Consider the following 57,225-nt stretch of genomic DNA (forward strand, 5'->3'; position numbering starts at 1 on the left):
CGCCGGGCATCCGCTGAGCTACGCTCCGGTCATGCCCGAATCAGATTCCGCCGCAGACGAGAACAAGCGCAAGTTCCGCGAGGCCCTGGAGCGCAAGAAGGCGAAGTCGGCGGGCGGCTCCGACCACAAGGACGCCGGCGCCAAGCAGCCCAGATCGCACGGCCCGCTGGAGAGCCGCCGGGAGTTCCGGCGCAAGAGCGGATAGTTACTGCACCGGGCAGGCGTACTGGCGGGCCACATCCATCAGCCGCTGGCCGGCTCCGGGGCCGACGACTCCCTGCGCGGTGAGTTCCCAGCCGATGAGGCCCGGAAGACCGCCCTCACACGACTGGTGGGCCACCCGCCACGCGGTGTCGGGATTCAGGTTGAACCCGTTGCGTTCCAGGCCCTGCATGTAGGCGTCGAATTCCGGGGTGCCCTGCTCCGGTATCGCGCCGGCCGTGGCGGCCAAGGCGAGGGCGCAAGCCATCGCTGCGATAAGAGCTGCCGCTACACGTCTCATGCCTGTCTCCTGGAACTGCCTGCGCCCGTTGTCGAGTACACGGTTGCATACTCCACCGACACGGACCAACGGAACCCGTTGGCTGGCCGGGGTAGACCCCTGCGGGGCGGACGCGCCAGCTCCGAGACACCTGTAGAAGGCAGGAGCGCTACCCGGCTGTCGGCGAAGTGGTCAATCCTCCGGCGAAAGCACGCGCTCGATCGCTTCTGGAGAGGCTTCGAGAAGGCGAAGCAGGTGACCACGTACCGCCCGCTCTAGGATGTTCGCGGCTTCTGCCAGCTCTCGCTTTTCGTATGCCTTCGTTCCGTGAGATAGGCCGTTTCGAGCGATTCGAATAGCGTCGAGGGTCGTTTTGACGGTCTCGTTCTCGGAGCGAACCGATCTTACAAGTGCGCTCTCTTCCAGTTCGGGTTCAAGATTGACTGGCAACGTCGCCAGCATCTTGCGGATTGCCGCATCGAAGGTCTCAAGAGGCTGTTTCCGCAGAAACTTCTTGAGGAACTTGAAGTCATCAGGCAGTTCTGCGAGTGCGCTCTTGCATCGACTCAGGATGGGTTCGCGGAGCCCTGCGTGCTTGGTCTGCCGTTCATCGATTTCACCTCGATACTCATACCCGTGAAGACCTTCAAGCGCCTGAAGCAGCAGTAGAAACCGGGCCCGAGGGTGTTGACTTGGTCCCACAGCGTTCATGTCGTAAGTATTCAGAATGGGATTCTCACTGGCTGCCAGGGCTTGCCATCGCCGAAGCAGCGCCAGGAGCGATTCGCCCTCCGAGATCCGAATTGCTGAAATATCTTTATTGCGCAACGTATTTTCTGACGTGTACGGTTTCTGAGAGACCGAAGCGTTGAATAGTTGAAACTGCCGTAATTCTGGTGATCGCGCATCGCCATCGAATACGGGAGAGCATGTCAGATAGTTAATGTCCTCTCTTCTGCCTGTTGCGGCGGCAACAATCTCACGTAAAGGCCATGCCCATTGAGTCAAGAAGTCGGACAACGGAACTGGAGTGGTCAACTTAACATATACGACTGGGCTGGCGGCAATACCAAAGCTGTACCAACCGCCAACATCGATCGAAAGTTGGTAGTAGAGAGAAACTTCCGCGCTCTCGTCCTGCCAGGTCTGACGGCTCTCCTTATCGATTGTCGCGGCGTATTCTGGTTTCTCTTGCTCGTAGAGGTCATCGAGCAGAAAACGCTGTTCGGCGATCGGGCTCTTGCCTGCAAACGCTTCGAGGTGGGGCACCTGAATAACGCCAGAATCGATCAACAGCGACTCGACCTGAGTGGGGGCACCCGGTCCGACGAGCGCCGCCCATGTGTCGAAATACGCATTTGCGCCAGCGAAGTTCATGATGCCGGTGCGGGACTTCTCGCCATAGACGGTGAGGCGGGCGTCTAGCAAGAGGATGTCGAGCCCACCGTTCATCTCCCCGTAGACAAGCGGGTAGTCGAAGTGTTGAGGCCACCCCGTCTGGCTATGGCCGGTCGCCTCATCGGTGGTCCAATTCGTGGGTGCAGTTCCGAAAACGAGACCTCGTGGTTGCCTCAGCCCCATCAGTTCCGCCTCGCCCGATACTTCCCACGTACTGGCCTCGGGTGGCCTAGACAGCGTCCAAGTCACGCGGTGAGTACCGGCCTCAAGTTTCGGCTTAAGAGCGTCCTTGCTCATTAGTCCGCATCCGCCTATCCCACAGTTGGCGGGGTAGTTTCAAACTCCGCTGACGACAAGTTCTAGTTGTCGAAGACCCGCGACAGCTCATCGCGCTTGTCCGAGAGCAGCTTCTCCATGTAGAACCCGTTGAACAAGGACAGCGCGAGTAGTACGACAGCCAGTACGCGAACCCACTTCGCAGCACCGAGGAAGAACGCCACAGCCGTGCCAGCTGCGACGAACCCGACCCCCGTCCATATCGGACCGGTGCCGGTCAGGAGGCTCGCCGACTGCATCGACATCACGACCCCGATGCCCAAGAGGACACAGACGCCAATGGCGATCGCGGTCCTTCTCCCTAAGCTCGATTCATTGGTGACAGGCTCGGCTATCCGCCTCGGTGCGCTCCAAGCGTTCCCGTCCCAATAGACCTGATTCGCCGGATCCGATGGGTCTGGGTACCACCCTGGCGCTGGCGATGGTTGAGTCACGCTGGATTCTCCCTGTCAACCTGCTGTTCGTTGCGTTCGTCGGAGACTAGCAAGCACCTCTGACAGGCGACCTCAAGCCGCTAAAACAGCCGTTCTGTGTTAGTTGAACGGAGTAGGCCACCGAAGCCGCCTTAGGCTTCTTGCGTGACTGCGAAACTCTGCCTCGCTCAAGATCCTGAGGCCGACGAACTTCTCTCGGTAGATCCGTTTGCCTTGCTCACGGGCATGCTGCTTGATCAGCAAATACCTATGGAACAGGCGTTTGCGGGACCCAAGAAGATCGCCGACCGCCTCGCTCGTAATCGTGTTGACACTTCCCAGCAGATACCCATGGAGGTCGCGTTCGCCGGGCCGAAGAAGATCGCTGACCGGATGGGTGGCCTCGACCCGCACGAGATCGCCGGACGCGACCCCGAGGAGTTCGCCGCCCTGTGTGCGGAAAAGCCTGCGGTGCATCGCTTTCCAGGATCGATGGCAGGCCGCGTGCAAGCGTTGGCGCAAGCCATCGTCGACCAGTACGGCGGCGACACGGCCGCGCTGTGGACGGCCGGCGAGCCCGATGGCGCCCAGGTGTACAAGCGGCTCAAGGCGTTGCCCGGCTTCGGTGAGCAGAAGGCGCGGATCTTTGTGGCCTTGCTCGGCAAGCAGTACGGCGTGACCCCGCCGGGGTGGCGGGAGGCCGCCGGGGCGTACGGCGGTGCCGACACCCGTCTGTCGATCGCCGATGTCGTCGATGCGGCGTCGCTGCAACAGGTACGGTCCACCAAGAAAGCGCAGAAACAGGCGGCAAAACAAGCACGCGAGAGCGGAAAGGCGGCGACGTGAAGACCCATCTGAACTGTCCGTGTGGCGAGGCCATCGTCGGTAAGGACGAAGACGACCTGGTCGACCTGACCCAGAAGCATCTCGCGGATGCGCACCCCGGTATGAGCTACGACCGGGACGCCATCTTGTTCATGGCCTACTGACGCTGTCCGTGCGATAGCACGAGACCGACGTTTTGCAGGGAAAGTGCCCGGGAGCACTCCTGCAAAACGTCGGTCTCGGCGTTGGAGGCATGGCCTACTGGGGCCTTACGGCACCACTGTCGAGCCGATGGTCGGCAGGAAGTTGCACTGGTGGTCCTTGGTGCTGACCTGACCGAAGATCGTCGACATGATGCTGCCCGAGCCGGTGTCGACGATCGCGGTCAGCGTCGTCGGCCCGTCCGCGTTGATGTCGGAGCGCGGCTGCAGGGTAGCGCTGCCGGACTTGCCCGTGGTCAGGTTGACCCAGGTGACGTTCAGCGGAAGCTTCTGGGTCTCGGCCGGGCCGGGGGTGCCGACGGCGGTGAAGACGTAGGCGGTCTGGCCGGGCTTCGGACCAGGGGTGGGAATGGTAGCCGGGCCGGCCACCGAGAGTGCGGTGGCGATGACGTTGCCGCCGTCGGCCAGGCAGTTCTGGCCGATCGAGGGGTACATGAAGTCCTGGGTCGGCGGGGCGTCCGGGCCGAATCCGGGATTGGCGGCGGCCGGTGTCGCCTCGGGTGCGGCAGCCTCGGCCGGGACGGCTTCGGCAGGCGGTGCGGCGACGCCGGCGGCCTCCGGCGGCGCCGGGACGGCTTCCGGTGCGCTCGGCGCGGCCTGCGGAACCGGTCCCACCGACTTGGCGGGGTCCACACCGCTGGGCAGGTGCGCCACCAAGCCCGGCGCCGATCCGGCCGTCGGCACGTGCTCACTGGACAACATGGCTTCCGGCGGTGTCTGCACGAACTGCGCCACCGAGTCGGCCACCTGCCGGGAATTGGCCGGCGCGGAGGAGTTTCCGGCGAACGCGGCGGCAGCGGCGGCCAGCAGCGAGGTGGCCCCGGTCGGGTCGGCGGCCGCCTGCTGGATCACCGGGCTCAATTGCTCGAGCGCGGGCAGGCCGGGAAAGCCCGCGGTGGGCAGCGGCAGGGCCGGGACGGCCGGGTCGGCTGCAGCAACCGCGCTGAGACCGCCGAAGAGCAGTGCGGCCGAGGATCCGACCGCGACGGTCGCCGTGGTGGCGTTGAACAGCGTCCGGAGGCGCGACATGATTTCCCCAATCGTCGGCGGTGGCTTCTACGAAATCCGAAGCTAGCTTGTTGCTGGTGAGGCTCAAGTGACACGAGTGTCATTTATGGGACCGTTATGGACCCGAGCCGCGACGGTGATCCGGCCGCCGTTCGCTAAAGTCGTGCGCGTAGACACCACCCTCGACCCCCCGGCCGCGCGTTCCTGGACGAACCGATTGACCGCCTCGGCCCCGCTACTGCTGGCGGCCAGCATCGCGGCGCGGCTCGCCTGGACCTACCTGACCCCGCGCGGCGCCAACTTCGTCGACCTGCACGTCTACATCAGCGGTGCGGCCGCATTAGGCCACCCCGGCGCGCTGTATGACTACGTCTACGCCGACCAGACGCCCGACTTCCCGCTGCCGTTCACCTACCCGCCGTTCGCCGCGGTGGTGTTCTATCCGCTGCATCTGCTGCCCTTCGGGCTGGTCGCCTTTCTCTGGCAGATCGGCACCATGGCCGCCCTCTACGGCGTGGTCCGGCTCAGTCAGCGACTGCTCGGGGTCGCCGCCACCTCCGGGCGCCGGGTCGCGATGCTGTGGACCGCGGCCGGGATCTGGACCGAACCATTGCGCAGCACCTTCGACTACGGCCAGATCAACGTGATCCTGGCGCTGGCGGTGCTCTACGCGGTTTACAGCAGCCGGTGGTGGGTGTCGGGTCTGCTGGTGGGGCTGGCCGCCGGGGTGAAGCTGACCCCCGCGATCGCCGGGGTGTACCTGGCCGGGGTGCGGCGCTGGGCCGCCGCGGTGTTCTCGGCGGTCGTCTTCGCCGGCACTGTCGCGGTGTCGGTGTGGGCCACCGGGGACCAGGCGCGCCGGTACTTCACCGAACTGCTCGGCGACGCCCACCGGGTGGGGCCGATCGGCACCTCGTTCAACCAGTCCTGGCGCGGCGGCCTCTCCCGGATCCTCGGCCATGACGCGGGTTACGGTCCGCTGGTGCTGATCGCGGTCGCCGTCACCGCGGTGTTGGCCGTGCTGGCCTGGCGCGCGCTGAGCAGCGACCGCACCCGGCCCGATCCGCTCGGCCTGCTGCTGGTGGTCGAACTCTTCGGGCTGCTGGCCTCGCCGATCTCCTGGACGCACCACTGGGTGTGGCTGGTGCCGTCGATGATCTGGCTGCTGCACGGCCCGTACGCGGATCGCCGCGGCGCCCGGATACTGGGCTGGGGCTGGCTGGCGCTGACCCTGATCGGCGTGCCCTGGCTGCTCAGTTTCGCCCAGCCGAGCATCTGGCAGGACGGCCGGCCGTGGTATCTGGCCTGGGCCGGCCTGGTCTACATCGCCGCCGCGGTGGCCACCCTGGCCTGGATGGCCCGCACGCAGGTCAGCTCGCCAAAGTCCGGTTGATCTCGCCGGCCATCGCCACGTCCTTGTCGGTGATGCCGCCCTCGGAGTGCGTCACCAACGCGAAGGTCACCGTGCGCCAGCGAATATCGATGTCGGGGTGGTGATCCGCCGCCTCGGCGCGCTCGGCGACCCGCCGTACCGCGTCGATGCCGGCCAGAAACGAGTCGAACTTGATCGCGCGACGCAGCGCACCGTCGGCGTGTTCCCAGCCGTCGAGGTCGGTCAGCGCGGCGTCGATTTGTTCATCGGTCAACAAAGCCATACCCGACGGTAGGACGGTATAGCCTCACACGCCATGCCCACCCAGGTCGTCGTCGCCGGAGCTGTGATCGTCGGGCCGGCGCTGCTGATCGCGCAGCGACGCCGCCCGCCGGAGCTGGCCGGACGCTGGGAACTGCCCGGCGGCAAGGTGATGCCCGGCGAGACCGAACCGGCGGCCCTGGCCCGCGAGCTCGCCGAGGAGCTGGGCCTGGACACCGAGGCGATCACCGTGGGGGAGCGCCTCGGCGCTGACGTCGTGCTCGACTCCGGCATGACCTTGCGCGCCTACCGGGTCAGCCTGGCGCGCGGCGAACCCCGGCCGGACGATCACCAGGCACTTCGCTGGGTGACCGCTGTGGACTTACCTGACGTTGACTGGGTACCTGCCGATCGAGCTTGGCTGGCCGAGCTGGCTCGGGCACTGTAGTGAAACAGCTCTGTAAATTGTGCCGATGAATTGGGTCGCTCAGCGATATACCTCGCTACGCTGGGATTTTGGCCTGAGACGGTGCGCTGCGGCGGCCCGGCCTGCTGCCTGAACCGCTGGAGTGCGGCGACCCCTCTAAGGAGAACTCCGATGACACGCGCTACGCCGCCCACCTCGCCGGCACCGCCGTCCCAGGCCCGCATCGGCGGTCCGCTCGAGGAGTTGCTGGAACGCAGTGGCCGGTTCTTCACCCCGGGCGAGGTCTCGGCGGATCGGCGCACCGTCACCCGCCAAGGCGGCCGCGAGGCCGACACCTTCTATCGGGACCGCTGGAGCCACGACAAGGTGGTCCGCTCCACCCACGGGGTGAACTGCACCGGCTCGTGCTCGTGGAAGATCTTCGTCAAGGACGGGATCATCACCTGGGAGAACCAGGCGACCGACTATCCCTCGGTAGGCCCGGACCGGCCCGAGTACGAGCCGCGCGGCTGCCCCCGGGGCGCCTCCTTCTCCTGGTACTCCTACTCGCCGACCCGGATCCGCTACCCCTACGCGCGGGGACCGCTGGTCGAGATGTTCCGCGAGGCCAAGGCGCGCCTGGGTGACCCGGTGCTGGCCTGGGCCGATATCCAGGCCGACCCGCAGCGCCGGCGGCGCTACCAGCAGGCCCGCGGGATGGGCGGGCTGGTGCGGGTGACCTGGGCCGAAGCGACCGAGATGATCGCGGCCGCGCACGTGCACACCATCAAGGCCTACGGCCCCGACCGGATCGCGGGCTTCTCGCCCATTCCGGCGATGTCGATGGTGTCGTTCGCCGCCGGGTCCCGGTTCATCCAGATGCTCGGCGGCGTGATGACGTCGTTCTACGACTGGTATGCCGACCTGCCGGTCGCCTCTCCGCAGGTGTTCGGTGACCAGACCGACGTCCCGGAATCCGGGGACTGGTGGGATGCCGCGTACCTGATGATGTGGGGCTCCAACGTCCCGATCACCCGCACCCCCGATGCGCACTGGATGGCCGAGGTGCGCTACCGCGGGACCAAGGTGGTCAGTGTCAGCCCCGACTACGCCGACAACACCAAGTTCGCCGACGAGTGGATGCCCTGCGCGGCGGGCACCGACGGTGCGCTGGCCATGTCGATGGGCCACGTCATCCTCACCGAGTGCTACGTCAAGCAAGAGGTGCCGTTCTTCACCGACTATGTGCGCCGCTACACCGACCTGCCGTTCCTGATCAAGCTGGAACAGCGCGACGGCCGGCTGGTGCCGGGCAAGAACCTGACCGCCGCCGATCTGGGTCAGACGGTAGAAAATGCCGCGTTCAAGCCGGCCCTGCTCGACGAGGCCACCGACACCGTCGTGGTGCCGCACGGCTCGCTGGGCTTCCGGTGGGGCGACGAGGGCATGGGCAAGTGGAACCTCGACCTCGGCGATGTGCGGCCGGCGCTGACCGTGCTCGACCCGGCGTCCCACAACGGGCACCGGCGCAGCGCCCTGGTGTCGCTGCCGGGCTTCGACACCGTGGACGGCCACGGCACCGTCGTCGAGCGCGGAGTCCCGGTCCGTCAGGTCGGCGAGCACCTGGTTTGCACCGTCTTCGACCTGATGCTGGCCAACTACTCGGTGGGCCGCCCCGGGCTGCCCGGCGAATGGCCCACCGGGTACGAGGACGGCACCGCCGTCAACACCCCGGCCTGGCAGGAGCCGATCACCGGGGTCTCGGCCGCCCAGGCGATCCGGGTGGCGCGCGAGTTCGCCCGCAACGCAGAGGAATCCGGCGGCCGGTCGATGATCATCATGGGTAGCGGAATCTGCCAGTGGTTCCACGGCGACGCCACCTACCGGGCGGTGCTGGCACTGCTGATGCTGACCGGCTCGATGGGGCGCAACGGCGGCGGCTGGGCGCACTACGTCGGCCAGGAGAAGGTGCGCCCGCTGACCGGGTGGCAGACGATGGCCGCCGGCAACGACTGGTCGCGGCCGCCGCGCCAGGTGCCGGGCACCTCGTACTGGTACGCCCACACCGACCAGTGGCGCTATGACGCCTACGGGGCGGACAAGCTGACCACGCCGCTGGGGCGGGGCCGGTTCGACGGCAAACACACCATGGACATCCTCGCTTCGGCCACCGCGATGGGCTGGAGCCCGTTCTATCCGCAGTTCGACAAGTCCAGCCTGGATGTGGCCGATGCGGCCGGCGCGGCCGGGCGGGACGCGGGGGAGTACGTCGCCGAGCAGCTCGCCGCCGGCGAGCTGAAGCTGTCGGTGACCGACCCGGACAACCCGGTGAACTGGCCGCGGGTGCTCACGGTATGGCGGGCCAACCTGATCGGCGCCTCGGGCAAGGGCGGGGAGTACTTCCTCAAGCACCTGCTGGGCACCGACGCCAGTGTGCTCGGCGAGCCACCGGCCGGCGGGGTCAAGCCGAAGAATGTGCGCTTCGACAGCGACATTCCCGAAGGCAAGCTCGACCTGCTGATGTCGATCGACTTCCGGATGACCTCGACCACCCTGATGTCCGACATCGTGCTGCCCGCGGCGACCTGGTACGAAAAGGCCGACCTGTCCTCGACCGATATGCACCCGTATGTGCACTCGTTCTCCGCGGCGATCGACCCGCCGTGGGAAACCCGCAGCGACTACGACGCGTTCGGCGCGATCGCTCGCACCTTCAGCGGACTGGCCAAAAAGCACCTGGGAGTCCGCAGCGACGTCGTGCTCACCGCGATGCTGCACGACACCGCCGACGCGATGGCCTATCCCGAGGGAACCGAACGCGATTGGCTGAACACCGGCGAGACGCCGGTTCCCGGCAAGACGATGCCCAAAGTCACTGTGGTAGAACGTGACTACACCGCGATTCACGACAAGTGGCAGTCGCTCGGCCCGCTGGTGGACACCTTGGGGCTGACCACCAAGGGCTACACCGTGTTCCCGCACGAAGAGGTCGAAGACCTGGCTGGCCGGTTCGGGGTGATGAAATCCGGTGCCGGAGAAGGGCGCCCGGCGCTGACCACCGCGACGCGGATGGCCGATACCGTGCTGGCACTGTCGGGTACCACCAACGGCCGGATCGCCACGGAGGGCTTCCGCGAACTGGAGAAGCGCACCGGGCAGCGGCTGGCGCACCTGTCGGAGGGCAGCGAGGAGAAGCGGATCACCTACGCCGACACCCAGGCCCGCCCGGTGCCGGTGGTCACCAGCCCGGAATGGTCCGGCAGTGAGACCGGCGGCCGGCGCTACGCCCCCTTCACCATCAACATCGAGTGCCTCAAGCCGTTCCACACCCTGACCGGCCGGATGCACTTCTACACCGCGCACGACTGGATCGAAGAACTCGGTGAGCACATGCCGGTCTACCGGCCACCGCTGGACATGGTGCGGCTGTTCGACGCCCCCGAGCTCGGCGAGGTCGGCGACGGCATCGGCATCACCGTGCGGTACCTGACCCCGCACTCGAAGTGGTCGTTCCACTCCACCTACCAGGACAACCTTTACATGCTGTCGCTGTCCCGGGGCGGGCCGACCATGTGGATGAGCCCGGGAGACGCCGCGAAGATCAATGTGAAAGACAACGATTGGATCGAGGCGGTCAACGTCAACGGGGTGTTCGTCGGCCGGGCGATCGTGAGTCAGCGGATGCCGGACGGGGTGGTGTTCGTCTACCACGTGCAGGAGCGCACGGTCGACACCCCGCGGGCCGAGACCAACAACAAGCGCGGCGGCACCCACAACTCGCTGACCCGGATCCGGGTCAAGCCCAGCCATCTCGCCGGTGGCTACGGCCAGCACGCGTTCGCGTTCAACTACCTGGGGCCGACCGGCAACCAGCGCGACGAGGTGACGGTGGTGCGCCGCCGCACCCAGGAGGTTCGTTACTGATGAAGGTAATGGCTCAGATGGCCATGGTGATGAACCTGGACAAATGTATCGGGTGCCACACCTGCTCGGTGACCTGCAAGCAGGCCTGGACCAACCGCGAGGGCACCGAGTATGTGTGGTTCAACAACGTCGAAACCCGCCCGGGCGGAGGCTATCCGCGCACCTACGAAGACCAGAACCGGTGGAAGGGCGGCTGGACGCTCGACAAGAAGGGCCGGCTGCGGCTGCTGGCCGGCGGACGCGTCCACAAGCTGCTGAACATCTTCGCCAACCCCAACCTGCCCGGTCTGAAGGACTACTACGAACCGTGGACCTACGACTACGAGAACCTCACGTCGGCGCCGCTGGGCGACACCATCCCGGTCGCCGCGCCGCGCAGCTCGATCACCGGCGACCCGATGAACATCGAGTGGGGCCCCAACTGGGATGACAACCTCGCCGGTTCGCCGGAGAACCTGGTCAACGACCCGATCCTGGCGAAGGTCAGCGATCAGGTCAAAAGCGAGCTCGAAGAAACCTTCATGTTCTACCTACCGCGGATCTGCGAGCACTGCCTGAACCCGTCGTGTGTGGCGTCGTGTCCGACCGGGGCGATCTACAAGCGCGAAGAAGACGGCATCGTGCTGGTCGACCAGGACCGGTGCCGCGGTTGGCGGCTGTGCGTGTCGGGATGCCCGTACAAGAAGGTGTACTTCAACCACAAGACCGGCAAAGCCGAGAAGTGTCACTTCTGCTATCCCCGAATCGAAGTCGGACTGCCCACGGTCTGCTCGGAGACCTGTGTCGGGCGGCTGCGCTACATCGGGTTGGTGCTCTACGACGCCGACAAGGTGCTCGAAGCGGCGTCGGTGGAGAAAGACACCGACCTCTACGAGGCGCAGTGCGGGGTGTTCCTGGACCCGACCGACCCCGAGGTGATCGCGGGCGCGCGCGCCGAGGGAATCTCCGACACCTGGATCGAGGCTGCCCAGCGCTCGCCGATCTACGCGCTGATCAACACCTACAAGGTGGCGTTGCCGCTGCACCCGGAGTACCGCACCATGCCGATGGTCTGGTACGTCCCGCCGCTGTCCCCGGTCGTCGACGCGGTAGCCCGCGACGGGCACGACGGGGAAGACCTGGGCAACCTGTTCGGCGCCCTTGACGCGCTGCGTATCCCGATGGCCTACCTCGCCGAGCTGTTCACCGCCGGCGACACCGGCGTCATCGAGGGCGTGCTGCGGCGCCTGGCGGCGATGCGCTCCTACATGCGCGACATCAGCCTGGGCCGAGAGACCCAGCCGCATATCCCCGCTTCGGTCGGTATGACCGAGGAGGAGATGTATTCCATGTACCGTTTGCTGGCTATCGCCAAATACGAAGAGCGCTACGTGATTCCGACTGCCTATAGCCAGAAGGCGCACGAGCTCGAACACCTGGGGTGCTCGATCACCGGTGGTCCGAACGGGTATGAGGACGACCCGTTCGTGAGCGCCGACGGCCAAGACCAGTCGTCGTTCCACATGGTCGAGAACGGCGGACACGCCCAACGGCCGCGGGGCCGGACCAACCTGCTCAACTGGGGCGGCGGCGATCAAGCGGTGCCCGAGATGTTCCCGGAGCACCAGTGAAGCGGTTCATCCGCTCCCTGCGGCGCCAACCCGGCGGGCCGGGCGACCGAGCGGTGTGGCAGGCGGCGTCGCTGTTGCTGGCCTACCCCGACGAGCAGCTGCAGCAGCGGCTCGACACCGTGGAAGCGCTGCTCGCCCACGCGGATGCGACCCCGGCGGAGCTGCTGCGGCGCACGGTGGCCGCGCTGCGCGCTTCCGATCCGATGACGGCTGCCGTCGACTATGTCGAAACCTTCGACATGCGACGGCGTTCGACGATGTTTTTGACGTACTGGACCGGCGGGGACACCCGCAACCGGGGGATGCAGATGCTGGCGTTCGCCACCGCCTATCGCGAGGCCGGCGCCGAGCCGCCCGCCGGGGAGGCACCCGATCACCTGCCGGTGGTGCTGGAGTTCGCCGCGACGGTCGACCCCGAGGCCGGGCGCCGGCTGCTGCTGGCGCACCGGGCGCCGATCGACGTGCTGTACAAGTCGCTGAGCGACGCAGAATCAGCGTATGCCCACACGCTGGCCGCGGTGTGCGAGACACTACCGGCGGCAACCGATCAGGAGGTGCAGAACGTGACCGAGCTGATGGCGTCTGGGCCACCGGCCGAAGCCGTTGGGCTGCAGCCATACTCGGCGACTGTGTCGCTGGGGATGCCGAAGGTGCCGATACGATGACCGAAGTCACCGTCATCAGCCCCGCGGAGTTGTGGTGGGACATCGTGCCCTACTTCGTGCTGGCCATCGCCGGTGTCGCCACCTGGTGGCGGTACAAATACGACAAGTTCGGCTGGACCACCCGCTCGTCGCAGCTGTATGAGTCCAAGCTGCTGCGGATCGGCAGCCCGATGTTCCACTTCGGCAGCTTCGTGGTGATCATCGGCCACATCGTGGGCCTGTTCGTCCCGGAGTCCTGGACCCGTGCGCTGGGGATGAGCGACCGCCTCTACCACCTGCAGGCGCTGATCCTGGGCCTTCCCGCCGGTATCGCCACGCTGATCGGCGTCGGGCTGCTCATCTATCGCCGGCGCACCGAGCGATCGGTGTTCAAAGCCACCAGCGTCAACGACAAACTGATGTATCTGGTGCTGGTGTGCGCGCTGGTGGTCGGCATGAGCTGCACCCTGATGGGCACCACCGCCTACGGGGAGCAACACGACTACCGCGAGACGGTCTCGGTCTGGTTCCGGTCGATCTTCGCCCTCGACCCGCGCGGTGATCTGATGCTGCAGGCCCCGCTGTACTTCCAGGTGCATGTGCTGATCGCGCTGAGCCTGTTCGCGCTCTGGCCGTTCACCCGTCTGGTGCACGCGTTCAGCGCGCCGATCGGATATCTGTTCCGGCCCTACATCGTCTATCGCAGCCGGGACGTGGCCAAGAAGAATCAGCCGATGGGCTCCCGGCCGCCGCGGCGGGGCTGGTGAGGCTGTTCGCGGCGCTGCCCGCCGCGCTCATGTTGATCGGTCTGGCCGCGCCTGCCCAGGCCGATCCGGCCACCGACGACACCGACTTCCTCGCGGCCCTGCAGGCGGCCGGCATCACCTACAACCGCCCGGATCAGGCCGTGGTCACCGCGCGGATGGTGTGCAAGTTGATCACGGACGGCAAGCCGAGCACGGAGGTGCTCGAGGGCCTCAAGGAGCGCAATCCGGGGCTGTCGACCGAGCACGGAACGGTGTTCGTCGGGATCGCCGCACGGTCGTACTGCCCGGATCAGCTGGTGCAGAACCCTGCCGCGGGAGCGCAGTAGCGGTCTGCGCTACGGCCGCAGCTTGTTCAGCTCGTCGGTGACCAGTGCCTCGAGCCGGGCGGGCGGGAACCGGGCGGGTTCGCTGACCGCGTGCAGCGCCAGCCCGTCGACCAGTGCGCACAACACGTCGCATTGCGCGGCGGGATCGAAGTCGGTTCGCAAGGAGCCGTTCTGCTGGCCCTTGGCCAGCAGGGACCTGATGCCGCCGCGGATGGCGCTGTAACGGGCCCGGAACGCCTCCGCGAACGCGGGCTCGGTCTCGGCGCTGGCCAGCACCTGCGCGTAGAAGCGCGGCATCACCTGCTCGGCCTCGGTGGTCGGTAACGGGATCACGCACATCCGGCGCAGCCCCTCGAAGGTGTCTGTCATCGACACGGCCTGGCCGAGCAGATCCTCGAACGGGGCGAGCACCGCGTCGGCCGCCGCGACCAGCAGCTCCTGCTTGCCGGTGAAGTGGTGCATCACCACGCCGGTGGTGTAGCCGATCTCGCGGGCGATCGAGCGCAGCGAAGCGCCGGACAGTCCGTCGCGGGCGATCACCCGCACGGCCGCATCCACGACCTCCGCCCGCCGGTCGCCGCCGGCCTGCGCCGAATGCCGCGAGGCGGTTCCGTCGGTGGGCATCAGATTCCTCCGGGGCTTGACAACGCGGCAAACGGGAACGAGCATAACACTCGTTACGGACATCACAACTGTTATGAGGTACGGGTCATGCAGGTAACCGAGCAGCTCAAGCAGGATTTGGCGACCGACGGCGCCGTCGTCGTCCGGAATCTCTTCGACACCGAACAGCTCCGCCGGGTCAGGCAGAGCTACGACTACGGGATCGCCCATCCGAGCCCGCAGGCCAAGCGGGTCTACCCGGGCACCGCCGACGAGCACTTCAACGAATACGGCAACCCGGACAACATCGAGCAGTACCTCGTGCTGATCAAGGATCTGGGACTGGCCGACTTCGCGGCGGCGCTATGGGATTCCGAGCACGTGTGGTTCCTGGGCGAGGAGCTCTTCATGAAGAAGGGCGGCAAGGCCGGTCGCTCACCCTGGCACCAGGACACCTCCTACATGCCGGCCCACGGGCCGCATCTGCTCAACATCTGGATCAGCTTCGAGAAGCTCCCCAAACGCAACGCGCTCGAGTTCGTCCGCGGCTCGCACCTCGGTGCCCAGTACGACGGCACGTCCTACACCGATCCGACCGATCCCACCAAGCCGCTGTGGGGTGACGGCAGCTGGCCCCGGCTGCCCGACATCGAGGCCGAGCGCGCGCAGGATCCGGCGTCCTGGGACGTCATTTCCTGGGATCTCGAACCCGGTGACGCGCTGGTCTTCCACTCCGGCATCCTGCACGGCGGCGCCCCGGTGACGCCGGACTGCCCGGAGCGCCAGACACTGGTGTTCCGGTTCTTCGGTGACAAACTCTTCTACCGGCCGCTGCCGTCTACCAAGCCCGATTTCGGGCATGACATCAGCGGACTCAACGACCCTTCGCTGACGCTCGGCGCCCCCTACCATCCCGAATACTTCGCGCAGCTGCGCTGAATCCCGAGGAGATCCCATGGCCCGCACCATCATTCCGGCGTGGATGCAGCCGATGCACGACACCTATCACTTCGCCCCGGCGGTCATCGACGGTGATCACCTGCGCTGCTCGGGAATGATCGGCCTCCGTCCCGATCTGACCGTCTCGGAGAATCTCACGGAGCAATTCACTCAGGCGTTTGAAAACCTCCGCGATCTGCTGGGAGAGGTGGGCCTCGGCTTCGCCGACGTCACGGAGATGACCACGTATCACATCGGCCTCGCTCGGCATATCGAGGAATTCTGCGCGGTCAAGGACGCCTTCATCTCGGCGCCGTATCCGGCCTGGACCGCCGTCGGCATCTCCGAACTGGCCTCGCCCGGGGCCGCGGTCGAGATTCGGATCACCGCCCGGCTGCGCTGATTGCCGCGCGACCGGCAGGGCGCGGCATAAAGTGACGGCGTGGCCCTGCCTGACGACGTCTATGCCCGGCTGCTTACGTTCCGGACACGGCTGCGGCGCTTCGAGCGCTGGAGCGCTGACCAGGCGCAGGCTGCCGGGCTGACCCCGGCGCAACACCAGTTGCTGCTGGCGGTCCGTGGCCACAGTGACTCGCGGGGGCCCACGGTCGGTGACGTCGCCGAATACCTGCTGTTGCGCCACCACAGTGCCGGCGAGTTGATCCAGCGTGCCGAGGCGGCCGGGCTGGTCACCCGGGTCCGCGACAGCGAAGACCAGCGGGTGATCCGGCTGCAGCTCACCGAAACGGCGGCGCATTGCCTGCAATCGCTGACCGAGCTGCACCTCGAGGAGCTGGAGCGGTTCAGCGCCGAGTCCCCGCTGGGGCTGTGACCTTCGTTGCTCTAGGCTTCTCGTTTTCGCGATTGGCGGGGTGCGCTGGCAGAATCGCCCGGTGAACTTTCGTAACGTCGCCATCGTCGCGCACGTAGACCACGGCAAGACGACTCTGGTCGACGCCATGCTCCGCCAGTCCGGCGCCCTGCAGGAACGGGGAGAGGCCGCCGACCGGGTGATGGACTCCGGTGACCTGGAGCGCGAAAAGGGCATCACCATCCTGGCCAAGAACACCGCCGTGCACCGCCACCACGCCGATGGAACCGTCACCGTCATCAACGTGATCGACACCCCGGGCCACGCCGACTTCGGCGGCGAGGTGGAGCGCGGGCTTTCCATGGTCGACGGGGTGGTGCTGCTGGTCGACGCGTCCGAGGGCCCGTTGCCGCAGACCCGGTTCGTGTTGCGCAAGGCGCTGGCCGCGCATCTGCCGGTGATTCTGGTGGTCAATAAGACCGATCGGCCCGACGCCCGGATCGCCGAGGTGGTCGAGGCCAGCCACGATCTGCTGCTCGATGTGGCCAGCGACCTCGACGACGCGGCGCAGGCCGCCGCCGAGCACGCGCTGGGGCTGCCGACGCTGTACGCGTCGGGCCGCGCCGGGGTGGCCAGCACCACCGCACCCGCCGACGGCTCGGTTCCCGATGGGGAGAACCTCGACCCGCTGTTCGACGTGCTCCTCGAGCACGTACCGCCGCCCTCGGGTGACCCGGAGGCGCCGCTGCAGGCGCTGGTCACCAACCTCGATGCGTCGGCCTTTTTGGGCCGGCTCGCGCTGATCCGGGTCTACAACGGCCGGATCCGCAAGGGCCAGCAGGTTGCCTGGATGCGCGAGGTCAACGGCGAGCCGGTCACCACGACGGCGAAGATCACCGAGTTGCTGGTCACCGAGGGGGTCGAACGCACCCCGACCGAGGAGGCGGTCGCCGGTGACATCGTCGCCGTCGCCGGCATCGGCGACATCATGATCGGCGATACCTTGGCCGACCCGGCCGCCCCGGTCGCGTTGCCGCGCATCACCGTCGACGAGCCGGCGATCTCGGTGACGATCGGCACCAACACCTCCCCGCTGGCCGGAAAGGTCTCGGGCCACAAGCTGACCGCGCGAATGGTGAAGAGCCGGCTGGACACCGAGCTGATCGGCAACGTCTCGGTGCGGGTAGTGGACATCGGGCGCCCGGACGCCTGGGAGGTGCAGGGCCGTGGCGAGCTGGCGCTGGCCATCCTCGTCGAGCAGATGCGCCGGGAGGGCTTCGAGCTGACGGTCGGCAAGCCGCAGGTCGTGACCCGCAAGGTCGACGGCAAGGTGCACGAGCCGTTCGAGCACCTGACCGTCGACTGCCCGGATGAGTATGTCGGCGCCATCACCCAGCTCGCCGCCGGGCGCAAGGGCCGGATGACCGAGATGGCCAACCACACCACCGGTTGGGTGCGGATGGAGTTCATCATCCCCAGCCGCGGCCTGATCGGCTGGCGCACCGACTTCCTCACCGAAACCCGCGGGACCGGTATCGCCAACGCGGTCTTCGACGGCTATCAGCCGTGGGCCGGCGAGATCCGGGCCCGGCACACCGGCTCGCTGGTGAGCGACCGGGCCGGGTCCATCACCCCGTTCGCCCTGATCCAGTTGGCCGACCGAGGCCAGTTCTTCGTCGAGCCCGGGCAGGACACCTACCAGGGCATGGTGGTCGGCATCAACCCTCGCGCCGAGGACCTCGACATCAACGTCACCAAAGAGAAGAAGCTGACCAACATGCGGTCGTCGACGGCCGATGTGATGGAGACGCTGGCCCGGCCGATCGAGCTGGACCTGGAGCAGGCGATGGAGTTCTGCGCCGCCGACGAGTGCGTCGAGGTCACCCCCGAGGTGGTGCGGGTGCGCAAGGTCGAGCTGGATTCGACGCTGCGGGCGCGCAGCCGCGCCCGGGCCAAGAACCTCTAGATTTGGGCCGCCCCGATACCCTGGTGGCCGTGCCGAAGCCCCTCCGCCGCGTTCCTCTGACGGCGGGCGCACTGGTTTCGGCGATGCTGCTGGTGTTGAGCCAGGCGTGCACGGTCAATCCGCCGCCGGCGCCGCAGAGCACCGAGACCCCGAAAAGCGCCGCGCCCCCGCCGCAGCGCATCAGTCAGATCATCATGGGCATCGACTCGATCGGCGCCGGGTTCAACCCGCACCTGCGCTCCGATCTGTCGCCGGTCACCGCAGCCATCAGTGCGCTGGTGTTGCCAAGCGCCTTCCGGCCGATCCCGGATCCCGGCACGCCGACCGGTTCCCGCTGGGAGATGGATCCGACGCTGTTGGTGTCGGCCAAGGTGACCGATGACGCGCCGTTCACCGTGACCTATCGGATCCGGCCCGAGGCCTCCTGGACCGACAACGCGCCCATCGCGGCCGACGACTTCTGGTACCTGTGGCAGCAGATGGTCAGTCAGCCGGGCGTCGTCGACCCGGCGGGGTATGACCTGATCACCGGGGTGCACTCCGTCGACGGCGGCAAGCGCGTGGTGGTCACCTTCGCCAAGCCGTATCCGGCCTGGCGGGAGCTGTTCAGCAACATTCTGCCCGCGCACATCGTCAAGGATGTGCCCGGCGGTTTCCCGGCCGGGCTGGCCCGGGCGCTGCCGGTCACCGGCGGCCAGTTCCGGGTCGAGAACATCGATCCGCAGCGCGACGCGATCCTGCTCGCCCGCAACGACCGCTACTGGGGTCCGCCGGCCAAACCGGACCTGGTGCTGTTCCGCCGCGCCGGGTCGCCGGCCGCCCTGGCCGACTCGATCCGCAACGGTGACACCCAGGTGGCCCAGGTCCACGGCGGCTCGGCGGCCTTCGCCCAGCTGTCGGTGATCCCGGGGGTGCAGACCGCCCGGGTGGTCACACCGCGGGTGATGCAGTTGGCGCTGCGGGCCGGGCAACCCAAGCTGGCCGACGTGCGCGTCCGCCGGGCGCTGCTGGGGCTTCTCGACGTCGGCCTGCTGGCCACGGTGGGTGCCGGCAGCGACAACACCGTCACCTTGGCCCAGGCCCAGATCCGCACGCCCAGCGACCCCGGCTACGTGCCGACCGCCCCGCCGGCCGTGTCCGACTCGGCGGCGCTCGCGCTGCTACAGGCGGCCGGCTACCAGGTCGAGAAGGATGCGCCGCCCTCCGCGCTGGTACCACCGGCGGGCGCCGAGCCCACCCTGCCGCACCCGCCGGAGATCACTCGCGGCCGAATCAGCCAGGACGGCGAACAGCTGTCGCTCGTCATCGGGGTGGCGGCCAATGACCCGACCTCGGTGGCCGTGGCCAACACCGCCGCCGACCAACTGCGCAACGTGGGCATCGCGGCCACGGTGCTGCCGCTGGACTCGGTGAAGCTCTACCGCGAGGCGCTGGTGACCCATCAGGTCGACGCCATCGTCGGCTGGCAGCAGGCCGGCGGCGATCTGGCGACACTGCTGGCGTCGCGGTATGGCTGTATCGCGCTGGAGGCCACCACCGTGCCGACGTCCGGTGGCCCAGCCCCGTCTGCGGCTCCGGTCCCTCCGTCGTCCTCACCCGCGGCGGAGTCGACCACACCGACGTCGAAGGTGCCGCCGCGGCCGGCCGGCTCCCCGGCGCTGGTGCAGGCGCCGTCGAACATCACCGGCGTCTGCGACCACGGCATCCAGGCCGAGATCGATGCGGCACTGGATGGCAGCAAGCCCATCAGCGAGGTGATCGCGGCCGTCGAACCACGGCTGTGGAACATGGCGACCGTGCTGCCGATCCTGCAAGACACCACGATCGTGGCCGTCGGTCCCAGCGTGGCGAACGTCAGCCTGTCCGGGGCGGTGCCGGTGGGCATCGTCGGCGACGCCGGAATCTGGGTGAAGCGGCCGTAGGGGCGGGCCCGGCAGGAGAACAGCCTAAGCAAACGCTTCTGGTTCGCTGAGAGATGGCCCGCGGGTATCCCCGGCGGCCGGTCGGCGGAGTTAAGGTCGCAAGGTTGGGAGGTTCGTCGTGCCGGGGGGAGGGGAGCCGTCGTCCGAGCTGAAATCGGACCCGTCTGCGTCTTGCGCACAGATAATCCTTGGCTAGTATTAAGCAACTTGCCGCCGACAAGTGGAGAGGACGGTTGATGGAACACCTCGCTCACCGGTGCGCCACCGTGGCAGCTGCAGCGCTCGCCGTCGGCGGACTGGTCGCGGCTCTGACTCCGACCACGCAGTCCCTGCCTGACGTGCAGATTCGCGCCTTCGATCTGGCCAACTCAGCGGCGGCGAACGTGGATGTCAACCCCGGCCTTGAAGTGGCCGAGAGCCACGCGCGCATCGATTTCCCCGGTCTCGGCGGCCTGGAGTCACAGCAGGTCACGCTGGGCGATCTGTTGTTCGGCCATGGTGAGAACGAACTCGGCACCGGATCGCCGGTCGACATCGGCGACATCGAGAAGGAATTGAGCGACCTGCTCGGCGTGGGCGGAACCCCGGACCCGCAAAGCGTGCTCAGCGTCGTGCCATCGGTCGTCGATTTCGGTGGTGTCGCCGGTCCGTCGGTGGCAAGCTTCAGCGGCGGCAGCGAGCAGGCCGCCAACGCCGCGGTGGCAAGCTTGACAACCGGCATGTATGCCCTGATGCAGGGCCTGCCGGCGGCCTACCAGTCGCTGCTCAGCGGGATTGCCAGCCTCGAATTGGCGTTCAACAACGCCCTGGTGCAGGCGCAACTGGACGTCGTCGGACAGATGCCCGGCGACAGCGCAGCCAGCGAGGTCGCCCACTTCATCTTCCTCGCCAACAACTCGATCGTGGCCCAGAACGAACAGGCGCTGAACAGTCTGCTCGGCATCGACCTCAGCGGAGACGCCCTGCAGAACAGCTTGTTCGGCAGTTTCGATCCGGGCAGCGCCGCGTTCGGAGCCGACTGGGATGCCCTGCTGGCCTCCTTCAGCCCGGACACGGTCTCGGCGGTTCTGCACGACAACCTCGCGTTGCTGCTGACCGACCTCGACATCCCCAACTACCTGGCGAGCTTCATCCTCGGCCTTTTCTGATCCGGGCGGTAGGGTTCGGCCGATGTCAGATCGGACCCCGCGACTGTTGTTCGTGCATGCTCATCCCGACGACGAGACGCTGACCACCGGGGCAACGATCGCCCACTACGCCGCCCGCGGCGCCGACGTGCACGTGGTGACCTGCACGCTCGGCGAAGAGGGCGAGGTCATCGGGGACCGCTGGGCGCAGCTGGCGGTCGATCACGGCGACCAGCTCGGGGGCTATCGGATCGGCGAGCTCGCCGCCGCGCTGCAGGCACTGGGTGTCGGTCCGCCGCAGTTTCTCGGCGGCGCCGGCCGGTGGCGCGATTCCGGGATGGAGGGCACGCCCGCACGCCGCCAACAGCGGTTCGTCGACGCCGACGACGCCGAGACCGTGGCGGCGCTGACGGCCGTCATCCGGCGGCTGCGTCCGCACGTGGTGGTGAGCTATGACCCGCACGGCGGCTACGGCCATCCCGACCATGTGCACGCCCACCGGGTCACCACCGCGGCGGTGGCGGCCGCGGCAGACGACAAGGCCGGCCAGGGCTGGACCACCCCGAAGTTCTACTGGACGGTGACCGTCGCCAGTGCGTCGCGGGCCGCCCGGCAGGCACTGCGGGATGCCGACCGGTTGCCGCACTGGACACTGCCGGGCGAGGGCGACGCGGTGGGTGAGTTTCCCGACGAACGGATCGACGCGGTCATCGAGGCCGCCGAGTCGCGCCCGGCCAAGGTGGCGGCCATGGCGGCGCATGCCACCCAGGTCACCGTGGGGCCCACCGGCCGGGCGTTTGCGTTGTCCAACAACGTGGCTCAGCCCATCTTGGACAGCGAGTACTACGTGCTGGCCGCCGGTCGCGCCGGTCCGCGTGACGCACGGGGCTATGAAACCGATCTGCTGGCCGGACTTGAGCTCGGCGCCGCCGGGCACGGGGTAGGCTCTGCTGAGCAAGTCCCTGACGTAGAGCTGAAGGCGTAGGCATGGATCCCGATCTGGACCCGAACTTGGAGCACTGGCAGTGGTGGCTGGACAGCTTCCAGTGGATGGTCGGTTCGATGGTCAGCCAGCTGGACAGCATCCCCACTTGAGCCGCGTCGCGCCGCTCACCGAGCCCGCGATGAATACCGCAACGCCGGGGCGGGCAGCCGACTACCCGGTACTGACCCTGTTGGCCGTCGATGGCGTGCTCTGCGCCGTGACCAGCGCCCTGCTGCTGCCCGCGCACATCGGCGCCGTCCCGTTTCCGCTCAGCGCCTTGGTCGGCGGCCTGGTCAATGCCGGTTTGGTGTGGCTGGCTCTGCGCTGCACGTCGTCGCTGCGGTTGGCCGCGCTGCCGCTGTGGGCCTGGCTGGTGGCGATTGCGGTGATGACGTTCGGCGGCCCGGGCGACGACCTGATCTTCGCCGACCGCGGCGTGATGGCATACGGCGTGTTGCTGATGATCGTGCTGGGCAGCGCACCGCCCGGGTGGCTGCTATGGCGGCGCCGCCAGGCGCTGTCCGCAGCCCGGCCGGCGGGCGAGCCCTGAGGGACGGGCGGGCGCGACCTGCGCCCGTCGGGCCGGTTGGCGCGGCGGCTACTGTGGCGCGTATGGCATGCGCGAGATTCCGGATGCGGGTGGAACGCGGATGACGAACGCGTCGGCGCTGCGGCGTGTCCTGCGGCGGGCCCGTGACGGCGTACTTCTCAATATCGAGGAGACCGCCATCGCGATGAGTGCGCGCGGTTCCGACCTGGCCGACCTGTGTGCGAGCGCGGCCCGGGTGCGCGACGCCGGTATGGTGTCCGGCGGCCGGCGCGGGCCGGGTGGCCGGCTGCCGGTCAGTTATTCGCGCAAGGTGTTCATCCCCGTCACGCACCTGTGTCGGGACACCTGCTATTACTGCACCTTCGTGACCGTGCCCGGGGTGCTGCGAGCCCAAGGCAAGCAGATGTACCTGGGGCCCGACGAGATCCTCGAGATCGCACGCCGCGGCGCCGAATTGGGCTGCAAGGAGGCACTGTTCACCCTGGGCGACCGGCCCGAGGAGCGCTGGCCCGAAGCGCGTCAATGGCTCGACGAGCGGGGCTACGACAGCACGCTGGCCTATGTGCGGGCGATGGCGATCCGGGTGCTGGAGGAGACCGGCCTGCTGCCGCACCTGAACCCCGGGGTGATGAGCTGGTCGGAGATGTCGCGGCTCAAGCCGGTGGCGCCGTCGATGGGCATGATGCTGGAGACCAGCTCGAGGCGGCTGTTCGAGACCAAGGGGCTGGCGCATTACGGCAGCCCGGACAAGGACCCGGCGGTGCGGCTGCGCACGCTGGCCGACGCGGGCCGCCTCTCGATCCCGTTCACCACCGGCCTGCTGGTCGGCATCGGGGAGACACTGGCCGAACGTGCCGACACCGTGCACGCGATCCGCAAGGTGCACAAGGAGTTCGGCCACATCCAGGAAGTGATCGTGCAGAACTTCCGGGCCAAGGAGCACACCGCGATGGCGTCGACGCCCGACGCGGGCTTCGAGGATTTCCTGGCCACGGTGGCCGCGACCCGGCTGGTGCTGGGCCCGAAGATGCGGGTGCAGGCGCCGCCCAACCTGGTCTCAGCGCAGGAGTGTCTGGCGCTGATCGGCGCCGGGGTCGATGACTGGGGCGGGGTGTCACCGCTGACCCCGGATCACGTGAATCCGGAGCGGCCGTGGCCGGCGCTGGACGAGTTGGCCGCGGTCACCGAGCGGGCCGGTTACGACCTGGTGCAGCGGCTGACCGCCCAACCCGATTACGTGCAGGCCGGTGCGGCGTGGATCGACCCGCGGGTGCGCCCGCATGTCGCCGCGCTGGCCGACCCGGCCACCGGATGGGCGCGCGAGGTCAACCCCGTCGGGCTGGTCTGGCAGGAGCCCGACGACGTGCAGTCCACCGGCCGGATTGACCTGCACACCGCGATCGACGTCGATGGGCGCGCCACCGAGACCCGCAGTGATCTGGGCAGCGCATTCGGGGACTGGGAGTCGATTCGCGAACAGATCCACGAACTGGCCGCCCGCGCGCCCGAACGCGTCGACACCGACGTGCTGGCGGCGCTGCGCTCAGCCGAACGCGATCCGGCCGGGTGCAGCGACGCCGAGTATCTGGCCCTGGCCACTGCGGACGGCCCGGCTCTGGACGCGGTTGCCGCACTGGCGGATTCGCTGCGTCGCGAAGCCGTCGGCGACGACGTGACCTATGTGGTCAACCGCAACATCAACTTCACCAATGTCTGTTACGTCGGCTGCCGGTTCTGTGCGTTCGCCCAACGCAAGGGCGATGCCGACGCGTTTTCGCTGTCCAACGCCGAGGTCGGGGAACGCGCCTACGAGGCGCATCTGGCCGGCGCCACCGAAGTGTGCATGCAGGGCGGGATCGACCCGGAGCTGCCGGTCACCGGTTACGCCGATCTGGTGCGGGCGGTCAAGGAGCGGGTGCCGTCGATGCACGTGCACGCGTTCTCTCCGATGGAGATCACCAACGGGGTGTCCAAGAGCGGCTTGAGTATTCGCGAGTGGCTGATCAGCCTGCGCGAGGCGGGGCTGGGCAGTATCCCGGGCACCGCCGCGGAGATCCTCGACGACGAGATCCGCTGGGTGCTGACCAAGGGCAAGCTGCCGACCTCGACGTGGGTCGAGGTGGTCACCACCGCGCATGAGGTCGGACTGCGGTCCAGCTCGACGATGATGTACGGCCACATTGATTCGCCGCGGCACTGGATCGGACACTTCCGGGTGCTGCGCGACATCCAGGACCGCACCGGCGGTTTCACCGAGTTTGTGCCGCTGCCGTTCGTGCACCAGAGTTCGCCGCTGTATCTGGCCGGCGGAGCGCGTCCGGGACCCAGCCACCGCGACAATCGCGCGGTGCACGCGCTGGCGCGCATCATGCTGCACGGCCGGATCCCCAATATCCAGACCAGCTGGGTCAAGCTGGGCGTGGAGCGCACCCAGGTGATGCTCAACGGCGGAGCCAATGATCTGGGCGGCACTTTGATGGAGGAGACCATCTCCCGGATGGCCGGCTCCGAACACGGGTCGGCCAAGACCATCGCCGAGTTGGTCGGGATCGCCGAGGGCATCGACCGCCCGGCCCGCCAGCGCACCACCGACTACGCGCCAATCTCGGCGCGAGAGTGCGCGTCCCCGGTCGACACACCGGGCTGACAGCCGGGATTGCGCACGCTCGCCATGCCGTACAGGCTCGCAGCGAAATGGGCGCCAGCCCTGCGAGGCGGCCGGGTTGACGCCGACGACACCGGTGCCGGAGTCGACCGGGACCGTTGCGGACTTGAAGATGGCGATCGCCCGCACGGTGGGTCTTTTCGGGCGCTGACTTCCCCTGCGAGCTGGGGGCACCTCGCACGTACAGCGCTACAGGCGGGCGGCCAGTTCGGTGCCCTGCTTGATCGCGCGCTTGGCGTCCAGCTCGGTCGCCAGCGCCGCCCCGCCGATCACGTGCGGGCGCAGCCCGCGTTCGCGCAGCCCGTCCTCCAGATCGCGCACCGGTTCCTGGCCGGCGCAGATCACCACGTTGTCCACCGCCAGCAGCTGCGGGTGTGACTTCTTCGGCCCGTAGCTGATGTGCAGCCCGTCGTCGTCGATGCGCTCATAGTTCACCCCGGAGAGCTGTTGGACGCCTTTGGCTTTCAGTGACGCCCGGTGCACCCAGCCACTGGTCTTGCCCAGTTTGCGGCCTTGGGCTCCCGCCGAGCGGGCCAACAGGTACACCTGCCGAGCCGGCGGCGACGGGTCCGGAGCCACCAGCGCTCCCGGGGCATCCCACGGGTCGGCGGCACCCCACTCGGCCTTCCACTCTTTGAGGTTCAGCGTCGGGGAGGACTCCGGGTCCTCCACCACCAGGAATTCGCTGACATCGAAGCCGATCCCGCCGGCGCCGACCACCGCTACCGAGGCTCCCACCGGGCGGCCGGTGATCGCTTCGGCGTAGGACAGCACCATCGGATGCTCGATGCCGGGGATCTGCGGGATCCGGGGCGTCACTCCGGTCGCCAGGATCACCTCGTCGAAGCCGGTCAATTCGTCGACATGTGCCCGGCGGCCCAGCCGCACCGTCACCGCGAACTTGTCCAGCATCGCGGTGTAGTAGCGAATGGTCCCGGCGAATTCCTCTTTGCCGGGAATCCGCTTGGCGAGGTCGAATTGGCCCCCGATGAACTCGTTCGCCTCGAACAGTGTCACCTGGTGGCCGCGTTCGGCGGCGCTCACCGCCGCCGACAGCCCGGCCGGCCCGGCGCCCACCACCGCGATGCGCCGACGACGCCGCGTCGGGCTGAGCACCAGCGTCGTCTCGTGGCCGGCTCGGGGATTGACCAGACACGAGACCTTCTTGTGCACAAAAGCATGGTCCAAACAGGCCTGGTTGCAGGCGATGCAGGTGTTGATCTCGTCGGCCCGGCCGGCGGCGGCCTTGCGCACCCAGTGCGGATCAGCCAGCATCGGGCGGGCCATCGAGATCAGCTGCACCGACGTCTCGGCGAGGATCTGCTCGCCCGCCTGCGGCATGTTGATCCGGTTGGACGCCACCACCGGGATGCTGACGTGCTCGGCGGCCGCGTGGGAGACGTCGACGAATGCGCTGTTGGGCACCGACGTCACGATCGTCGGCACCCGGGCCTCATGCCAGCCGAAGCCGGAGTTGATCAGGGTGGCCCCGGCCTCCTCGACTTCGGTTGCCAGCGCGAGGACTTCGTCCCAGCTCTGGCCCTCTTCCACATAGTCGGCCATCGACATCCGGTAACAGATGATGAAATCCGGCCCCACCGCCGCACGGGTGCGGGCCACGATCTGCACCGGGAATCTGCGCCGGTTGGCCGCGGTGCCGCCGTAGCGGTCGGTGCGCTTGTTGGTGCGCGGCGCCAGGAACTGGTTCAGCAGATAGCCTTCGCTGCCCATGATCTCGACACCGTCGTAGCCGGCCTCGCGGGCCAGTTCGGCCGCCCGGACGAAGTCGGCGATGGTCGATTCGACCCCCCGCGACGAGAGCGCGCGTGGCCGGAACGGGTTGATCGGGGCCTTGATCGCCGACGCGCTGACCGAAAAGGGATGGTAGGCATAGCGTCCCGCGTGCAGGACTTGAAGCAGGATCTTGCCGCCCGCCTCGTGCACCGCCTCGGTGACGCGCCGGTGGCGGCGGGCGTCGGCCGGGGTGGTCATCGCCGAGGCGAACGGCAGCAGCCACCCCGTCCGGTTGGGGGCGTATCCACCGGTGATGATCAGCCCCACGCCGCCGCGGGCCCGCTCGGCGAAGTATTCGGCCAGTTTGCCGATGTCGGAGGCGCGGTCCTCCAGGCCGGTGTGCATCGAGCCCATCACCACCCGGTTGGCCAGGGTGGTGAACCCCAGGTTCAAGGGGGACAACAGGATCGGGTACTTAGCTGTCACAGTGCCGCCCTGATCTCGTCGAGCCAGTCGATGGCGCTTTCCTCGGCCCGAATCCCGCCGCGCAGCACCAGGTACTGATGCAGCGCCGCCCCCGTCAGCGTGCCGGGGTCTGGGAATTGGCGCTTCTGCAACTCGCGGTACAGGTCCAGTCGTTCGGCGCGTTCGGCGCGCAGCGTGGCGGCCTGGGCGGCTACCGCCGCGGCGTCGCCGTAACAGGCGGCTCGCACCTTCACCGCGAGGTCGCGCAGCGGCGCGTCGACCACCGCGTTCCGGCGACCGGCCAGCGGTGCGGCGATCCAGCGGGCCAACTCGGCCCGGCCCGCGTCGGCGACCGTGTAGACCTTCTTGTCCGGCCGGCCGCGCTGGCTCACCTCGGTGGCGTGCACCCAGCCGTCGGCTTCCATGGTGCGCAAGGTGCGGTAGATCTGCTGGTGGGTGGCGCTCCAGAAGTACCCGATCGAGCGGTCGAATCGGTTGGCGAGCTCATAACCGGAGCCGGCCTGCTCGTGCAGCGACACCAGGATCGCGTGGGGAAGAGCCACGAGCGCGAGCATAGGCACGCCGGGGCTACCTATGCAACTAGTTGCACTGCAATTGTGCACATAGCAAGCGTGCGGTGCCGGTCACCGCGGCCACGCGGTTAATATCAGGAACCGATGAACCCGCCGCGTTTGGCCGCAGCCCCGTGAGCCCCGTGCCCGGCGGCAGGTCAGCCGCGCTGCCGACGTTCCCGTGGGACACGTTGGCCGAGGTGACGGCGCTGGCCAAGGCGCATCCCGATGGCATCGTCGATCTGTCGGTCGGCACCCCGGTCGATCCCGTCGCCCCGGTCATCCGCGACGCGCTCGCGGCGGCCTCCTCGGCGCCGGGATATCCGACCACCGCCGGCACGCCGGGGCTGCGGGCCTCGGCGGTCTCAGCACTGGAGCGCCGCTACGGGATCACCGGTCTCGCGGAGTCGGCGGTGCTGCCGGTCATCGGCACCAAAGAGCTCATCGCCTGGCTGCCGAGCCTGCTGGGTCTGGGCGGCGACGACGTGGTGGTCGTCCCCGAATTGGCCTACCCGACCTACGAGGTGGGAGCCCGGCTGGCCGGGGCGCCGTGGGTGCGCAGTGACGCGCCGGACCGCCTCGATAAAGCGCCCCCGGCCCTGGTGTATCTGAATTCACCCAGCAACCCGACCGGAGCCATCCTGGCCGCCGACGAGCTACGCGCCCTGGTCGGCTGGGCCCGCGAGAACCAGGTGCTGCTGGTCTCCGACGAGTGTTATCTGGGGCTCGGTTGGGACGCCGACCCGCGTTCGGTGCTGCACCCGCAGGTGTGCGACGGCGACCACCGCGGCCTGCTGGCCGTGCACTCGCTGTCGAAGACCTCCTCGCTGGCCGGCTACCGGGCCGGCTTCGTCGCCGGCGACGCCGCCGTGGTGGCCGAGCTGCTCGCGGTGCGCAAGCACGCCGGGATGATGGTGCCGACCCCGGTGCAGGCGGCGATGGTCGCCGCCCTCGACGATGACGCGCACGAACGCGAGCAGCGCGACCGCTACGCGCGCCGCCGCGCGATGCTGCTGCCGGCGATGCGCGCGGCCGGATTCACCGTCGACCTGTCGCAGGGCGGCCTGTATCTGTGGGCTACTCGCGGCGAGCCGTGCCGGCGCACCGTCGGTTGGTTGGCCGAGCGCGGCATCCTGGTGGCGCCGGGGGAGTTCTACGGGCCGGCCGGCGCCGAGCACGTCCGAGTGGCGTTGACCGCCACCGACGAACGGATCGCCGCGGCGGCAGCCCGGCTGGGATCGGACCGCTAGGCCTTTTCCGCGCACCCGCGGATTTAGCGGCCGCGAGATTCTATCTGCCCCCCGTGGCCGAAAAGGGCTGTGCTGCCACGTGGTTTCCCGTCGAAGCTGTTCGCGATCGGCGCGACGCATATCCCTGCCGCCTGCGGGAGTACCCGCCAGCCGTAATAGCCTCACCCAAACCGACGATCCCAGGTGGCGACGTGGGTCGGTGTCCAGCGACGAGGTGAGGAGTTTGTGGTGATGGACTTCGGAGCGTTGCCGCCTGAGGTCAATTCGGCACGAATGTATTGCGGCGCCGGCTCGGCACCGTTGGTAGGTGCCGCATCAGCTTGGGGCGCCCTTGCCGAGGAACTACATTCGGCAGCGGAGCTCTACCAGTCGCTGGTCTCCCAGATCGTCGACGCCTCCTGGCGGGGGCCCTCGGCGATAGCGATGCTCACCGCAGTCGGTCCCTACGTGGCCTGGATGAGTGCGACCGCCACCCAGGCCGAACAAGCGTCTGGGTATGCCCGTTCGGTCGTTGGCGCCTATGAAATCGCCTATGCGGCAACGGTTCCTCCGGGGCAGGTCGCAGCCAACCGCAGTCTGCTGAGCCTTCTGGTGGCCACGAATCTGCTCGGGCAGAACAGCTCGGCGATCGCGGCGACCGAGGCGCAGTACGCCGAGATGTGGGCGCAGGACGCCGCCGTGATGTATGGCTACGCAGGAGCGTCCCGGGTCGCCTCGATGGTGACACCATTCAAAACACCACCGCAGACCACCGCTGCGGGCGGGCAAGAACGCCAACAGGAAGCGCTCGCACAAGCCGTCGGTTCCGCTGCCCAGCGCAGGGCCACGACAGATCTGGTCACTGCGATCCGCGAAGTGTTGGAGAAACTTTCCTCGTCGCCGTCGCAATCAGCGACATGGGACGAGCTCAAGGCGAGCCTGCCCCAGATCCTGAAGAACTTCACCACCAGTGAACAGGTGGTTCAGCGGCTCGCCTCCACGCCGACCAACATCCTCAACATCATGAAAGTGCTTGTGCCGCCGGCGCCGGCCGCAGCGCCGCCCGTTGCTGCGCCGATCGCCCCGACGCTTCCCGCGCCAGTCGGTGCCGGATGGTCGACCAGGGCGCCTTCGGGCGGCTTCGGCAGAGCCGGAACCGTCGGCAAGTTGTCGGTGCCTCCCAGCTGGGCCGGCGCCACGCCGCCGACAAGTCCAGAGGCATTGGCGCCGCATGCTGTTGCCGCATCCGGCTCCATCGAGAACCAGCCCAAGGGCTTGCTGCGGGGGATGCCGATGAGTGCCGGCGCGCCCCGGCGCAGCGAAGGGTATGTCAACCGATACGGCTTCCGCTACAACGTGTTAACGCACCACCCGGCCGGCGGCTAGCCGGCCGCGGGTTCCGGGATGCGCCCAAAGATATTATCCGCGTTGGGATTATTTCTCTGATCGGCTGGTTGCACGGTACGGATTCCGGCGCCCCCTCCGAGGTGTTTGCAGTGATCAGGATGGTTTCGTGAACTTTCGTTGAACGGGGTGTGGCGCACGGGTGGGGTCGCACGCCGGCAGAGTCGGCCGGCGACACCAGCTTCGGATCCGAATAGCCTGCCAAGTAGAGAGCCTCCCGAACTGCGGTGGCGCGGATAACGATTAGGAGTGAGCAGATGTCGTTCGTCAACACCCAACCGGAAGCATTGGCAGCTGCCGCCAGCGGCTTGCAGGGTATCGGCGCGGTGGTGGCCGCTCAGAACGCAGCCGCCGCGGGCCCGACCACCGTCTTGCCGCCGGCGGCCGCTGACGAGGTATCGGCTTTGACCGCAGCGTTGTTCGCTGCGCATGCGCACGCCTACCAAGAGGTCAGCGCACAGGCCGCAGCGATCCACGAGGCGTTCGTCCGGACCCTGGCCAGCAGTTCTGAGTCGTATGCGGTGACCGAAGCGGTCAACGCTGCGGTGGCGAGTTAGTCCGCAGCAATGGATTTCGGGTCATTGCCTCCAGAGGTCAACTCCGCCCGCATGTATGCCGGCGCCGGCTCCGCACCGCTGGTCGCCGCCGCGTCGGTGTGGAGCAGGCTGGCCGCCGAGCTGAACTCGGCTGCCGCCGGCTATGAGGCCATCGTCACCGCTCTGACGGGGCAGGACTGGCTGGGGCCGGCGTCGGTGTCGATGGCGCACGCCGTTGCGCCCTACGTGGACTGGATGAACACCACCGCTGCGCGAGCCGAGCAGGCCGCAACCCGGGCGCGGCAGGCCGCTACCGCCTACGAGACCGCGCTGGCTTCCACGGTGCACCCGGCCGCTGTCGATGCCAACCGCAACCGGTTGTCTGCCCTGGTCTCGACGAACGTGCTGGGGCAGAACGCCCCGGCGATCGCGGTGACCGAGGCGGATTACGGCGAGATGTGGGCGCGCGACACCGCCGCCATGTATGGGTATGCGGGAGAGTCCGCGTCGGCGTCGCAGGTGGCACCGTTCCACACACCGGATCCGACCACCACGAACGACTCGCAGAACGCGCAACTGGTCTCCGCGCTCCAGTCCGCGCTGGCGCGCTTGACCTCGCCTGCCTCATCGACGGTCGGAGCAGCGGAGTCGTCGACGTCGCCACTGGACAGCATGTTGAGCGATCTCTACACGATGGTGGGTCTGAAATACACACCCGGAAGTCCGGTAGCCAATTTGCTGGCCCCGTGGACGTCCTATGTCGCTCCGACGCAGAGCAGCATTGCGATAGCGCACTTCTCCACCGGCGCGGTCAACAGCGGGGTGGCCCTGTCCAAGGCGCTGGCGCCGGCTACCGCCGCGGCGAAGGCGGCCGGTGACGGTGCCAAGGCAGCCGCCGGGGCGCTACCGGCGGCGCTGCCGGCGGCTGGACTGGGCGCCCAACTCGGCGGCGCCGCCCCGGTGGCGGCTGGGCTGGGCAATGCCGCGGCGGCCGGGCGTTTGTCGGTCCCGGCTAGCTGGACGGCCGGTCCCGCAGCGGCGTCGGTCGCGCCGATACCGGTCAGCACCATCTCGGCCATCAGCCCCGATGTGGAAGGTTCCGGCAATCTGATGGGCGGGATGCCGCTGGCCGGTGCCGGACTCGGCGCCAGGGGATCCGGACCCAGGTACGGCTTTCAGCACAAGGTGATGGCACGCCCGTTCTCCGCCGGCTGACGGTCGCGGCGGCTATTCGCAGGCGATGCCGTCGCCGTCGCCGTCCAACCCGGAGCGGTATCCGGGTTGCCCGGCCAGTATCGGGGCGGCGCCGGCGGCCCGGGCAGCAGCGCAGTTCGGGAAGAACGCGGGCGCCCCATCAACCGGACCGGCGAACGGCACCGGTTCGGTCGGGCTCTGCTCGGTCGGGGGTGTGGCCTCCGACGGCGCCTCCGGAGGTGGCGGCTGGTCGGGAGCACCGTATTGCGCGCCCAGAATCCGCGCGATCGCATCGTGCTCGGCCTGGGTGACCCACAGCCCGTAGGCGGCTTTCACCTCGACGATGCGCGAGACGTAGGTGTAGCGGTAGGACTTGTTGGGCGGCAACCACGTTGCCGCATCGCCGTCGCCCTTCTGCTCGTTGATCGGCCCCCTGGTGGCCTGCAGGTTCAGCGGATCATTGGCGAAGTTGCGCCGGGTGGTCTCATCCCACTGCTGAGCGCCCTTCTGCCAGGCATCCGACAACGCCACGACATGGTCGATCTGCACCGCCCGGGAGGTGCCCCGGCCGCGCTGGAAGGCGATCGCGGTACCGGTGTACGGATCGTTCAGGACACCCGAGAGCACCACGCACTCGTTGCTGCCCGGCTTGGTCTCGATGTCGATCAGGTCCCGGCGCAGGATGTCGTTGCGAGTGTCGCAACCGTTGTGGCCTTCGGGCACTGTCACGTCGTCGCTCCAGGCCTGGCCGAACAGTGCGCGCTCGTAGCCGGTCTTGGGTGCACGGCCCTTGACCGGGAGCGTGTCGAGCTTGGCCAGTACGAGAGATGCGTCGGCACCGACCGCAGCCGGGTCGGCGGCCGCGGGAGCGGCCGGCGCAAGCAGCGACAAGGCCACCGCGACCGCGGCGTAGCCCCGCCGTCTGCGTCCCTGCTCGACCACGGCACCTTCCCCTCTCGCTGTGCTGGCGCGGACGCTATCAGCATGGTCCGACGCGATCGGCGGCTGCGACATGTTTGCCGGGCGCAATAGGCTGGACCGGTGCGTGTCCATCCCGAAGTCGCCGATGCGCTGGCCGCCGGTCGGGCCGTGGTGGCGCTGGAAAGCACGATCATCACCCACGGGCTGCCGCGCCCGGAGAACCTGCGCATCGCCCGCGAGATCGAGAACGCGGTGCGCTCGGCCGGAGCCGTGCCGGCCACCATTGCGATCATCGGGGGCCAGCCGCACGTCGGTCTCGACGACGGCGCGCTGCACCATCTGGCCACCGCGGGCATGGCGGTCAAGGTCAGCGTCCGCGACATCGCGATGCTGTCGGCCACCGGCGGAGACGGCGCGACGACGGTCGCCGCGACCGCGCACCTGGCGGCCTCGGCGGGCATCGCGGTGTTCGCCACCGGCGGGCTGGGCGGTGTGCACCGCGGCGCACGCGAAAGCTGGGACGAGTCCGCGGATCTGACGACCCTGTCGCGCACCCCGGTGCTGGTGGTGTGTTCGGGCGTCAAGTCGATCCTGGACATCGGTGCGACGCTCGAGCGGTTGGAAACGCTCGGGGTCGGGGTCATCGGTTATCGCACCGACCGGTTCCCCGCGTTCTATTTGGCCGAATCCGGCCACCCGGTGGACTGGCGGGTCGACACGCCGAAGCAGGTCGCCGCGGTGCTGCGGGCACGTGCCCGGCTGGGCACCGGCGGCTACGGGCTGGTGGTGGCCAACCCGATCGCCCCCGAGGCCGAACTCGACCGGGCCCTGCATGATCAGGTGCTCGCCGACGGATTGGCCGCCGCCGAGGCGGCGGGGGTGCGCGGCAAGGACGTCACGCCGTTCCTGCTCGCTTATTTTCACCGCGGCACCCGGGGCGCCTCGGTCGCAGCCAATGTCGCACTGGTGCTGGCCAATGCGCGGCTGGCCGCCGAGATCGCCGTCGCATATGCGGGCCGGGCGATCGCCTGACCGCCGGCACCGATTTCACGTAGCATGGACCGTTATAAACCGCTGGTCTGGCCGGCACGCTCGCTGCCGACGGGGCTAGGACTTCGGCGGGAGGCGGGCCGATGGCTGACGTGGCGAACCGGGGCGTTGCGTGAGCGTGGGGAGCGTTCCGAGCAGGGCGCTGTCACCGGTGCGCCCGTACCCGCCCCGCAGCGGCCCGCGCGGGGCCTTGGTCTACCGGGTCATCACCACCACCGACCACAAGCTGATCGGCATCTTGTACATGGTGACCACGTTCGGCTTCTTTTTGACCGCTGGCCTGATGGCGTTGCTGATGCGCACCGAACTGGCTGCGGCGGGACTGCAGTTTCTGTCCAACGAGCAGTACAACCAGTTGTTCACCATGCACGGCACCATCATGTTGCTGCTCTACGCGACGCCGATCGTCTTCGGTTTCGCCAATCTGGTGCTGCCATTGCAGATCGGCGCCCCGGATGTGGCGTTCCCGCGGCTCAACGCCCTCGCTTATTGGCTGTACCTGTTCGGCGCGTTGATCGTCGTCGCCGGCTTCCTGACGCCAGGCGGCGCGGCTGATTTCGGCTGGACCGCCTATACCCCGTTGAGCGGCTTGATGCATGCGCCCGGTGCCGGAGCCGACCTGTGGATCATGGGGCTGGCGGTCTCCGGGCTGGGCACCATCCTGGGCGGGGTGAACATGATCACCACCGTGGTCTGCATGCGCGCTCCGGGGATGACGATGTTCCGGATGCCGATCTTCACCTGGAATGTCCTGATCACCTCGATCATGGTGCTGATCGTCTTCCCGCTGCTGACCGCGGCCCTGATGGGCTTAGCGGTCGACCGGCACCTGGGCGGGCATCTTTATGACGCGGCCAACGGCGGAGCGCTGCTGTGGCAGCACCTGTTCTGGTACTTCGGGCACCCCGAGGTGTACATCGTCGCGCTGCCGTTCTTCGGCATCGTCACCGAGATCTTCCCGGTGTTCTCCCGCAAGCCGATGTTCGGTTACACCCAGATGGTGTACGCGACGATGAGTATCGCGGGCCTGTCCACGGCGGTCTGGGCGCATCACATGTTCGCCACCGGCGCGGTTCTGCTGCCGTTCTTCGCAGCCATGAGCTTCATGATCGCAGTGCCGACCGGCATCAAGTTCTTCAACTGGATCGGCACGATGTGGAAGGGCCAGTTGACTTTTGAGACGCCGATGCTGTTCTCGATCGGGTTCGCGGTGACGTTTTTGGCCGGCGGGCTGACCGGGGTGATGCTGGCCAGTCCGCCGCTGGACTTCCACGTCCACGACACTTATTTCGTGGTGGCGCATTTTCACTACGTGCTGTTCGGCACCATCGTGTTCTCGACGTTCGCCGGCATCTATTTCTGGTTCCCGAAGATGATCGGCCGGCTGCTCGACGAGCGGCTGGGCAAGCTGCACTTCTGGCTGACGTTCATCGGGTTTCACACCGCGTTTTTGGTGCAGCACTGGCTGGGCAACATGGGCATGCCACGCCGTTACGCCGACTACTTGCCCACCGACGATTTCCAGCCGTTCAACATCGTCTCCACCCTCGGGGCGTTCATCCTCGCCGTTTCGGTACTGCCGTTCCTGTGGAACGTATTTCGCAGTTGGCGCTTCGGCGAAGTCGTCACCGTGGATGATCCGTGGGGCTACGGCAACTCGCTGGAGTGGGCGACCAGCTGTCCGCCGCCGCGGCACAATTTCACCGAGCTGCCCAGGATCCGTTCGGAGCGCCCGGCTTTCGAAATGCACTACCCGCACATGGTGCCCCGGCTACGCGACGAGCTGCACATCCGGCGTAAGGAGGACGTCACCGGGTGAGGCCGACGCATCCAGGTGCGGTTAGCGAGCGATCACCTTGGCGATGCACAGCTCGGGCTCGACGAACGGGTCCAATTCCGCGCTCAGCGCAGTTTTTTCGCTGTCGGTTCCGTCCGGGTTGAGCAGCCCGCGCAGCAGGCCCAGGTGCATGGCGCAGCTGACTTCCGGGTGTGACCGCGCCAAATCGCGGACCGGGCAGCTGTGCAGCCGGATCGCGCACTCGCGCCGGCCCTCGCCGGCGTCGGCTGCCGCGGTGATCTCAGGGCCGAAGCCCATTCGGTCGAAGATCAGCGCGATCCGGTCGGCGGAGTCGTCGACGCCGGCCTCGACAGCGGTCACGTTCGGCTCGGCCGGATCGGCGGACGCGCCCTCGGCGAGGATCCGGCCGGCCCAGCGTCGGCCGGCCCGTTCGGCGCGCTGCCGACGCTCGGCGGCGGTGTCGCCGAGCTCCATCGCGAGGATCTCGGCGAGGCTGCGGTAGTCCAACCGGTCACGCACGGCGATGTATCCGGTGCGGGGGCGCCCGACGCCGTCCCGCTTGATCCGGGTCCGCGCGACAGAACCGTCCTCGCACAGTGCGTCGAGGTGGAAGCGGACCGTGGTGACGTGTAAGCCCATCTGCTCGGCGATCTCGGTGGCGTCCACCGCGCCGGTGGCGCAGGCGACCAGCCGCAGCACCCGTTCCCGCTGCTGGTTTCGTGGCAACCGCTGACTGCGATTGGCGCCGCGCCGCGGGTCGGACTGGTCGCGCATCGGTAGGCCTCTCGGTGAGCAGTTGTCCGCAAATTTAATGGAACGAATTCATTGATACCAGGGGCGGCGGGTGAAAGTTGCTCGGCCGATCGGCTGCGGCCGTCCGGACAGCTAACCGGTAACGTCGCTCAGGTGCTGCTGACCTCGCTGGACACCGATACCGACGATATCGCCGATGCGGTGCGCATCGACGACACCGTACTTAGCCGGGCCGACTTGCGGGCCGCCTCGGCCGCGGTGCGCGAAGACCTCGGCGGCGTGGGGCGGGTCGCGGTGCTGGCGACCCCGACGGCGTCGACCGTGCTGGCGGTCGCCGGCTGTCTACTCGCCGGGGTGCCGGTGGTCCCGGTGCCCGCCGACGTCGGCGTCGCCGAACGCGCGCATATCCTGCGTGACTCGGGCGCGCAGGCGTGGCTGGGGGAGCGGCCCGACGAGCTCGCCGGCCTGCCGCACTTTCCGGCGCGGCGCGGCGCCGGATCGTCGTATGGGTCGGCCCAACAGCCGGAAGACGACACCGCACTGGTGATCTACACCTCCGGCACCACCGGGCCGCCCAAGGGCGTGCAGTTGAGCCGGCGTGCGCTGGCAGCGGATCTCGACGCCCTGGCCGAGGCCTGGCAGTGGAGTCCCGACGACGTACTGGTGCACGGCCTGCCGCTGTATCACGTGCACGGTCTGGTGTTGGGCCTGCTGGGATCGCTGCGGGTCGGCAATAGGTTCGTGCACACCGGCAAGCCGACCCCGCAGTCCTACGCGGCCGCCGGGGGTTCACTGTATTTCGGGGTGCCCACGGTGTGGTCGCGGGTGGTGGCCGACTCGGCGGCCGGCGAGGCGCTGCGGCCGGCCCGGCTGCTGGTATCGGGCAGTGCGGCACTTCCGGTTCCGGTGTTCGATCGGCTCGTCGCACTCACCGGGCATGCGCCCATCGAAAGGTACGGCAGCACCGAATCGCTGATCACGCTGAGCACCCGCGTCGACGGTGAGCGCAGACCCGGCTGGGTGGGCCTGCCGCTGCGCGGCGTGCAGACCCGGCTCGTCGGCGAGGACGGCGGGCCGGTCCCGCACGACGGAGAGAGCATCGGGCGGCTCTTGGTGCGCGGGCCGACGCTGTTCGACGGGTACCTCAACCTGCCGGAGGCGACGGCGGCGGCGTTCGACGCCGACGGCTGGTACCGGACCGGGGATGTCGCGGTGATCGACGCCGACGGGATGCACCGGATCGTCGGCCGCGAATCGGTCGACCTGATCAAGTCCGGGGGCTTCCGGGTCGGGGCCGGCGAGATCGAGACCGCCCTGCTCGGCCATCCTGCGGTGGCCGAGGTGGCCGTCGTCGGACTGCCCGACGAGGACCTGGGCCAGCGCATCGTCGCCTTCGTGGTCGCCGCCTCCGACGGCGAGGCGCAACCCGATGAGCTGATCGCGTACGTGGCCCAACAGCTGTCGGCGCACAAGCGGCCGCGCGAGGTGCGGGTGGTCGATGCGTTGCCGCGCAACGCAATGGGAAAGGTACTCAAGAAAGCGTTGCTGACGTAGGCTCGCGGCTGTGAAGCCGATGAAGCGATTCAGTCTCGCCATAGTGACGGTCCTTACCGTCGCGGCATTCGTGCTCGGCGGGTGCTCGTCCGTCAGCAAGGTCATCAACAAGGGCGGTGACACCACCTGCCAGGAGTTCAACAGCCACGACGACGAGAAGCAGCGGTCGGAAGTGTCCAAGATGCTCAAGGACAAGCACGGCAATGAGCCGTCCAACATGGAGCTTTCGGCGACGCGGGTGGCGGTCAGCGCCTACTGCAAGACGATCGGCAAGGACAGCGACAAGATCAGCAACGCGATGCTGTAACGCCCGCCCTGGGCGGGGAGCAGGGGCCTGCGGGCTCCCAGGTGCGCATCGCGGCTTCGACGCCGTCATCGTCGAGTGCAGCAACCGGTAGCGGCAATTGGTCACTGCGGTAACGCATTCCGTCAAGAAGGATGGCCACATAACGGCGCCACAGCTCGGCGTCGATGTGACCGGCGAACTCGCTGACCGTGCCGGCCAGAAGCCCGAAGATCGGCATGTCCGTATCGGAGAGGTCCGGACGCAGGCGACCGTCGGCGCGCGCGCGCTCGACGAGCCTTTTCAGCACGGGGACAAGTCGCTCCTGGGCAGCCGTCACTCGATCGCCGCCGTATGCCTTGCTGAAGGCGATCTCTCGCAACCCTCGGTCGGTCGCGGTGATCTCACACATCTGCTCGACGTACCAGACCAGCCCGTGCCATGAGTCAGGTTGCTGCAGAGCTGTTTCCGCCAAGTCGGCGAGCTGATTGACGCCGTCTTCGAAGATCGCCTCGAGAAGCTCCTCCTTGGTGGCGAACCGCCGGTACACGGTTCCGACTCCCACACCGGCATGGTGCGCGACATCGTTGAGATTGGGCTCCAGGCCCTTGCTCGCAAACAGCTCGCGGGCCGCTGCCAGGATGCGCTTCCGATTGCGCTCGGCATCCTTTCGCAGCGGGCGGCCCGCCGTCTTCTTGGAACTCACACCGACGAGTCTAATGTGAGCAACGCCATAAGTGGATTGACTGTATCCGCTTACGTAGTTAGCTTGACTACCTGGAACAGCGAAAGCGCCTGCAGTGGCTGTCGACCGCAATATCAGCGCCGGGAAGGTAGCGATGAACAGGCTCATCAAACGTGCGTGGCTCCCGGCCCTGATCGCGGTGGCGGTCGCAGCGGGGGCCCTCACGGTCTCCCAGCTGCGGACGGTGTTCGGTTCGCATCCCGTGGTGGTGACCGACTTGTCTTCGGACAACGCCGAGGACTTCAACCCGAAGTACGTGACGTACGAGATCTTCGGCTCGGGCACGACGGCGGTCATCAACTACATGGACCTCGAAGGCAAGCCGCAGCGCGTCGCGGATGTGGCGTTGCCGTGGACTTTGACGCTGCAGACCACCCTGCCCTCGGTGATGCCCAACATCCTGGCCCAGGGCGACGGCGACAGCATCAGCTGCCGGGTCACCGTCGACGACGAGGTCAAACAGGAAAGGACGGCTACCGGAGTGAATGCCGAGACCTTCTGCTTTGTGAAGGCAGCATGACCGCGCCGACCGGGCGGCCGTGGCTGCCCCGGTTCATCCGGACGTTCGCGGTGCCGATCATCCTGGCCTGGATCGCCCTGATCGCCGTGCTGAACGTCGTCGTTCCGCAGCTCGAGGACGTCGGCAAACTGCGTGCGGTGTCGATGAGTCCCAACGACGCACCGTCGATGATCGCCACCAAGCGCGTCGGCAAGGTGTTCGAAGAGTACGACACTTCGAGCTCGGTGATGATCGTGCTCGAAGGCGACGAGCCGCTGGGCGCGCAGGCGCACGAGTTCTATGACCAGATGGTGCGCGATCTGCGTGCCGACACCGCCCACGTGCAGCACGTCCAAGACTTCTGGGGCGACACGCTGACCGCCAAGGGCGCCCAGAGCGCCGACGGCAAGGCCGCCTACGTTCAGGTCTACATCGCCGGTGACCAGGGCGAGACACTGGCCAACGAGTCGGTGGAGGCGGTGCGCCACATCGCATCCGAGGTTCCCGCGCCGGCCGGTGTGAAGGCCTACGTGACGGGGCCCGCGGCCACCAGCACCGATCAGAACCACGTCGGTGACAAGAGCATGGAGACCATCGAAATGCTCACCTTCGCCGTCATCACGGTGATGTTGCTGACCGTCTACCGGTCCATCATCACCACACTGATCGTGCTGGTGATGGTCGTGCTCGAGCTGTCGGCCGCACGGGGGCTGGTGGCATTTATGGGATTCCACAACCTGTTCGGCCTGACGACCTTCGCCACCAACATGCTGGTGACGCTGGCGATTGCCGCCTCCACCGATTACGCGATCTTCCTGATCGGTCGATATCAAGAAGCGCGCAAAGCCGGTCAGGATCGAGAAGCCGCCTACTACAACATGTTCCACGGAACCGCGCACGTGGTGTTGGCCTCCGGGCTGACCATCGCCGGGGCGACGTTCTGCCTGCACTTCACCCGGCTGCCGTACTTCCAGACGATGGGCTTCCCACTGTCGATCGGCATGGTGATCGTGGTCGCCGCGGCGTTGACCCTGGGGCCCGCTGTCATTTCGGTGTGCAGTCGCTTCGGTCGCGTTCTGGAACCCAAGCGCATCACCCGCTCGACCGGCTGGCACCGGGTCGGTACCAGCACCGTTCGCTGGCCCGGAGCGATCCTGGTGGCCGCCGTCGCGGCCGCGCTGATCGGCCTGCTTGCGCTGCCCGGGTATCACACCAGCTACAACGACCGCATCTACCTGCCCGATGACGTCGCGGCCAACGTCGGCTACTCGGCGGCGTTCCGGCACTTCTCCCAGGCGAAGATGAATCCCGACCTGATGATGGTCGAAGCCGACCGGGACCTGCGGAACCCGGCGGACTTCCTGGTGATCGACAAGATCGCCAAGGCACTCAAGCACGTGCACGGCATCGCCCAGGTGCAGACCATCACCCGCCCCGACGGGGACCCGATCAAACATTCGACGATCCCGTACACCCTCGGCCAGAGCGGCACCGCTCAGCTGATGAACAACGACTACATGCAGACCAACCTGGAGAACCTGCTCAAGCAGGCCGACGATCTGCAGGCCAGCATCGACTCGATGACCGAGATGATGAGCATCCAGCAGGATCTGGCCGAGGTGTCGCAGCGGATGGCCGACAAGATGTCCAACACAGCCGTCGACATCGGCGAAATGCGCAATCACATGGCTGATTTCGACGATTTCTTCCGGGTGTTCCGCAACTACTTCTACTGGGAACCGCACTGCTTCGACATCCCGATCTGCTGGTCGTCGCGGTCGATTTTCGACGCCCTGGACGGCGTCGACACCATGTCTGCCGACTTCGATGAGATCGTGCCCGACATGCAGCGCATGGCCGAGCTGATGCCGAGGATGGTCGCCGTCATGCCGGCGCAGATCCAGTCGATGAAGAACCAGAAGCAGACGTTGCTCAACCAGTACCAGGTGCAGAAGGCCCAGCAGGACCAGAACATGGCGATGCAGGAGAACTCCACGGCCATGGGCGAGGCGTTCGACACCGCCAAGAACGACGATTCGTTCTACCTGCCGCCGGAAGCCTTCGACACCGCCGACTTCAAACGCGGCATCAAGCTGTTCATGTCGCCGGATGGACATGCGGTGCGGTTCACCATCATTCACCAGGGTGACCCGTTGACGCCCGAGGGAATATCGCGCATCGAAGCGCTCAAGGTCGCGGCGGCCGACGCGATCAAGGGAACCCCGTTCGAGGGCGCCAAGATCTACCTCGGCGGCAGCGCGGCGATGTTCTACGACATGCAGCAGGGCGCCAACTACGACTTGCTGATCGTTGCCACGGCCGCACTGATCCTGATCTTCATCATCATGATGGTGCTGACCCGCGCCGTGGTCGCCGCGACGGTGATCGTCGGCACGGTGGTGCTCAGTCTCGGCTCGGCGTTCGGCCTGTCAGTCCTGCTCTGGCAACACCTGGTGGGCATCCCGCTGCACTGGATGGTGCTGCCGATGTCGGTCATTGTCCTGCTTGCCGTCGGCGCGGACTACAACCTGCTGCTGGTCTCACGGATCAAGGAGGAGATCCACGCGGGCCTGCACACCGGGCTCATCCGCGCCATGGTCGGCACCGGTGCGGTGGTCACGGCCGCGGGTCTGGTGTTCGCCTTCACCATGGCCTCCATGGCGGTCAGCTCGTTGATCGTGATCGGTCAGGTCGGCACGACGATCGGACTGGGTCTGCTCTTCGACACCCTGATCGTCCGGTCGTTGATGACGCCATCGGTGGCCACGCTGCTCGGGCGCTGGTTCTGGTGGCCCCAGATCGTGCGTCCGCGCCCGGTTCCGCAGCCCTGGCCGCAGCCGATCGAGCGCGACCGTGAAGAGGCGCTGGTCTAGTTGGCGTGCAGGTCCTCGTTGAGCGCGATGCCCTGACCGTCGCGGGCGACCACCTCGACCGCGCCGGTCTGCGAATTGCGGCGGAACAGCAGGTTGTTCCCCCCGGCCAGCTCGCGGGCCTTGACCGTGCCGCCGTCGGGCATGGCGACCTTGGTCCCAGCGGTGACATAGAGCCCGGCCTCGATCACACAGTCGTCGCCCAGCGGGATGCCCAGCCCGGCGTTGGCTCCCAACAGGCAGCGCTCGCCGATCGAAATCACTTCTGTGCCACCGCCGGACAGGGTCCCCATGATCGACGCGCCGCCACCGACATCGGAGCCGTCGCCGACCACCACACCCGCCGAGATGCGGCCCTCGACCATCGAGGCGCCCAGCGTGCCGGCGTTGAAGTTGACGAATCCTTCGTGCATCACCGTGGTGCCCGGCGCCAGATGCGCGCCCAAGCGCACCCGGTCGGCGTCGGCGATGCGCACTCCGGACGGCAGCACGTAGTCGACCATGCGCGGGAACTTGTCCACCCCGTACACGGTCACCGGGCCGCGCCGGCGCAGCCGGGCGCGCACCGACTCGAAGCCCTCGACCGCGCAGGGCCCGTAATTGGTCCACACCACGTTGGTCAGCACCCCGAACAGGCCATCGGCGTTAAGTCCGTGCGGCGCGACCCGGCGGTGGGAGAGCAGGTGCAGTCGCAGGTAGGCGTCGTAGGCATCGACGGCTTTGTCCGCGAGCGAGCCGATGACCGTGTGCACCGCGACCGTCTCGGTGCCGCGGTCGTCGTCGCGGCCGAGCAGCCCGGCCAGCTCGGCGGGCACGTCGTCCCCGGCAATCCTGGTGGTTCCGGACTCACCCGAGCCGCCCAGCTCCGGGGCGGGAAACCAGGTGTCGAGCACCGATCCGTCTGCGGCCAGCGTCGCTACTCCGACGCCCGAAGCTCCAGTCACGCCGGTCAGGCTATTTCTTTCCGCGAGCAGACGCAAAAGCCCCCTGCGCGCGTGGAAATTGGGCGCTTTCACGTCTGCTCGCCGGGAGATGCGACCCGTTAGGCTGGGTCCGTGCTGGATCTGCGCTCCGACCCGATCGCGCTGACCGCGGCGCTGGTCGACATCCCCAGCGAGTCGCGGCACGAAGCGCGGATCGCCGACGAGGTGGAGGCCGCGCTGCGGGCGCAGACTTCCGGTTTCGAGGTCATCCGCGACGGCGACGCGGTGCTGGCCCGCACCCAGCTGGGTCGACCGACCAGGGTGCTGCTGGCCGGACATCTGGACACCGTGCCGGTGGCCGGCAACCTGCCCAGCCGGCGCACCACCGATGCCCAAGGCGACGTGTTGCACGGCTGCGGCACTGTCGACATGAAATCCGGTGACGCCGTTTTCCTGCACCTGGCGGCCACCCTCACCGAACCCGCCCACGACCTGACGCTGGTCTTCTACGACTGCGAGGAGATCGAGGCGGCGGCCAACGGGCTGGGCCGCATCGAACGCAACCTGCCGGACTGGCTGGCGGCCGATCTCGCCATCCTCGGTGAGCCCACCGGGGGCTACATCGAGGCCGGTTGTCAGGGCACCCTGCGGGTCGTCATCACCGCGGCCGGTACCCGGGCGCACTCGGCGCGATCGTGGCTGGGCGACAACGCGATCCACAAACTGGGGGCGGTGCTGAACCGGCTCGCCGCCTACCAGCCGCGCAGTATCGACATCGACGGCTGCGTCTACCGCGAGGGCCTGTCGGCGGTGCGCATCGACGGCGGGGTGGCCGGCAACGTCATCCCCGATGCCGCCAGCGTCACGGTGAACTTCCGCTTCGCCCCGGACCGCACGCCTCACGAGGCGCTGACCCACGTGCAGGAGGTGTTCGACGGCCTGCACGTGGTGATCGAGCGGACCGACTCCGCGGCCGGCGCCCTGCCGGGACTCACCGCGCCGGCCGCTGCCGCGCTGGTGGCCGCCGCCGACGGACAAGTACGGGCCAAGTACGGCTGGACCGACGTCGCCCGGTTCGCCGCCCGCGGCATTCCCGCGGTCAACTACGGCCCCGGTGATCCCAATCTGGCGCACTGCGTCGACGAGCGGGTGCCGGTCGAGCAGATCAGTGCGGCGACGGCGCTGCTGCGCCGGTTCCTGTCCGGCTAGGTGCCGGCCAGCGCGCGGGCCTGAGCCAACGCCGCTCTGCCCAGGGCGCAGTCGATCTCGTCGCACAACCGGGCCAGCGGGTCGGCCGCGCGCGCATCGCCGAGCTGGACGGCGGTGTGCCAGGCCTGCAGCGCCACCGCCGACTGGCCGCTGCGCTCGGCCATCCGGGCGGCGTCTCGGGCAGCGGTGATGGCGCCGTGCCGGTCTCGCATGCCGGCCCGTTGCCAGGCGCGGGCCACCCCCAACTCCGGAGCGAACAGCGCCGACTTGGTTCCGTGCCGGGACTCGGCGCGGCTCAGCGCCTTTGCCGCGCCGGCGATGTCGGACTGGCGGGCTAGCGCGGTGGCCAGCAGGGTCAGCGACAGCGGGCCCCACGAGTAGCCGGTGCGCTCCAGGGCGGCCGTGGCCGGTACCAGTAGCTGTGTCGCGGCGTCGAATTCGCCGGCCACGATCAGCACCTGGGCCACCAGCACCTCGCCGATCGCCCGCCCGGGCTGGGCCAGTTCGGCGAAATCGGTGAATTGTCGGGCGAGTTCGCGCGCGTCGGTGAGCCGTCCCGTCATCAGCAGCACGGTGATCTCGGCCAGCCCGATGGTGAACCGCAGCAGCCCGGGATGTTCGGCGTCCAGCGCGCGGCGGGCCAGCGGCCCGACGTCGTCGAATCGTCCGGCCCGCGCCGCACACAGCGCCGCGGCGCTGCCGGCCCAGGCCACCGCCATGTCGTCGGCGGCCGGATCGGCCAGCACCGCGGCGGCGGCCTCGGCGGCGCGGCCGATATTGCCGGCGTTCATCGCGAACGTCGCGCCGAGCGCATCCAAGGTGATGCGCGGGCTGGCCCCGGCGACGCGGCCACGGGTGGCGGCCAAAAACGCGGTGGCGCGTTCGGGTTCGCCCAGCATGAAGAACTGGTTCGCCGCCCGCGGCAACGCCCAGGCCATCAGCTCCGGTTCGGTCAATCCGGCCGGGTCGACCGCCGACAGCACCGCGTCGGCCTCGCGTCCCCGGCCCTGCCAACCCAGCGCGTGCGCCAGCGCCAGCCGCGCCGGCAGGTGATCGGAGCGGTCCAAGGCGCTGCGCGCCAGCCGCTCACCCAGTTCCAGATCGCCCAGCCGCAGCGCCTGCTGCGCCGCGTCCACCAGGTCCGCAGCGGGCTGCGGTGCGTCGCTGGCGGCGGTCAGCGACGCCAGCCGCAGCTGCTCGCCGACGTGCTCGCACGGCCGCTCCGCCAGCACGGCGACCACTTCGGTGCGCAGCCGGCGGGCGGCTTGACCGTCTCGGCCGCCCAGGGCCTGCAGGGCCCGCTCGGCGAACAGCGGGTGGGCGGTGTAGACGACCGGGTCCGGGCCGTGGCCGCCGCGGGTGCGGGTCTCCAGTACCCCGAGCTCCTCGGCCTGCCCGACCGCGTCGGCGCCGGCCAGCCGGGTCAGGTCGGCCAAGGCCAGCGGCTCGAGAACGGCCAGGTAGTCCAGCGCCGCGCGGGCGGGGCCCGGCAACGCAGTCAGGAAGGCTTCGATATCAGCGACGTCGTGACCGGCTTGGGTCGCCTCGTCTGGTGCCGCGATGTCGATACGGTCCAGCAGGTCATCGCCCCACAGCGCGGCGATGGGCGGCGGGGCCACCGGCGCACCGTCGGCGCATCCGGTGATGATCATCCGGGCCGCACCGGTCAGCGCCAGCTGGTAGACCAGCGTCGCCGAGAGGATGTCGAGCTGATGGGCGTCGTCGACAACCAGCAGCAACTCGCCGCCGTCAAGGCCTGCGGCCAGCGATTCCCGCGCCGCCCGCAGCAGCGCGGCGGGCTTGCCGATCTCGGCGACCTGGACCAGGTGGCTCAGCGCGCCGAACGGCACGGTGCGCTCCGCGGGGGTGCCGATCACCCAGCGGATGCGGGTCTGCGGGTGCCGCCGGGCACGGTCTTCGGCGGCCAGCCGGGCCAGGGTGGACTTTCCGCAGCCGTCGGGGCCGAGCACCACCGCGCCGGCGCGCTTTCGGTCAGCGTCGAGCGCTTCGGTGAGCCGACGCAGGGCGGCCGAGTGCTCGGGGACGTTCCACCGGATCGGCATCGCGGAGATTTTACGGTCTGCGCCAGTCGCCGGTTAGCCTTTCGGATGTGCGGTCGAGCGAATGGGCGGTGTGCGTCTACTGCGCGTCGGGCCCCACTGATCCGGGCCTGCTGGCGCTGGCCGCCAAGGTCGGTGCGGCCATCGCCGAACGGGGTTGGACGCTGGTGTGGGGCGGCGGCAACGTCTCGGCGATGGGAGCGCTGGCGGTGGCGGTCCGGCAGCACGGCGGCCGCACCGTCGGGGTGATCCCCAAGGCCCTGCTGCACCGCGAGGTGGCCGACGTGGAGTCCGACGAGCTGATCGTCACCGACACCATGCGGGAGCGCAAGCAGGTCATGGACGAGCGTGCCGACGCGTTCCTGACCCTGCCCGGCGGGATCGGCACGCTGGAGGAGCTGTTCGAGACCTGGACCGGCGGGTACTTGGGCATGCACGACAAACCGGTGGTGCTGTTGGATCCCGACGGCCACTACGACGGGCTGTGGACCTGGCTGTCGGGGCTGATCGAGGCGGGCTTCGTGTCCCGGCGCGCGATGGACCGGCTGCTGGTGGTCGACGAGCTGGAGGCGGCGTTGGCCGCCTGCGCACCCGATACCGCTGGTGTCGACTAAGCTGAGTCGTCCTTGAGTTGGCGAAACGGGAGAACAGCGTGTCCGATCACAACTCCGGCGCGGTCACCCGGGTAGGACTCACCGAGATCGCGGCCCGGTTGCCGGGGCTGGTTGCCGACGCCCCGTCGATCCTGCGGGGAGTGCGGACCGGCCTGCTGGCCCGGCCCACCTCCAAGGCGTCGATCGGCAAGGTCTTTCAGGAGCGCGCCGCGAAGTTCGGCGACCGGGTCTTCCTCCGATTCGGCGAGCAGCGGCTGACCTACCGCGAGGCCAACGAGACCGTCAACCGCTACGCCGCGGTGCTGGCCGCCCGCGGTATCGGCCACGGCGACGTCGTCGGGATCATGCTGCGCAACTCACCCAACGCGGTGTTGATGATGCTGGCCGTCGCCAAATGCGGCGCGGTCGCCGGCATGGTCAACTATCACCAGCGCGGCGACGTATTGGCGCACAGCCTGGGCCTGCTGGACGCCAAACTCCTTGTCGCGGAATCGGATCTGGTCGATGCCGTGCACGACAGCGGCGCGCCGGACCGGCCGGAGACCATCGAGGAGCTGGAGCGGCTGGCCGCCACCGCGCCCGCCGGCAACCCGGCCTCGGTGGCGGCGGTGCTGGCCAAGGACACTGCCTTCTACATCTTCACCTCGGGCACCACCGGCTACCCCAAGGCCAGCGTGATGACCCATTACCGGTGGTTGCGGGCGCTGGCGGCGTTCGGCGGACTCGGACTGCGCCTGCGCGGCAATGACACCCTGTACTGCTGCCTGCCGCTGTACCACAACAACGCGCTCACGGTCGCGGTGTCGTCGGTGCTCAACGCCGGAGCGACACTGGCGCTGGGCCGCTCGTTCTCGGCGTCGCGGTTCTGGGACGAGGTGATCGACTACCAGGCCACCGCCTTCGTCTACATCGGCGAAGTCTGCCGCTACCTGCTCAACCAGCCGCCCAAGCCGACCGACCGCAGCCACCGGGTCCGGGTGATCTGTGGCAACGGCCTGCGACCCGAGATCTGGGACGAGTTCGCCCGCCGGTTCGGAATCAACCGGATCTGCGAGTTTTACGGAGCCAGCGAGGGCAACGCCGCGTTCCTCAACGTGTTCAACATGCCCCGCAGTGCCGGCATCTACCCGTTGCCGCTGGCCTACGTGCACTACGACCCCGACACCGGCCAGCCGCAGCGCGGCGACGACGGCTGGGTGCGCCGGGTACCGCCCGGGCAGCCCGGCCTGCTGCTGTCCCCGGTGAACAAGATGTCGCCGTTCGACGGCTACACCGACCCGGAAGCCACCGAGAAGAAGCTGGTGCGCAACGCGTTCAAGGATGGCGACTGCTGGTTCAACACCGGCGACCTGATGACCCCGCAGGGCCTGGGGCACGCCGCGTTCGCCGACCGGCTCGGCGACACCTTCCGGTGGAAGGGCGAGAACGTCGCCACCACGCAGGTCGAAGCCGCCTTGAGTGCCGACGAGTCGGTCGAGGAGTGCGCGGTCTACGGCGTCGAAGTGCCCGACACCGGGGGCCGGGCCGGGATGGCCGCGGTCAAGCTGCGCGACGGCGCGACGTTCGACGGGCGCGGTCTGGCCGCGGTGGTCTGCGACCGGCTGCCGCTGTATGCGGTCCCGCTGTTCGTGCGGCTGGTGGAGTCGATGTCGCACACCACCACGTTCAAGAGCCGCAAGGTGGAGTTGCGCGAGCAGGGCTACGGCGGCGGCGTCGAGGACCCGCTGTATGTGCTGGCCGGCTGCGACGAGGGCTACGTGCCCTTCTACGAGGGCTATCCCGGCGAAGTGGCGGCCGGCAAACGACCGCGAGGCTGACGCCTACACGTCACCAGGCACCATAGAACCGTGCAGTCCACCCTCTGCGGTCGTCCGGTGGCGGCCGATCGCGCGCTGATCATGGCGATCGTCAACCGCACCCCCGACTCCTTCTACGACGCGGGCGCCACCTTCAGCGACGAGGCGGCCAAGTCCGCGGTGCATGCCGCGGTGGCCGACGGTGCCGACGTCATCGACGTCGGAGGGGTCAAGGCCGGGCCGGGACAGACCGTCGACGCCGACACCGAGACCGCCCGGGTGGTTCCCTTCATCGAGTGGCTGCGCAGCGCCTATCCGAACCAGCTGATCAGCGTCGACACCTGGCGCTCGGAGGTGGCCAAACGCGCCTGCGCGGCCGGCGCCGACCTGATCAACGACACCTGGGGCGGAGTCGACCCGGACCTGCCGGCGGTTGCCGCGGAATTCGGGGCGGGCCTGGTCTGTTCGCATACCGGGGGCGCCCAACCGCGAACCCGACCGTTCCGGGTGAACTACGGCAACAGCGTCGACGGGGTGGTGGAGGCAGTGATCAATGAGGTCACCGCGGCTGCGCAACGGGCGGTGGCGGCCGGGGTCATGGCCGACCGGGTGCTGATCGATCCCACCCATGATTTCGGCAAGAACACCTTCCACGGGCTAGCGTTGTTGCGACACACGGAGAAGTTGGTCGGTACCGGATGGCCGGTGCTGATGGCGCTCTCCAACAAAGATTTCATCGGTGAGACCCTCGGCGTGGGTCTGACCGAACGGCTGGAAGGAACGTTGGCGGCCACCGCGTTGGCGGCAGCCGCTGGTGCCCGGATGTTTCGGGTACACGAGGTCGGGCCGACCCGGCGCGTGCTGGAGATGGTGGCATCCATCCAGGGCGTGCGGGCCCCGACCCGCACAGTAAGGGGACTTGCATGACCGACCTGGTCGCGGGGCTGGGTGACACCCGGCTGGCCGGGCGCACCTGGAGCCGTCCGGACTGGACGGTTGCCGAACTGCTGACGGCTAAGGCCAAGACCGGCCGCACCATCTCGGTGGTGCTGCCCGCGTTGAACGAGCAGGCGACCATCGAATCGGTCATCGACAGCATCACCCCGCTGGTCGACAACCTGGTCGACGAACTGATCGTGCTGGACTCCGGCTCGACCGACGACACCGAGATCCGCTCGATCGCCGCCGGCGCCCGCGTCGTCAGCCGCGAACAGGCGGTCCCCGAGGTGCCCCCGCAGCCCGGCAAGGGCGAAGCGCTGTGGCGGTCGCTGGCGGCCACCAGCGGCGACATCGTGGTGTTCGTAGACTCCGACCTCATCGACCCAGACCCGATGTTCGTCCCCAAGCTGGTCGGGCCCCTGCTCACCGGCGACGGTGTCCACCTGGTCAAGGGCTTCTACCGGCGGCCGCTGAAGGTCAACGGCACCGAGGACGCCACCGGGGGCGGCCGGGTCACCGAGCTGGTCGCCCGGCCGCTGCTGACCGCGCTGCGCCCCGAACTGGGCGCCGTGCTGCAGCCGCTGGGCGGTGAATACGCGGGCAGTCGCGAGCTGCTGGCGTCGGTGCCGTTCGCGCCCGGCTACGGGGTGGAGATCGGATTGCTAATCGACACCTACGACCGGTTGGGCCTAGACGCGATCGCTCAGGTCAACCTGGGTGTGCGGGCCCACCGCAACCGCCCGCTGGCCGAGTTGGCCGTGATGAGCCGGCAGGTGGTGGCCACCCTGCTGTCGCGTTGCGGGGTTCCGGACTCCGGCGTCGGGCTCACCCAGTTCTTCGCCGACGGTCCAGAGGGATTGGACTACCTGCCGCGCACCACGCCGCTGTCGCTGGTGGACCGGCCGCCGATGAACACCCTGCGCCACTGAATGAGGCACTATCGATGCCGTGACACTGGTGTTGCTGTATCTCGTCGTGCTCGTCCTGACCGCGCTGCTGCTGTTCGGGGTGGCCAGCGTGCTGTTCGGCCGGGGTGAGCAACTACCGCCGCTGCCCCGGGGGACGACGGCGACCATGCTTCCGGCCTCCGGGGTAACCGGCGCCGACGTCGAGGCGGTCAAGTTCTCGCAGGTGCTGCGCGGCTACCACACCGGCGAGGTCGACTGGGTGCTGGAGCGGCTCGGCGCCGAGCTCGACCAACTGCGCGGGCAGCTCGCCGCGGCGCAGGCCCTTGCCGGGAACCCCTCGGGGCCGAGTTGACCGGCCCGCCCGACGACGGCCCGCCCGACGACGGCCTGGTCCGGTGCGGCTGGTCGGACGGCTCGGCGCTGTATCGCGACTACCACGACCAGGAGTGGGGGCGTCCGGTCCGCGAGACCACCGCGCTGTTCGAGCGGATCAGCCTGGAGGCATTTCAGAGCGGGCTGTCGTGGCTGGTGATTCTGCGCAAGCGGGAGAATTTCCGGCGCGCTTTCGCCGGTTTCGATGTCGAGACCGTCGCGCGCTACACCGACGCCGACGTGGCCCGACTGCTGGACGACGCCGGCATCGTGCGCAACCGGGCCAAGATCGAGGCGACGATCGCCAACGCGCGCGCGACCGTGGACTTGGGATCCACCGATTTGGCGGAGCTGTTGTGGTCGTTCGCCCCGCCGCCGCGTCCCCGACCGGTGCAGCTGTCGGCAATTCCGGCCGTCACGCCGGAATCGACGGCCATGGCGCGCGAATTGAAGCGTCGCGGGTTCCGATTCGTCGGACCCACCACCGCTTACGCATTGATGCAGGCCACGGGCATGGTTGACGACCATCTACAGACGTGTTGGGTACCGCCGGTAACCGCACAGATGCACTAAAATACAACTCCGGAATCGGGTCTTGTGCACGCGGCGTCGCCGATAGGGGAGAATGGGCGAGTGAATTTGCAGTTCGATGCCGGACGCTGCGACCGCGGTGCACAACCGGCGCAGATCAAGGGCACGGCCGGTGGGCTGGTACCTGGAGGGAGCACTCGATGGCGGCGATGAAGCCCCGGACCGGTGACGGTCCACTGGAAGCGACCAAAGAGGGGCGCGGCATCGTGATGCGGGTACCCCTCGAAGGTGGCGGGCGACTGGTCGTCGAGTTGACTCCGGACGAGGCCGCTGCACTGGGCGACGAGCTCAAGGCCGTCACGAGCTGACTTCGGGCCGGCTAGCCGCCCACCTGTCGATAGATCGCCAGGGTCTGCTCGGCCACTCGCGACCACGAAAAGACCTCGACGCAGCGGAGTCGACCCGCGTCGCCGTAGCGCCGTGCCCGCCCCGGGTCGCTGATCAGCGCGTTGACCGCCTCGGCGAGGCCGTTGCGGAAGCCCTCGGGCTCGGCGGCGTCGTAGTGCACCAGCGAACCGGTGACGCCGTCGCGCACCACCTCCGGTATGCCGCCAACGTCGGAGGCCACCACCGCCGTGGCGCAGGCCATCGCCTCGAGGTTGACGATGCCCAACGGCTCATAGATCGACGGGCAGACGAACACCGTTGCTGCCGAAAGTAATTCGCGGATCTGCCGCGCGGGCAGGGTTTCCTGGATCCAGAACACCCCGCTGCGGGCCGCGGCGAGCTCGCTGACCGCGGCGCTCATCTCGGCGGCGATCTCCGGTGTGTCGGGAGCGCCGGCACACAACACCAGCTGGGCTTCCGGGTGAAACCGGTGCGCGGCGGCCACCAGATGAGCCACCCCCTTCTGCCGGGTGATCCGTCCGACGAACGCCACCATGGGCCGGTCCGGATCGACGCCGAGATCAGCCAGCATCGAGGAGTCGGATCCGGCCTGCTGCGGACACCACACGTCGGTGTCGATGCCGCTGTAGACGACATGCACCCGGTCGGGTCGCAGCTCCGGATAGACCCGCAGCAGGTCCTCGCGCATCGCCGAACTGACGGCGATCACGGCGTCGGCGGCCGTGGTTCCCAGCTGTTCGGCCCACGACGACACCCGGTAGCCGGCGCCCAGCTGCTCGGCTTTCCAGGGCCGCAGCGGCTCCAGCGAATGCGCGGTCAGCACATGCGGGATGTCGTGCAGCAAGGCCGCCAGACGGCCCGCCAAGGCGGTGTACCAGGTGTGCGAGTGCGCGACGTCGGCCGTGCCGACGGTGTCGGCCATCGTCAGGTCGGCCGACAGTGTCCCCAGTGCCGGATTCGCATCTCGCAGCGCCGGATCCGGCTGATGCGCCTGCGCGCCCGGCCGCGGCGCCCCCATGCAATGCACGTCGACGTGACACAACCGCCGCAGCGCTTCGACCAGGTTCGTGACATGCACGCCCGCGCCACCGTAGATCTCCGGGGGATATTCCCGGGTCAGCATCGCTACCCGCATAACCCGCACGGCAGCGGTCGCGGGCGGCCGGGCGCGCGGCGAACGACCGGCAACCTGTGAGAAGCTTCGCCAATCGTGCTGTCCGGCTGGCAGGGTGCCGAAGCGGCCGATAGGTTTGGTGGCATGAGGGAATTGCCGCACGTGCTGGGCATCGTCCTGGCCGGGGGGGAAGGCAAGCGGCTACACCCGCTGACCGCGGACCGCGCCAAGCCGGCGGTTCCCTTCGGGGGCGCCTACCGGCTGATCGATTTCGTGCTGTCGAATCTGGTCAACGCGCGCTACCTGCGAATCTGTGTTCTGACACAGTACAAGTCGCATTCGCTGGACCGGCACATCTCGCAGAACTGGCGCCTGAGCGGCCTGGCCGGGGAGTACATCACCCCGGTGCCCGCCCAGCAGCGGCTCGGGCCGCGCTGGTACACCGGCTCCGCGGATGCCATCTACCAGTCGCTGAACCTGATCTTCGACGAAGACCCGGACTACATCGTGGTTTTCGGGGCGGACCACGTGTACCGGATGGACCCCGAACAGATGGTGCGCTTCCACATCGACAGCGGGGCCGGCGCCACGGTCGCCGGGGTCCGGGTGCCGCGGGCCGAGGCGTCATCGTTCGGCTGCATCGACGCCGACGACTCCGGGTGGATCCGGGGTTTTCTGGAGAAGCCGGCGAATCCGCCCGGCACGCCCGACGATCCGGAGAGCACCTATGTCTCGATGGGCAACTACATCTTCACCACCAAGGTGCTGATCGACGCGATCCGTGCCGACGCCGACGATGACCACTCCGACCACGACATGGGCGGCGACATCATCCCGCGCTTGGTCGCCGACGGGATGGCCGCGGTCTACGACTTCTCCGTCAACGAGGTGCCCGGAGCCACCGAACGCGACCGCGGCTACTGGCGCGACGTCGGAACCCTGGACGCGTTCTACGACGCCCACATGGACCTGGTGTCGGCGCATCCGATCTTCAACCTGTACAACAATCGCTGGCCGATCCGCGGCGCGACGGAGAACCTGGCGCCGGCGAAGTTCGTCAACGGTGGGACGGCGCAGGAGTCGGTGGTGGGCGCGGGCAGTGTCATCTCGGCCGGCTCGGTGCGCAATTCGGTGCTGTCGTCGAACGTCGTGATCGACGACGGCGCGATCGTGGAGGACAGCGTCATCATGCCCGGGACGCGGGTCGGGCGCGGCGCGGTGGTACGGCACGCGATCTTGGACAAGAACGTGGTGGTCGGCCCCGGTGAGATGATCGGCGTCGACTTGGAGAAGGACCGCGAGCGGTTCTCGATCAGCGCCGGCGGCGTGGTCGCGGTCGGCAAGGGCGTCTGGATCTAGTGTCTTGAGTCGTTAATTCGCATCCTCTAGTTAGTATGGGGGGTGCCTTCTCCGCATGCTGTCAAGATCGTGTTGACCGATGACGAACGCGCCGAGCTGGAGGGTTGGGTTCGACGACGCAACAGTGCGGCCGGACTGGCTCTGCGAGCGCGGATCGTGCTCGCGTGCGCCGATGGCGGCAACAACGTCGAGGTGGCCGATCGCCTGGAGCTCACGCGCGGCACGATTCGCAAGTGGCGCAATAGATTTGCTGAGAGGCGCTGTGATGGGCTGCTCGATGAGCCACGTCCGGGACGGCCGCGGGTGGTCGGTGACGATCAGATCGAGGCGTTGATCACCGCGACGTTGGAGACCACTCCGCCGGGTGCCACCCACTGGTCGACGCGCTCCATGGCCGAGCACCTGGGTCTTAGCCAGTCGATGGTCTCACGGGTGTGGCGGGCGTTCGGATTAGCTCCCCACAAGCAGGATTCGTGGAAACTGTCCAAGGATCCGCTGTTCGTGGCGAAGGTCCGCGACATCGTCGGGCTTTACCTGGATCCGCCGGATCGCGCCATGGTGCTGTGCGTGGACGAGAAGACCCAGATCCAAGCGCTCAACCGCACCGCGCCGATCTTCCCAATGCTGCCAGGCACGCCGGCGCGCGCCACTCACGACTACGTCCGGCACGGCACGTCCAGCTTGTACGCCGCCCTCGATCTGGCCACCGGAAAGGTGATCGGATCCCTACATGCCCGACACCGGTCACAGGAGTTCCTGGCGTTTCTCAAGAAGATCGACGCCGAGGTCCCCGCAGATCTGGACTGTCACGTCGTGCTCGACAATGCCTCCACCCACAAGACCCCGGCGGTGAAGCGCTGGCTGATCAACCATCCCAGATTCGTCTTGCACTTCACCCCGACCAGCTCGTCGTGGCTCAACCTCGTCGAACGCTGGTTCGCCGAACTAACCACCAAGAAACTGCGCCGCGGCACCCACACCTCGGTGCGTCAACTCAACGCCGACATCCGCGACTGGATCGAGCACTGGAACGACAATCCCAAGCCCTACGTGTGGACCAAAACCGCCGACCAGATCCTTGAATCGGTCGCCAACTACTGCACACGAATTAATAACTCAAGACACTAGACGATCGCCGCCAGGGCTAGAACGGTTCCTCGGCGCCGCCGGCATTGCAGCCGTTGGCCAACAGGCTCAAGGTGCTGACCACCGGGCGCCACGGCTCCAGGTTCCAACTGGTCTTGCCGGGCTGGATGAACTCGGCAAACTGCCAGTGGCACAGGAACTGTTCCCGCATCCCGGGCGTATTGGCGTCCGGGTCGCGTTTGACCACCTCCGACCAGGCCTGCTCGCCCTGGCGCATGGTGCCGGGCTCACCGGCCTGGGCTCGGCCGGTGTCGGTCGGATAGACCCGCAGGCTGGTCCCGTCCTCGTAGGTCACCCACCGGGTGTCCTCGACGTAGGGCGACGCGCTGATGCCCGCGGCGCCCAGCCAGCCACCCGCGCCGCCGAAGCCGCCGGCACCGCCCTCGCCGCCGAATCCGCCGTCGCCGCCGCGGCCGAACAACAACCCGCCCACGCCGCCGTCGCCGCCGGCGCCGCCCGCCCCGCCGGTACCGCCGCTGCCCCCGATTCCCATGAACCAGCCGCCGGCCCCGCCGTCACCGCCGGCGCCGCCGTCAGCGCCGAGGCCGCCTGCCCCGCCGTGGCCGAAGAACCCGGCCTGACCACCGGGGCCGCCGGCACCGCCCGCCCCGTCGACACCGGCTCCGCCATTGCCGAACAGGAATCCGCCGTCGCCGGCGTCGCCGAACCCGCCCCACTG

54 protein-coding genes and 3 pseudogenes (2 of these 57 only partly in view) are annotated in these 57,225 nt (G+C 68.2%); 40 read left to right on the forward strand and 17 right to left on the reverse strand.

What is annotated here, in order from left to right; translation table 11 throughout:
• Positions 1–17 carry the 3' end of a PPOX class F420-dependent oxidoreductase gene (locus tag AC5Y31_RS13625; RefSeq protein ID WP_499980932.1) on the forward strand. 427 nt of this gene lie to the left of the window's left edge, so the window shows 17 of its 444 coding nt (coding positions 428–444); the start codon falls outside the window, past its left edge; the stop codon is at positions 15–17.
• Positions 18–31: 14 nt separating this feature from the next.
• Positions 32–205 (forward strand): DUF5302 domain-containing protein, encoded by a 174-nt coding sequence (locus AC5Y31_RS13630; RefSeq protein ID WP_109470841.1) that lies wholly within the window; start codon positions 32–34, stop codon positions 203–205.
• Here the strand turns inward: AC5Y31_RS13630 and AC5Y31_RS13635 are convergent, their stop codons facing one another.
• From AC5Y31_RS13635 to AC5Y31_RS13650, 4 genes and pseudogenes are all read right to left on the reverse strand, one after another.
• Positions 206–502: a DUF732 domain-containing protein gene (locus tag AC5Y31_RS13635; RefSeq protein ID WP_499980934.1), complete on the reverse strand. Its 297-nt coding sequence runs from the start codon at positions 500–502 to the stop codon at positions 206–208. It lies immediately after the preceding gene.
• A gap of 171 nt (positions 503–673) precedes the next feature.
• Positions 674–2,176 carry a hypothetical protein gene (locus tag AC5Y31_RS13640; RefSeq protein WP_499980935.1) on the reverse strand — a complete coding sequence of 501 codons (1,503 nt, stop codon included), beginning with the start codon at positions 2,174–2,176 and terminating at the stop codon, positions 674–676.
• A gap of 62 nt (positions 2,177–2,238) precedes the next feature.
• Positions 2,239–2,460: a hypothetical protein gene (locus AC5Y31_RS13645; protein ID WP_499981074.1), complete on the reverse strand. Its 222-nt coding sequence runs from the start codon at positions 2,458–2,460 to the stop codon at positions 2,239–2,241.
• Positions 2,461–2,550: 90 nt separating this feature from the next.
• A pseudogene (locus tag AC5Y31_RS13650) lies at positions 2,551–2,649 on the reverse strand (DUF2510 domain-containing protein); the annotation flags it as partial.
• 144 nt (positions 2,650–2,793) lie between these two features.
• On the opposite strand from AC5Y31_RS13650, the gene AC5Y31_RS13655 reads away from it, so the two are divergent.
• Both AC5Y31_RS13655 and AC5Y31_RS13660 read left to right on the forward strand, forming a co-directional pair.
• Positions 2,794–3,474, forward strand: a complete 681-nt coding sequence (locus AC5Y31_RS13655) for an HhH-GPD-type base excision DNA repair protein (RefSeq protein ID WP_499980937.1) — start codon at positions 2,794–2,796, stop codon at positions 3,472–3,474.
• Entirely contained in the window at positions 3,471–3,617 is a 147-nt protein-coding gene (locus tag AC5Y31_RS13660; RefSeq protein WP_019737787.1) for a hypothetical protein, read from the forward strand. The genes AC5Y31_RS13655 and AC5Y31_RS13660 overlap by 4 nt, the downstream gene beginning before the upstream one ends.
• Positions 3,618–3,722: 105 nt before the next feature.
• Here AC5Y31_RS13660 and AC5Y31_RS13665 read toward each other — a convergent pair whose 3' ends face one another.
• Positions 3,723–4,703 (reverse strand): Rv1157c family protein, encoded by a 981-nt coding sequence (locus AC5Y31_RS13665; protein ID WP_065025949.1) that lies wholly within the window; start codon positions 4,701–4,703, stop codon positions 3,723–3,725.
• Between the two features lie 85 nt (positions 4,704–4,788).
• Between AC5Y31_RS13665 and AC5Y31_RS13670 the strand changes: the two genes are divergently transcribed.
• Positions 4,789–6,075 carry a mannosyltransferase gene (locus tag AC5Y31_RS13670; protein WP_499980938.1) on the forward strand — a complete coding sequence of 429 codons (1,287 nt, stop codon included), beginning with the start codon at positions 4,789–4,791 and terminating at the stop codon, positions 6,073–6,075.
• On the opposite strand, the gene AC5Y31_RS13675 is transcribed toward AC5Y31_RS13670, so the two are convergent.
• A complete protein-coding gene (locus tag AC5Y31_RS13675) occupies positions 6,053–6,337 on the reverse strand; it encodes a 4a-hydroxytetrahydrobiopterin dehydratase (protein WP_065025951.1) in 285 nt (94 codons plus the stop codon). The two genes, AC5Y31_RS13670 and AC5Y31_RS13675, sit on opposite strands and share 23 nt — an antisense overlap.
• A gap of 33 nt (positions 6,338–6,370) precedes the next feature.
• On the opposite strand from AC5Y31_RS13675, the gene AC5Y31_RS13680 reads away from it, so the two are divergent.
• The 6 genes from AC5Y31_RS13680 (at position 6,371) to AC5Y31_RS13705 (ending at position 13,992) form a co-directional block, all read left to right on the forward strand.
• The gene (locus AC5Y31_RS13680; RefSeq protein ID WP_065025952.1) at positions 6,371–6,763 is read left to right on the forward strand and encodes a (deoxy)nucleoside triphosphate pyrophosphohydrolase; all 393 of its coding nucleotides are present in this window, start codon (positions 6,371–6,373) and stop codon (positions 6,761–6,763) included.
• Positions 6,764–6,913: 150 nt separating this feature from the next.
• Positions 6,914–10,645 carry a nitrate reductase subunit alpha gene (locus AC5Y31_RS13685; RefSeq protein WP_499980939.1) on the forward strand — a complete coding sequence of 1,244 codons (3,732 nt, stop codon included), beginning with the start codon at positions 6,914–6,916 and terminating at the stop codon, positions 10,643–10,645.
• The gene (gene narH, locus AC5Y31_RS13690) at positions 10,645–12,255 is read left to right on the forward strand and encodes a nitrate reductase subunit beta (RefSeq protein ID WP_499980940.1); all 1,611 of its coding nucleotides are present in this window, start codon (positions 10,645–10,647) and stop codon (positions 12,253–12,255) included. The genes AC5Y31_RS13685 and narH overlap by 1 nt, the downstream gene beginning before the upstream one ends.
• Entirely contained in the window at positions 12,252–12,920 is a 669-nt protein-coding gene (narJ, locus tag AC5Y31_RS13695; protein WP_065025955.1) for a nitrate reductase molybdenum cofactor assembly chaperone, read from the forward strand. The genes narH and narJ overlap by 4 nt, the downstream gene beginning before the upstream one ends.
• Positions 12,917–13,666 (forward strand): respiratory nitrate reductase subunit gamma, encoded by a 750-nt coding sequence (narI, locus tag AC5Y31_RS13700; protein ID WP_207511760.1) that lies wholly within the window; start codon positions 12,917–12,919, stop codon positions 13,664–13,666. Before narJ ends, narI begins: the two co-directional genes overlap by 4 nt.
• Entirely contained in the window at positions 13,663–13,992 is a 330-nt protein-coding gene (locus AC5Y31_RS13705) for a DUF732 domain-containing protein (RefSeq protein ID WP_065025956.1), read from the forward strand. The genes narI and AC5Y31_RS13705 overlap by 4 nt, the downstream gene beginning before the upstream one ends.
• Before the next feature lie 9 nt (positions 13,993–14,001).
• Here the strand turns inward: AC5Y31_RS13705 and AC5Y31_RS13710 are convergent, their stop codons facing one another.
• Positions 14,002–14,616: a TetR/AcrR family transcriptional regulator gene (locus tag AC5Y31_RS13710; protein WP_499980942.1), complete on the reverse strand. Its 615-nt coding sequence runs from the start codon at positions 14,614–14,616 to the stop codon at positions 14,002–14,004.
• A gap of 87 nt (positions 14,617–14,703) precedes the next feature.
• On the opposite strand from AC5Y31_RS13710, the gene AC5Y31_RS13715 reads away from it, so the two are divergent.
• The 9 genes from AC5Y31_RS13715 (at position 14,704) to AC5Y31_RS13755 (ending at position 25,542) form a co-directional block, all read left to right on the forward strand.
• Entirely contained in the window at positions 14,704–15,534 is an 831-nt protein-coding gene (locus tag AC5Y31_RS13715; protein ID WP_065025958.1) for a phytanoyl-CoA dioxygenase family protein, read from the forward strand.
• 16 nt (positions 15,535–15,550) lie between these two features.
• Positions 15,551–15,937 carry a RidA family protein gene (locus tag AC5Y31_RS13720; protein ID WP_499980944.1) on the forward strand — a complete coding sequence of 129 codons (387 nt, stop codon included), beginning with the start codon at positions 15,551–15,553 and terminating at the stop codon, positions 15,935–15,937.
• Between the two features lie 39 nt (positions 15,938–15,976).
• Positions 15,977–16,366: a MarR family winged helix-turn-helix transcriptional regulator gene (locus AC5Y31_RS13725; RefSeq protein WP_065025960.1), complete on the forward strand. Its 390-nt coding sequence runs from the start codon at positions 15,977–15,979 to the stop codon at positions 16,364–16,366.
• A 61-nt stretch (positions 16,367–16,427) separates the two neighbouring features.
• Complete coding sequence (typA, locus tag AC5Y31_RS13730; protein ID WP_499980945.1) at positions 16,428–18,311, forward strand: translational GTPase TypA; 1,884 nt, start codon at positions 16,428–16,430, stop codon at positions 18,309–18,311.
• 23 nt (positions 18,312–18,334) lie between these two features.
• Positions 18,335–20,233 (forward strand): ABC transporter family substrate-binding protein, encoded by a 1,899-nt coding sequence (locus AC5Y31_RS13735; RefSeq protein ID WP_109470843.1) that lies wholly within the window; start codon positions 18,335–18,337, stop codon positions 20,231–20,233.
• Between the two features lie 236 nt (positions 20,234–20,469).
• Positions 20,470–21,381, forward strand: coding sequence for a hypothetical protein (locus AC5Y31_RS13740; protein ID WP_499980947.1), 912 nt, complete (start codon positions 20,470–20,472; stop codon positions 21,379–21,381).
• Positions 21,382–21,403: 22 nt separating this feature from the next.
• Positions 21,404–22,345 carry an N-acetyl-1-D-myo-inositol-2-amino-2-deoxy-alpha-D-glucopyranoside deacetylase gene (mshB, locus tag AC5Y31_RS13745; RefSeq protein WP_499980948.1) on the forward strand — a complete coding sequence of 314 codons (942 nt, stop codon included), beginning with the start codon at positions 21,404–21,406 and terminating at the stop codon, positions 22,343–22,345.
• A 139-nt stretch (positions 22,346–22,484) separates the two neighbouring features.
• Positions 22,485–22,895 (forward strand): hypothetical protein, encoded by a 411-nt coding sequence (locus AC5Y31_RS13750; RefSeq protein WP_499981076.1) that lies wholly within the window; start codon positions 22,485–22,487, stop codon positions 22,893–22,895.
• Positions 22,896–22,962: 67 nt separating this feature from the next.
• On the forward strand, positions 22,963–25,542 hold the full coding sequence (locus AC5Y31_RS13755; RefSeq protein WP_499980949.1) for a bifunctional FO biosynthesis protein CofGH: 2,580 nt from the start codon (positions 22,963–22,965) through the stop codon (positions 25,540–25,542).
• 207 nt (positions 25,543–25,749) lie between these two features.
• On the opposite strand, the gene AC5Y31_RS13760 is transcribed toward AC5Y31_RS13755, so the two are convergent.
• Both AC5Y31_RS13760 and AC5Y31_RS13765 read right to left on the reverse strand, forming a co-directional pair.
• Complete coding sequence (locus AC5Y31_RS13760) at positions 25,750–27,780, reverse strand: FAD-dependent oxidoreductase (protein WP_499980951.1); 2,031 nt, start codon at positions 27,778–27,780, stop codon at positions 25,750–25,752.
• On the reverse strand, positions 27,777–28,322 hold the full coding sequence (locus AC5Y31_RS13765; protein WP_499980952.1) for a PadR family transcriptional regulator: 546 nt from the start codon (positions 28,320–28,322) through the stop codon (positions 27,777–27,779). Before AC5Y31_RS13765 ends, AC5Y31_RS13760 begins: the two co-directional genes overlap by 4 nt.
• Before the next feature lie 152 nt (positions 28,323–28,474).
• Here AC5Y31_RS13765 and dapC point away from each other — a divergent pair, with 152 nt between their 5' ends.
• From dapC to AC5Y31_RS13785, 4 genes are all read left to right on the forward strand, one after another.
• Positions 28,475–29,581: a succinyldiaminopimelate transaminase gene (gene dapC / locus AC5Y31_RS13770; RefSeq protein WP_499981077.1), complete on the forward strand. Its 1,107-nt coding sequence runs from the start codon at positions 28,475–28,477 to the stop codon at positions 29,579–29,581.
• A 231-nt stretch (positions 29,582–29,812) separates the two neighbouring features.
• The gene (locus AC5Y31_RS13775) at positions 29,813–30,946 is read left to right on the forward strand and encodes a PPE family protein (protein ID WP_499981078.1); all 1,134 of its coding nucleotides are present in this window, start codon (positions 29,813–29,815) and stop codon (positions 30,944–30,946) included.
• A 275-nt stretch (positions 30,947–31,221) separates the two neighbouring features.
• On the forward strand, positions 31,222–31,521 hold the full coding sequence (locus AC5Y31_RS13780) for a PE family protein (protein WP_064854541.1): 300 nt from the start codon (positions 31,222–31,224) through the stop codon (positions 31,519–31,521).
• Positions 31,522–31,530: 9 nt separating this feature from the next.
• A complete protein-coding gene (locus tag AC5Y31_RS13785) occupies positions 31,531–32,715 on the forward strand; it encodes a PPE family protein (protein WP_499980955.1) in 1,185 nt (394 codons plus the stop codon).
• 12 nt (positions 32,716–32,727) lie between these two features.
• Here the strand turns inward: AC5Y31_RS13785 and AC5Y31_RS13790 are convergent, their stop codons facing one another.
• Positions 32,728–33,636: a GmrSD restriction endonuclease domain-containing protein gene (locus AC5Y31_RS13790; RefSeq protein WP_499980956.1), complete on the reverse strand. Its 909-nt coding sequence runs from the start codon at positions 33,634–33,636 to the stop codon at positions 32,728–32,730.
• A gap of 99 nt (positions 33,637–33,735) precedes the next feature.
• Between AC5Y31_RS13790 and AC5Y31_RS13795 the strand changes: the two genes are divergently transcribed.
• Entirely contained in the window at positions 33,736–34,647 is a 912-nt protein-coding gene (locus tag AC5Y31_RS13795; protein ID WP_499980957.1) for a pseudouridine-5'-phosphate glycosidase, read from the forward strand.
• A 130-nt stretch (positions 34,648–34,777) separates the two neighbouring features.
• Positions 34,778–36,484 (forward strand): aa3-type cytochrome oxidase subunit I, encoded by a 1,707-nt coding sequence (gene ctaD, locus AC5Y31_RS13800; protein ID WP_499980959.1) that lies wholly within the window; start codon positions 34,778–34,780, stop codon positions 36,482–36,484.
• Between the two features lie 21 nt (positions 36,485–36,505).
• On the opposite strand, the gene AC5Y31_RS13805 is transcribed toward ctaD, so the two are convergent.
• Positions 36,506–37,237, reverse strand: a complete 732-nt coding sequence (locus tag AC5Y31_RS13805) for a helix-turn-helix transcriptional regulator (protein WP_499980961.1) — start codon at positions 37,235–37,237, stop codon at positions 36,506–36,508.
• A 132-nt stretch (positions 37,238–37,369) separates the two neighbouring features.
• Between AC5Y31_RS13805 and AC5Y31_RS13810 the strand changes: the two genes are divergently transcribed.
• Both AC5Y31_RS13810 and AC5Y31_RS13815 read left to right on the forward strand, forming a co-directional pair.
• Positions 37,370–38,770 carry an acyl-CoA synthetase gene (locus AC5Y31_RS13810; protein WP_499980962.1) on the forward strand — a complete coding sequence of 467 codons (1,401 nt, stop codon included), beginning with the start codon at positions 37,370–37,372 and terminating at the stop codon, positions 38,768–38,770.
• Positions 38,771–38,789: 19 nt separating this feature from the next.
• Complete coding sequence (locus AC5Y31_RS13815) at positions 38,790–39,077, forward strand: hypothetical protein (RefSeq protein WP_065025971.1); 288 nt, start codon at positions 38,790–38,792, stop codon at positions 39,075–39,077.
• Here the strand turns inward: AC5Y31_RS13815 and AC5Y31_RS13820 are convergent.
• Positions 39,058–39,759, reverse strand: a complete 702-nt coding sequence (locus AC5Y31_RS13820; protein WP_499980964.1) for a TetR/AcrR family transcriptional regulator — start codon at positions 39,757–39,759, stop codon at positions 39,058–39,060. The two genes, AC5Y31_RS13815 and AC5Y31_RS13820, sit on opposite strands and share 20 nt — an antisense overlap.
• Before the next feature lie 133 nt (positions 39,760–39,892).
• On the opposite strand from AC5Y31_RS13820, the gene AC5Y31_RS13825 reads away from it, so the two are divergent.
• Together AC5Y31_RS13825 and AC5Y31_RS13830 are read left to right on the forward strand one after the other, a co-directional pair.
• On the forward strand, positions 39,893–40,318 hold the full coding sequence (locus tag AC5Y31_RS13825; RefSeq protein WP_499980965.1) for an MmpS family transport accessory protein: 426 nt from the start codon (positions 39,893–39,895) through the stop codon (positions 40,316–40,318).
• Positions 40,315–43,170 (forward strand): MMPL/RND family transporter, encoded by a 2,856-nt coding sequence (locus AC5Y31_RS13830; RefSeq protein WP_499980967.1) that lies wholly within the window; start codon positions 40,315–40,317, stop codon positions 43,168–43,170. The genes AC5Y31_RS13825 and AC5Y31_RS13830 overlap by 4 nt, the downstream gene beginning before the upstream one ends.
• Here AC5Y31_RS13830 and dapD read toward each other — a convergent pair.
• Complete coding sequence (dapD, locus tag AC5Y31_RS13835) at positions 43,167–44,120, reverse strand: 2,3,4,5-tetrahydropyridine-2,6-dicarboxylate N-succinyltransferase (protein ID WP_499981079.1); 954 nt, start codon at positions 44,118–44,120, stop codon at positions 43,167–43,169. The genes AC5Y31_RS13830 and dapD overlap by 4 nt on opposite strands.
• A gap of 102 nt (positions 44,121–44,222) precedes the next feature.
• On the opposite strand from dapD, the gene dapE reads away from it, so the two are divergent.
• Positions 44,223–45,299 (forward strand): succinyl-diaminopimelate desuccinylase, encoded by a 1,077-nt coding sequence (dapE, locus tag AC5Y31_RS13840; protein ID WP_499980969.1) that lies wholly within the window; start codon positions 44,223–44,225, stop codon positions 45,297–45,299.
• On the opposite strand, the gene AC5Y31_RS13845 is transcribed toward dapE, so the two are convergent.
• Complete coding sequence (locus AC5Y31_RS13845; RefSeq protein ID WP_499980970.1) at positions 45,296–47,362, reverse strand: AAA family ATPase; 2,067 nt, start codon at positions 47,360–47,362, stop codon at positions 45,296–45,298. The two genes, dapE and AC5Y31_RS13845, sit on opposite strands and share 4 nt — an antisense overlap.
• A gap of 47 nt (positions 47,363–47,409) precedes the next feature.
• Here AC5Y31_RS13845 and log point away from each other — a divergent pair, with 47 nt between their 5' ends.
• From log to AC5Y31_RS13880, 7 genes and pseudogenes are all read left to right on the forward strand, one after another.
• A complete protein-coding gene (gene log / locus AC5Y31_RS13850; protein ID WP_082966250.1) occupies positions 47,410–47,973 on the forward strand; it encodes a cytokinin riboside 5'-monophosphate phosphoribohydrolase in 564 nt (187 codons plus the stop codon).
• Positions 47,974–48,011: 38 nt separating this feature from the next.
• Entirely contained in the window at positions 48,012–49,790 is a 1,779-nt protein-coding gene (fadD6, locus tag AC5Y31_RS13855) for a long-chain-acyl-CoA synthetase FadD6 (protein ID WP_065022676.1), read from the forward strand.
• Positions 49,715–50,696, forward strand: a pseudogene (gene folP / locus AC5Y31_RS13860) (dihydropteroate synthase). Before fadD6 ends, folP begins: the two are co-directional and overlap by 76 nt.
• Complete coding sequence (locus tag AC5Y31_RS13865; RefSeq protein WP_499980972.1) at positions 50,693–51,637, forward strand: glucosyl-3-phosphoglycerate synthase; 945 nt, start codon at positions 50,693–50,695, stop codon at positions 51,635–51,637. Before folP ends, AC5Y31_RS13865 begins: the two are co-directional and overlap by 4 nt.
• Before the next feature lie 19 nt (positions 51,638–51,656).
• Positions 51,657–51,968, forward strand: a complete 312-nt coding sequence (locus AC5Y31_RS13870) for a DivIVA domain-containing protein (RefSeq protein ID WP_065022580.1) — start codon at positions 51,657–51,659, stop codon at positions 51,966–51,968.
• Positions 51,965–52,561, forward strand: a complete 597-nt coding sequence (locus AC5Y31_RS13875) for a DNA-3-methyladenine glycosylase I (RefSeq protein WP_065022581.1) — start codon at positions 51,965–51,967, stop codon at positions 52,559–52,561. Before AC5Y31_RS13870 ends, AC5Y31_RS13875 begins: the two co-directional genes overlap by 4 nt.
• Before the next feature lie 158 nt (positions 52,562–52,719).
• Positions 52,720–52,887 (forward strand): DUF3117 domain-containing protein, encoded by a 168-nt coding sequence (locus AC5Y31_RS13880; RefSeq protein WP_003885506.1) that lies wholly within the window; start codon positions 52,720–52,722, stop codon positions 52,885–52,887.
• Positions 52,888–52,898: 11 nt separating this feature from the next.
• Here the strand turns inward: AC5Y31_RS13880 and glgA are convergent, their stop codons facing one another.
• Entirely contained in the window at positions 52,899–54,062 is a 1,164-nt protein-coding gene (gene glgA / locus AC5Y31_RS13885) for a glycogen synthase (RefSeq protein ID WP_499980973.1), read from the reverse strand.
• A gap of 123 nt (positions 54,063–54,185) precedes the next feature.
• Between glgA and glgC the strand changes: the two genes are divergently transcribed.
• Positions 54,186–55,400 (forward strand): glucose-1-phosphate adenylyltransferase, encoded by a 1,215-nt coding sequence (gene glgC, locus AC5Y31_RS13890; protein WP_065022583.1) that lies wholly within the window; start codon positions 54,186–54,188, stop codon positions 55,398–55,400.
• Positions 55,401–55,442: 42 nt separating this feature from the next.
• Positions 55,443–56,528: an IS630 family transposase gene (locus tag AC5Y31_RS13895; protein WP_499980975.1), complete on the forward strand. Its 1,086-nt coding sequence runs from the start codon at positions 55,443–55,445 to the stop codon at positions 56,526–56,528.
• Positions 56,529–56,544: 16 nt separating this feature from the next.
• Here the strand turns inward: AC5Y31_RS13895 and AC5Y31_RS13900 are convergent, their stop codons facing one another.
• A complete protein-coding gene (locus tag AC5Y31_RS13900; protein ID WP_499981081.1) occupies positions 56,545–56,892 on the reverse strand; it encodes a DUF2599 domain-containing protein in 348 nt (115 codons plus the stop codon).
• Positions 56,869–57,225: pseudogene (locus AC5Y31_RS13905) on the reverse strand (hypothetical protein) (its annotated part continues 48 nt past the right edge of the window); the annotation flags it as partial. The gene AC5Y31_RS13900 and the pseudogene AC5Y31_RS13905, both read right to left, overlap by 24 nt.

It is taken from the genome of Mycobacterium sp. NGS18 (assembly GCF_059813185.1).

Coding starts and splice junctions, on each gene's coding strand:
- AC5Y31_RS13880 (WP_003885506.1), top strand. CDS start 52,720: ATGGCGGCGATGAAGCCCCGGACCGGTGACGGTCCACTGGAAGCGACC.
- AC5Y31_RS13635 (WP_499980934.1), bottom strand. CDS start 502: ATGAGACGTGTAGCGGCAGCTCTTATCGCAGCGATGGCTTGCGCCCTC.
- AC5Y31_RS13665 (WP_065025949.1), bottom strand. CDS start 4,703: ATGTCGCGCCTCCGGACGCTGTTCAACGCCACCACGGCGACCGTCGCG.
- AC5Y31_RS13710 (WP_499980942.1), bottom strand. CDS start 14,616: ATGCCCACCGACGGAACCGCCTCGCGGCATTCGGCGCAGGCCGGCGGC.
- AC5Y31_RS13675 (WP_065025951.1), bottom strand. CDS start 6,337: ATGGCTTTGTTGACCGATGAACAAATCGACGCCGCGCTGACCGACCTC.
- AC5Y31_RS13720 (WP_499980944.1), top strand. CDS start 15,551: ATGGCCCGCACCATCATTCCGGCGTGGATGCAGCCGATGCACGACACC.
- mshB (WP_499980948.1), top strand. CDS start 21,404: ATGTCAGATCGGACCCCGCGACTGTTGTTCGTGCATGCTCATCCCGAC.
- narI (WP_207511760.1), top strand. CDS start 12,917: ATGACCGAAGTCACCGTCATCAGCCCCGCGGAGTTGTGGTGGGACATC.
- glgA (WP_499980973.1), bottom strand. CDS start 54,062: ATGCGGGTAGCGATGCTGACCCGGGAATATCCCCCGGAGATCTACGGT.
- AC5Y31_RS13680 (WP_065025952.1), top strand. CDS start 6,371: ATGCCCACCCAGGTCGTCGTCGCCGGAGCTGTGATCGTCGGGCCGGCG.
- AC5Y31_RS13755 (WP_499980949.1), top strand. CDS start 22,963: ATGCGCGAGATTCCGGATGCGGGTGGAACGCGGATGACGAACGCGTCG.
- AC5Y31_RS13715 (WP_065025958.1), top strand. CDS start 14,704: ATGCAGGTAACCGAGCAGCTCAAGCAGGATTTGGCGACCGACGGCGCC.
- AC5Y31_RS13805 (WP_499980961.1), bottom strand. CDS start 37,237: ATGCGCGACCAGTCCGACCCGCGGCGCGGCGCCAATCGCAGTCAGCGG.
- AC5Y31_RS13815 (WP_065025971.1), top strand. CDS start 38,790: ATGAAGCGATTCAGTCTCGCCATAGTGACGGTCCTTACCGTCGCGGCA.
- AC5Y31_RS13775 (WP_499981078.1), top strand. CDS start 29,813: ATGGACTTCGGAGCGTTGCCGCCTGAGGTCAATTCGGCACGAATGTAT.
- AC5Y31_RS13750 (WP_499981076.1), top strand. CDS start 22,485: ATGAATACCGCAACGCCGGGGCGGGCAGCCGACTACCCGGTACTGACC.
- AC5Y31_RS13845 (WP_499980970.1), bottom strand. CDS start 47,362: ATGCCGATCCGGTGGAACGTCCCCGAGCACTCGGCCGCCCTGCGTCGG.
- AC5Y31_RS13825 (WP_499980965.1), top strand. CDS start 39,893: ATGAACAGGCTCATCAAACGTGCGTGGCTCCCGGCCCTGATCGCGGTG.
- narH (WP_499980940.1), top strand. CDS start 10,645: ATGAAGGTAATGGCTCAGATGGCCATGGTGATGAACCTGGACAAATGT.
- AC5Y31_RS13785 (WP_499980955.1), top strand. CDS start 31,531: ATGGATTTCGGGTCATTGCCTCCAGAGGTCAACTCCGCCCGCATGTAT.
- AC5Y31_RS13640 (WP_499980935.1), bottom strand. CDS start 2,176: ATGAGCAAGGACGCTCTTAAGCCGAAACTTGAGGCCGGTACTCACCGC.
- AC5Y31_RS13645 (WP_499981074.1), bottom strand. CDS start 2,460: ATGTCGATGCAGTCGGCGAGCCTCCTGACCGGCACCGGTCCGATATGG.
- AC5Y31_RS13630 (WP_109470841.1), top strand. CDS start 32: ATGCCCGAATCAGATTCCGCCGCAGACGAGAACAAGCGCAAGTTCCGC.
- AC5Y31_RS13865 (WP_499980972.1), top strand. CDS start 50,693: ATGACCGACCTGGTCGCGGGGCTGGGTGACACCCGGCTGGCCGGGCGC.
- AC5Y31_RS13780 (WP_064854541.1), top strand. CDS start 31,222: ATGTCGTTCGTCAACACCCAACCGGAAGCATTGGCAGCTGCCGCCAGC.
- AC5Y31_RS13830 (WP_499980967.1), top strand. CDS start 40,315: ATGACCGCGCCGACCGGGCGGCCGTGGCTGCCCCGGTTCATCCGGACG.
- glgC (WP_065022583.1), top strand. CDS start 54,186: ATGAGGGAATTGCCGCACGTGCTGGGCATCGTCCTGGCCGGGGGGGAA.
- AC5Y31_RS13740 (WP_499980947.1), top strand. CDS start 20,470: ATGGAACACCTCGCTCACCGGTGCGCCACCGTGGCAGCTGCAGCGCTC.
- AC5Y31_RS13685 (WP_499980939.1), top strand. CDS start 6,914: ATGACACGCGCTACGCCGCCCACCTCGCCGGCACCGCCGTCCCAGGCC.
- AC5Y31_RS13670 (WP_499980938.1), top strand. CDS start 4,789: ATGGGACCGTTATGGACCCGAGCCGCGACGGTGATCCGGCCGCCGTTC.